This window comes from uncultured Psychroserpens sp., from assembly GCF_947500255.1.
GTDB lineage: Bacteria > Bacteroidota > Bacteroidia > Flavobacteriales > Flavobacteriaceae > Psychroserpens.
Genome location: NZ_CANMRL010000001.1, coordinates 1,095,760 through 1,153,430, shown reverse-complemented (window position 1 = coordinate 1,153,430; position 57,671 = coordinate 1,095,760). Strand labels below are relative to the sequence as shown.

At 34.1% G+C, this 57,671-nt stretch carries 48 protein-coding genes and 1 tRNA gene (2 of these 49 only partly in view); 15 read left to right on the top strand and 34 right to left on the bottom strand.

The genetic code is table 11. The annotated features are described in order from the left end of the window. The 7 genes from Q0783_RS04955 to pdxA form a co-directional block, all read right to left on the bottom strand. On the bottom strand, positions 1-522 hold the 5' portion of the coding sequence (locus Q0783_RS04955) for a hypothetical protein (RefSeq protein WP_298893745.1). The gene continues 69 nt to the left of window position 1, outside the view; 522 of the gene's 591 nt are visible here — the first part of the coding sequence; it begins with the start codon at positions 520-522; the stop codon falls past the left edge of the window. A gap of 192 nt (positions 523-714) precedes the next feature. After that, entirely contained in the window at positions 715-2,067 is a 1,353-nt protein-coding gene (accC, locus tag Q0783_RS04950; RefSeq protein ID WP_298755706.1) for an acetyl-CoA carboxylase biotin carboxylase subunit, read from the bottom strand. Positions 2,068-2,160: 93 nt separating this feature from the next. Further along, positions 2,161-2,649 carry an acetyl-CoA carboxylase biotin carboxyl carrier protein gene (gene accB / locus Q0783_RS04945; protein WP_298893743.1) on the bottom strand — a complete coding sequence of 163 codons (489 nt, stop codon included), beginning with the start codon at positions 2,647-2,649 and terminating at the stop codon, positions 2,161-2,163. A 37-nt stretch (positions 2,650-2,686) separates the two neighbouring features. After that, complete coding sequence (locus tag Q0783_RS04940; protein ID WP_298893741.1) at positions 2,687-3,682, bottom strand: beta-ketoacyl-ACP synthase III; 996 nt, start codon at positions 3,680-3,682, stop codon at positions 2,687-2,689. Positions 3,683-3,862: 180 nt separating this feature from the next. Then, positions 3,863-4,066 carry a 50S ribosomal protein L32 gene (gene rpmF / locus Q0783_RS04935; RefSeq protein WP_040279531.1) on the bottom strand — a complete coding sequence of 68 codons (204 nt, stop codon included), beginning with the start codon at positions 4,064-4,066 and terminating at the stop codon, positions 3,863-3,865. Between the two features lie 8 nt (positions 4,067-4,074). Then, complete coding sequence (locus tag Q0783_RS04930; RefSeq protein WP_298894165.1) at positions 4,075-4,617, bottom strand: DUF177 domain-containing protein; 543 nt, start codon at positions 4,615-4,617, stop codon at positions 4,075-4,077. Between the two features lie 72 nt (positions 4,618-4,689). After that, the gene (pdxA, locus tag Q0783_RS04925) at positions 4,690-5,736 is read right to left on the bottom strand and encodes a 4-hydroxythreonine-4-phosphate dehydrogenase PdxA (protein ID WP_298893739.1); all 1,047 of its coding nucleotides are present in this window, start codon (positions 5,734-5,736) and stop codon (positions 4,690-4,692) included. A gap of 60 nt (positions 5,737-5,796) precedes the next feature. On the opposite strand from pdxA, the gene Q0783_RS04920 reads away from it, so the two are divergent. Continuing rightward, on the top strand, positions 5,797-6,387 hold the full coding sequence (locus tag Q0783_RS04920; RefSeq protein ID WP_298893737.1) for a riboflavin synthase: 591 nt from the start codon (positions 5,797-5,799) through the stop codon (positions 6,385-6,387). Here Q0783_RS04920 and Q0783_RS04915 read toward each other — a convergent pair whose 3' ends face one another. The 7 genes from Q0783_RS04915 to Q0783_RS04885 form a co-directional block, all read right to left on the bottom strand. Further along, positions 6,388-6,588, bottom strand: a complete 201-nt coding sequence (locus Q0783_RS04915) for a hypothetical protein (RefSeq protein WP_298893735.1) — start codon at positions 6,586-6,588, stop codon at positions 6,388-6,390. A gap of 253 nt (positions 6,589-6,841) precedes the next feature. Beyond that, on the bottom strand, positions 6,842-7,591 hold the full coding sequence (locus Q0783_RS04910; protein WP_298893733.1) for a LytTR family DNA-binding domain-containing protein: 750 nt from the start codon (positions 7,589-7,591) through the stop codon (positions 6,842-6,844). A gap of 2 nt (positions 7,592-7,593) precedes the next feature. Continuing rightward, positions 7,594-10,620: a two-component regulator propeller domain-containing protein gene (locus tag Q0783_RS04905; RefSeq protein WP_298893730.1), complete on the bottom strand. Its 3,027-nt coding sequence runs from the start codon at positions 10,618-10,620 to the stop codon at positions 7,594-7,596. A gap of 149 nt (positions 10,621-10,769) precedes the next feature. Next, a complete protein-coding gene (locus Q0783_RS04900; protein ID WP_230934662.1) occupies positions 10,770-11,513 on the bottom strand; it encodes a hypothetical protein in 744 nt (247 codons plus the stop codon). 185 nt (positions 11,514-11,698) lie between these two features. Then, positions 11,699-15,172 carry a thiamine pyrophosphate-dependent enzyme gene (locus Q0783_RS04895; protein WP_298893725.1) on the bottom strand — a complete coding sequence of 1,158 codons (3,474 nt, stop codon included), beginning with the start codon at positions 15,170-15,172 and terminating at the stop codon, positions 11,699-11,701. Between the two features lie 64 nt (positions 15,173-15,236). Then, complete coding sequence (locus Q0783_RS04890; protein ID WP_298893723.1) at positions 15,237-15,791, bottom strand: OsmC family protein; 555 nt, start codon at positions 15,789-15,791, stop codon at positions 15,237-15,239. A 174-nt stretch (positions 15,792-15,965) separates the two neighbouring features. Continuing rightward, a complete protein-coding gene (locus Q0783_RS04885) occupies positions 15,966-17,807 on the bottom strand; it encodes a sigma 54-interacting transcriptional regulator (protein ID WP_298893721.1) in 1,842 nt (613 codons plus the stop codon). Between the two features lie 112 nt (positions 17,808-17,919). Between Q0783_RS04885 and Q0783_RS04880 the strand changes: the two genes are divergently transcribed. Continuing rightward, entirely contained in the window at positions 17,920-19,962 is a 2,043-nt protein-coding gene (locus Q0783_RS04880; protein ID WP_298893719.1) for an adenylate/guanylate cyclase domain-containing protein, read from the top strand. Between the two features lie 393 nt (positions 19,963-20,355). On the opposite strand, the gene Q0783_RS04875 is transcribed toward Q0783_RS04880, so the two are convergent. From Q0783_RS04875 to Q0783_RS04865, 3 genes are read right to left on the bottom strand one after another with little or no spacing between them, the layout of a single operon-like run. Continuing rightward, the gene (locus Q0783_RS04875; RefSeq protein ID WP_298893717.1) at positions 20,356-21,156 is read right to left on the bottom strand and encodes a T9SS type A sorting domain-containing protein; all 801 of its coding nucleotides are present in this window, start codon (positions 21,154-21,156) and stop codon (positions 20,356-20,358) included. Positions 21,157-21,180: 24 nt separating this feature from the next. Continuing rightward, positions 21,181-22,149, bottom strand: a complete 969-nt coding sequence (locus Q0783_RS04870) for a hemagglutinin protein (RefSeq protein WP_298893715.1) — start codon at positions 22,147-22,149, stop codon at positions 21,181-21,183. A 60-nt stretch (positions 22,150-22,209) separates the two neighbouring features. Further along, entirely contained in the window at positions 22,210-24,264 is a 2,055-nt protein-coding gene (locus Q0783_RS04865; RefSeq protein WP_298893713.1) for a tail fiber domain-containing protein, read from the bottom strand. Positions 24,265-24,613: 349 nt separating this feature from the next. On the opposite strand from Q0783_RS04865, the gene Q0783_RS04860 reads away from it, so the two are divergent. Together Q0783_RS04860 and Q0783_RS04855 are read left to right on the top strand one after the other, a co-directional pair. After that, positions 24,614-26,674: a histidine kinase gene (locus Q0783_RS04860; RefSeq protein ID WP_298893712.1), complete on the top strand. Its 2,061-nt coding sequence runs from the start codon at positions 24,614-24,616 to the stop codon at positions 26,672-26,674. Further along, on the top strand, positions 26,671-27,423 hold the full coding sequence (locus Q0783_RS04855) for a LytTR family DNA-binding domain-containing protein (RefSeq protein WP_298893710.1): 753 nt from the start codon (positions 26,671-26,673) through the stop codon (positions 27,421-27,423). The genes Q0783_RS04860 and Q0783_RS04855 overlap by 4 nt, the downstream gene beginning before the upstream one ends. Before the next feature lie 291 nt (positions 27,424-27,714). On the opposite strand, the gene Q0783_RS04850 is transcribed toward Q0783_RS04855, so the two are convergent. Both Q0783_RS04850 and mce read right to left on the bottom strand, forming a co-directional pair. Beyond that, positions 27,715-27,788: transfer RNA gene (locus Q0783_RS04850), tRNA-Ile, on the bottom strand. A 60-nt stretch (positions 27,789-27,848) separates the two neighbouring features. Then, complete coding sequence (mce, locus tag Q0783_RS04845) at positions 27,849-28,250, bottom strand: methylmalonyl-CoA epimerase (protein WP_298893708.1); 402 nt, start codon at positions 28,248-28,250, stop codon at positions 27,849-27,851. Positions 28,251-28,373: 123 nt separating this feature from the next. Here mce and rbfA point away from each other — a divergent pair, with 123 nt between their 5' ends. Both rbfA and Q0783_RS04835 read left to right on the top strand, forming a co-directional pair. Further along, positions 28,374-28,769, top strand: a complete 396-nt coding sequence (gene rbfA, locus Q0783_RS04840) for a 30S ribosome-binding factor RbfA (RefSeq protein ID WP_230934656.1) — start codon at positions 28,374-28,376, stop codon at positions 28,767-28,769. A gap of 39 nt (positions 28,770-28,808) precedes the next feature. Next, a complete protein-coding gene (locus tag Q0783_RS04835; RefSeq protein WP_298893706.1) occupies positions 28,809-30,011 on the top strand; it encodes an FtsX-like permease family protein in 1,203 nt (400 codons plus the stop codon). Positions 30,012-30,015: 4 nt separating this feature from the next. On the opposite strand, the gene dusB is transcribed toward Q0783_RS04835, so the two are convergent. Beyond that, positions 30,016-31,008 (bottom strand): tRNA dihydrouridine synthase DusB, encoded by a 993-nt coding sequence (gene dusB / locus Q0783_RS04830; protein WP_298755634.1) that lies wholly within the window; start codon positions 31,006-31,008, stop codon positions 30,016-30,018. Between the two features lie 125 nt (positions 31,009-31,133). On the opposite strand from dusB, the gene Q0783_RS04825 reads away from it, so the two are divergent. Next, positions 31,134-32,660 (top strand): serine hydrolase domain-containing protein, encoded by a 1,527-nt coding sequence (locus Q0783_RS04825; protein WP_298893704.1) that lies wholly within the window; start codon positions 31,134-31,136, stop codon positions 32,658-32,660. Between the two features lie 45 nt (positions 32,661-32,705). Here the strand turns inward: Q0783_RS04825 and Q0783_RS04820 are convergent, their stop codons facing one another. Together Q0783_RS04820 and Q0783_RS04815 are read right to left on the bottom strand one after the other, a co-directional pair. Next, on the bottom strand, positions 32,706-33,116 hold the full coding sequence (locus Q0783_RS04820; RefSeq protein ID WP_298893702.1) for a DUF4345 domain-containing protein: 411 nt from the start codon (positions 33,114-33,116) through the stop codon (positions 32,706-32,708). Beyond that, entirely contained in the window at positions 33,117-34,361 is a 1,245-nt protein-coding gene (locus Q0783_RS04815; protein ID WP_298894164.1) for a M28 family peptidase, read from the bottom strand. A gap of 45 nt (positions 34,362-34,406) precedes the next feature. On the opposite strand from Q0783_RS04815, the gene Q0783_RS04810 reads away from it, so the two are divergent. After that, positions 34,407-35,522, top strand: a complete 1,116-nt coding sequence (locus Q0783_RS04810) for a hypothetical protein (RefSeq protein WP_298893700.1) — start codon at positions 34,407-34,409, stop codon at positions 35,520-35,522. A gap of 7 nt (positions 35,523-35,529) precedes the next feature. Here Q0783_RS04810 and Q0783_RS04805 read toward each other — a convergent pair whose 3' ends face one another. Further along, entirely contained in the window at positions 35,530-37,944 is a 2,415-nt protein-coding gene (locus Q0783_RS04805) for an outer membrane beta-barrel family protein (protein WP_298893698.1), read from the bottom strand. A gap of 154 nt (positions 37,945-38,098) precedes the next feature. Between Q0783_RS04805 and lepA the strand changes: the two genes are divergently transcribed. From lepA to Q0783_RS04785, 4 genes are all read left to right on the top strand, one after another. After that, positions 38,099-39,895, top strand: coding sequence for a translation elongation factor 4 (gene lepA, locus Q0783_RS04800; RefSeq protein ID WP_230934649.1), 1,797 nt, complete (start codon positions 38,099-38,101; stop codon positions 39,893-39,895). 97 nt (positions 39,896-39,992) lie between these two features. Then, the gene (locus Q0783_RS04795) at positions 39,993-41,498 is read left to right on the top strand and encodes a LytTR family transcriptional regulator (protein WP_298893696.1); all 1,506 of its coding nucleotides are present in this window, start codon (positions 39,993-39,995) and stop codon (positions 41,496-41,498) included. Positions 41,499-41,600: 102 nt separating this feature from the next. Then, positions 41,601-42,368, top strand: a complete 768-nt coding sequence (locus Q0783_RS04790; RefSeq protein ID WP_298893694.1) for a hypothetical protein — start codon at positions 41,601-41,603, stop codon at positions 42,366-42,368. A gap of 20 nt (positions 42,369-42,388) precedes the next feature. Further along, positions 42,389-43,135 carry a hypothetical protein gene (locus Q0783_RS04785; protein ID WP_298893692.1) on the top strand — a complete coding sequence of 249 codons (747 nt, stop codon included), beginning with the start codon at positions 42,389-42,391 and terminating at the stop codon, positions 43,133-43,135. Positions 43,136-43,245: 110 nt separating this feature from the next. On the opposite strand, the gene Q0783_RS04780 is transcribed toward Q0783_RS04785, so the two are convergent. Next, positions 43,246-45,093 (bottom strand): sodium:proton antiporter, encoded by a 1,848-nt coding sequence (locus Q0783_RS04780; RefSeq protein ID WP_298893690.1) that lies wholly within the window; start codon positions 45,091-45,093, stop codon positions 43,246-43,248. A gap of 216 nt (positions 45,094-45,309) precedes the next feature. Between Q0783_RS04780 and Q0783_RS04775 the strand changes: the two genes are divergently transcribed. From Q0783_RS04775 to Q0783_RS04765, 3 genes are read left to right on the top strand one after another with little or no spacing between them, the layout of a single operon-like run. Further along, positions 45,310-46,170, top strand: a complete 861-nt coding sequence (locus Q0783_RS04775) for an MBL fold metallo-hydrolase (RefSeq protein ID WP_298893688.1) — start codon at positions 45,310-45,312, stop codon at positions 46,168-46,170. A 7-nt stretch (positions 46,171-46,177) separates the two neighbouring features. Beyond that, the gene (locus Q0783_RS04770; protein ID WP_298893686.1) at positions 46,178-47,794 is read left to right on the top strand and encodes a S8 family peptidase; all 1,617 of its coding nucleotides are present in this window, start codon (positions 46,178-46,180) and stop codon (positions 47,792-47,794) included. A 22-nt stretch (positions 47,795-47,816) separates the two neighbouring features. Further along, complete coding sequence (locus tag Q0783_RS04765) at positions 47,817-49,682, top strand: M1 family metallopeptidase (RefSeq protein ID WP_298893684.1); 1,866 nt, start codon at positions 47,817-47,819, stop codon at positions 49,680-49,682. 49 nt (positions 49,683-49,731) lie between these two features. Here the strand turns inward: Q0783_RS04765 and Q0783_RS04760 are convergent, their stop codons facing one another. The 10 genes from Q0783_RS04760 to Q0783_RS04715 form a co-directional block, all read right to left on the bottom strand. Continuing rightward, positions 49,732-50,880, bottom strand: coding sequence for a succinylglutamate desuccinylase/aspartoacylase family protein (locus Q0783_RS04760; RefSeq protein ID WP_298893682.1), 1,149 nt, complete (start codon positions 50,878-50,880; stop codon positions 49,732-49,734). Positions 50,881-50,927: 47 nt separating this feature from the next. Beyond that, the gene (locus Q0783_RS04755) at positions 50,928-52,778 is read right to left on the bottom strand and encodes a CBS domain-containing protein (protein ID WP_298893681.1); all 1,851 of its coding nucleotides are present in this window, start codon (positions 52,776-52,778) and stop codon (positions 50,928-50,930) included. A gap of 142 nt (positions 52,779-52,920) precedes the next feature. After that, positions 52,921-53,559, bottom strand: a complete 639-nt coding sequence (locus tag Q0783_RS04750) for a peroxiredoxin-like family protein (RefSeq protein WP_298893680.1) — start codon at positions 53,557-53,559, stop codon at positions 52,921-52,923. Between the two features lie 27 nt (positions 53,560-53,586). After that, entirely contained in the window at positions 53,587-54,195 is a 609-nt protein-coding gene (locus Q0783_RS04745) for a hypothetical protein (RefSeq protein WP_298893679.1), read from the bottom strand. A 114-nt stretch (positions 54,196-54,309) separates the two neighbouring features. Further along, positions 54,310-54,741, bottom strand: a complete 432-nt coding sequence (locus tag Q0783_RS04740) for a phage holin family protein (protein WP_298755581.1) — start codon at positions 54,739-54,741, stop codon at positions 54,310-54,312. An 18-nt stretch (positions 54,742-54,759) separates the two neighbouring features. Beyond that, on the bottom strand, positions 54,760-55,191 hold the full coding sequence (locus Q0783_RS04735; protein WP_366522589.1) for a TIGR02594 family protein: 432 nt from the start codon (positions 55,189-55,191) through the stop codon (positions 54,760-54,762). A gap of 299 nt (positions 55,192-55,490) precedes the next feature. Beyond that, a complete protein-coding gene (locus tag Q0783_RS04730) occupies positions 55,491-55,994 on the bottom strand; it encodes an endonuclease V (RefSeq protein WP_298893678.1) in 504 nt (167 codons plus the stop codon). Positions 55,995-56,253: 259 nt separating this feature from the next. Continuing rightward, positions 56,254-56,736 carry a hypothetical protein gene (locus tag Q0783_RS04725; RefSeq protein WP_298893677.1) on the bottom strand — a complete coding sequence of 161 codons (483 nt, stop codon included), beginning with the start codon at positions 56,734-56,736 and terminating at the stop codon, positions 56,254-56,256. Between the two features lie 299 nt (positions 56,737-57,035). Then, entirely contained in the window at positions 57,036-57,347 is a 312-nt protein-coding gene (locus tag Q0783_RS04720; RefSeq protein ID WP_298755574.1) for a hypothetical protein, read from the bottom strand. After that, positions 57,344-57,671 carry the end of a zincin-like metallopeptidase toxin domain-containing protein gene (locus Q0783_RS04715; protein WP_298893676.1) on the bottom strand. The gene runs 2,216 nt beyond the window's last position, so only the last 328 of its 2,544 coding nucleotides appear in the window; its start codon lies off the right edge, out of view — the gene reads right to left on this strand; it ends in the stop codon at positions 57,344-57,346. Before Q0783_RS04715 ends, Q0783_RS04720 begins: the two co-directional genes overlap by 4 nt.

The following is a 57,671-nucleotide window of genomic DNA, read 5'->3' as shown; positions in this document are numbered from 1 at the left end:
CACTAGCACAAAAACTTGTAATTTTTCTTTTTTAATGAAACTTTTAAAAAATAGAATAACAGCTAATAGAGCAACAATTAGACTAAATACTAGTATTAAAGAAAGAGCTTCTGAGAATTCAGCATCTGCCTTAATGATATAAGAAAAAGTGTAATATAAAAACTCAAGTCCTGTAAACAGAAATAACGAAAACACAAAAACTAGAAGCCATTTAGCATGATAGTTCTTGGATTCTTTCTTTTTGATAATCATTAAAAAAGCAACGACTGAAACTAAAAAGGAAAGGACTAATACACCGTTTTTTTGAAAAAAATTAAATGAGTTTGACAGTTCGATATACTTTGCTACACCTAGACAACCCAGTAGATTTCCCGTATAATTATATGTGAAAATTTTTGAGATTTCACCACCTGTAAATGCCTGATCGAACAAAAATAAAATAGCATTGTTGAACATGGCGTAAGCAGGAAAAAAGAGTAAAAATAAGAGAAAGATGAAAACAGATTCTTTGGTCTTAATCATTAACCTTGGTTATTAGTTCTCTTAAATATAACAAGAAATATTGGTTCGTGTTAAGGATGGAGTTATTGTTGGAGCTCCTCACCGAGAGCGACTTGCGAGAGCCTGCCTTTTGTCCCAACACTTCGGGATAAAAGAACACCATAAGAAAGAGGTAAAAAAAAACTCCGAAACGTAAATCTCGGAGTTATATTTTTAATCTTCTGGAGTTCTCTCAATAACAAAATCTTCCATGAACTTAGTGGTATAATTACCTGCTAAATAATCTGGATGCTCCATAAGTTGTCTGTGGAATGGAATGGTTGTTTTAATACCTTCAATAACGAACTCTTCTAAAGCACGCTTCATTTTATTGATGGCTTCCTCACGCGTTTGTGCTGTAGTTATCAACTTAGCGATCATAGAATCGTAGTTAGGCGGAATCACATAACCAGCATACACGTGTGTATCTAAACGAACACCATGTCCTCCAGGTGCATGTAACGTTGTAATGCGTCCTGGCGATGGTCTAAAATCATTAAATGGATCTTCGGCATTAATACGACATTCGATAGAGTGTAGATTAGGCGTATAGTTCTTACCAGAAATTGGCACACCAGCAGCCACAAGAATTTGCTCACGAATTAAATCGAAATCAATCACTTGTTCTGTAATTGGGTGCTCCACTTGAATACGCGTATTCATTTCCATGAAGTAGAAATTACGATGCTTATCTACCAAGAACTCTACTGTTCCTGCTCCTTCATATTTGATATATTCTGCTGCTTTTACAGCTGCTTTCCCCATTTTATCACGTAAAGCCTTAGTCATAAATGGAGATGGCACTTCTTCGGTTAACTTTTGGTGACGTCTTTGCACTGAGCAATCACGTTCTGAAAGATGGCATGCGCGACCAGTTGAATCTCCTACGACTTGAATTTCAATATGACGTGGTTCTTCAATAAGTTTTTCCATGTACATATCATCATTTCCAAAAGCTGCTTTAGATTCTGTTCTAGCTGATTCCCAAGCATCTTCAAGATCTTCAGGTTTCCAAACAGCACGCATTCCTTTTCCACCACCTCCAGCAGATGCCTTAAGCATAACTGGATAGCCGGTTTCTTTAGCTAGTTTTTTACACTCTTCAAAATCTTCAATTATACCTTCACTTCCAGGAACACATGGCACACCAGCAGCAAGCATTGTTGCTTTTGCATTGGCTTTGTCTCCCATTCTATCAATCATTTCTGGAGATGCTCCAATAAATTTGATATCGTGCTCTTCACAGATTTTTGAGAATTTAGCGTTTTCAGATAAAAACCCATAACCTGGATGTATGGCATCAGCATTTGTGATTTCTGCTGCTGCTATAATATTGGATATTTTAAGGTAAGAGTCACTACTTGATGGTGGGCCAATACAGACAGCTTCGTCTGCAAACTTCACATGTAAACTTTCAGCATCTGCTGTAGAATACACTGCTACCGTTTTGATACCCATTTCTTTACAGGTTCTAATAACACGTAGTGCTATTTCTCCTCTATTAGCTATTAATATTTTTTTAAACATAACTTCTTGAATTAAAAATTTCAAATTCCAAGTACCAAACCAAACAGGTTTTGGGTCTCATAACATGAGATGCGAATTGGAATTTTTAAACGGTTATGATGGATCTACCAAGAATAATGGTTGATCAAACTCTACTGGAGAAGAATCATCTACTAAAATCTTAACGATTTTTCCTGATACTTCAGATTCGATTTCGTTGAATAATTTCATCGCTTCAATGACACATAGTACATCACCTTCACCAATAGTGCTACCTACTTCAACAAATACGGGTTTGTCTGGAGATGGCTTACGGTAAAATGTACCTATAATTGGTGATTTAACTGTAATATATTTCGAATCGTCTGATGCTGGTTCAGCTGCAGGAGCGGCTGGTGCGGCAGGCGCAGTTGGTGCAGCTGCAGGTATAGCTTGCGCTACAGGTTGGCTCACTGGTATTTGTTGAACATAAGTGGTTGAGTCCCCTTTGTCATCAGCACCTGTTTTGATGGTGATCTTAACATCATCCATTTCTAATTTAACCTCACTTGCACCAGATTTGGCTACAAATTTGATTAAGTTTTGAATTTCCTTAATATCCATAATTATTAGTCTTTTTAATTAGTTAGTTAAAAGTCGGTTAAGAATTATAAGCCCATTTTAAATAAATTGAGCCCCAAGTAAATCCGCCACCAAAGGCTGCGAATATAATTTTATCGTCTTTTTTTAATTGTGATTCGTAATCGTGTAATAGCAATGGTAATGTTGCCGAAGTTGTGTTTCCATATTTATGGATATTCATCATCACCTTTGCTGGGTCTAGAGACACTCTATTTGCAGTAGCCTCTATAATTCTCTTATTAGCTTGGTGTGCTGCCAACCATGAGATATCGTCATTAGTTAAATTGTTTCTTTCTAGAATACGCTCTGTGACATCTGCCATATTAAATACAGCGTTCTTAAATACTGTTTTCCCTTCTTGGAATACAAAATGCTTTCCTTCGGCAATTGCTTCTGGTGTAGATGGATAAGAAGAGCCTCCATATTGTGCATGTAGAAACTCACGTCCTTCTCCATTACTTCTCAATAGCTCATCTTGTAGACCAAGTCCTTCATGGTTAGGTTCAAATAACACAGCTCCAGCACCATCTCCAAAGATGATACAAGTAGCTCTGTCTTTATAGTTAATCATTGAAGAGTTCTTATCTGCTCCAATAAGTAATACATTCTTATATTTTCCAGATTCTATATAACGTGCAGCAACAGACATTCCGAAAAGAAAACTAGAGCATGCTGCTTCTAAATCGAACGAGAAGGCATTAGTTGCTCCTATATTAGTTGCAGTAAAAGCTGCGGTTGAGGCAGCTTTCATATCAGGAGTTGCAGTGGCAACAATAACAAGTTCTATATCTTTTGGGTCAATTCCCTTTTTGTTAATTAAGTCTTGAGCGGCTTTAATGGCTAAATAGGAAGTTCCTTTACCATCTTCTTTAAGAATTCTACGTTCTTTTATACCTGTTCGAGTGGTAATCCACTCATCATTTGTATCGACCATGGTTTCTAAAATCTGGTTGGTCAATTTATATTCAGGTAAATAAGCACCTACTCCTGTAATTGCAGCTGTGATTTTACTCATACTAAATTTTTAAAAAATCGTCCTAAAAAGACAAAAATCGTCAAAAAACGGTAAAATTTTAATGAATTTACTAAATTTTGAACGAATATGACGCAAAATAAGTCGTTTTTAAGACTTAGAGAAATTAAACATAAAAAAAACGCTCAAGTATGAGCGTTTTATTATATGCATGCATAATACTTATGCTAAGTTTTCTTCTTTTTCAGAGTTATCAATCAATACTTGACCTCTGTAATATAACTTCCCTTCATGCCAATGAGCTCTATGGTAAAGGTGTGCTTCTCCTGTTGTAGGACAAGTAGCTATAGTAGGAACAGATGCTTTATAATGTGTTCTTCTCTTATCTCTTCTTGTTTTAGAAATTTTTCTTTTAGGATGTGCCATTTTATATGTTATTTATCCGTTAATAGTTTTTTTAATGTATTCCAACGAGGGTCAATATCCTCTGATGTATCTTCTTTGTCGTCTAAGCCTTTTGGGCTTAATTCTTCTAACTTTTTAAGTATTTCTGAATCTAATGTACCATCTTCAACTCCTGGATGAATTCGTTTTGCTGGCATCGACAATATGATTAACTCATATATGTACTGGGCAACATTGATTTCATATTCTCCATGAGGTATGATTAGTATGTCTTCAAATTCATCATTGTAATCGTCACCAAACTTGACTACCAATTTAAATTTACCTTCGACACTTTGGTCATAAGGCTCATTTGTAAGGTCGCAGTTGACATTTACAACGCCTGAAATTTCGAAATGTAACTCCAACAAAGTTGTCTTTTTTTCAAACAACAACTCTGTTTTTACTTTTACATCATTAAAATCATCATACTCAAAATGTTCAAAGAACTTTTTATCAATCTGATAATCAAAATGGTGCTTTCCAACCTTGAGACCAATAAATGGTATTGTAAATTCCTTTAAGGGCTTCATCATCGCATTCATTTTGAGCCTGCAAATATATAAATTTTAATTAATTAAACAGCGCTTATCAACAAAAAATGTTTATATCTTTTTTGGTGCCTTTTTTAGAGGGTTTTTTGAGTATTCATTATACTCTTTTCTATTCTTAAAAACTTCTATTGCAGTAAATACAGCTTCTTTAAATGAACCGTTGTCAGCTTTTCCTTTTCCGGCAATTTCAAAAGCAGTTCCATGATCTGGAGACGTTCTTACTCTATTAAGTCCTGCTGTATAATTGACACCATGTCCGAAAGCAATAGTTTTAAATGGTATTAGCCCTTGATCGTGATATGATGCAACAATGGCATCAAAGTTTTTATAATTTCCAGACCCAAAGAAGCTATCAGCAGAATAAGGTCCATATACCATCTTACCTTTCTCTTTAATGTCCTGCAATGTTGGTCGTAACACCTTGTCGTCCTCTTCTCCAATAACACCATTATCACCAGCATGAGGATTGATGCCCAGAACCGCAATTCTCGGTTTGCTGATCCTAAAATCTTGTTTTAAGGACGTGTAAACTGTATCAATTTTTTCATTAATGAGTTCGGCAGTGATATGATTAGGAACATCTTTTACTGGAACATGATCGGTAAGTAAGCCTACTTTTAATGTATTTGTTACCATGAACATTAAGCTTTTTCCTCCCAATTTTTCTGCAAGATAATTGGTGTGGCCTGGGAATTTGAAGTCATCAGACTGAATATTATGCTTATGTATTGGAGCCGTAACTAATACATCTATAGCTTCCTTTTTTAAGGCATCCGTAGCCGCTTCGAGCGATTTCACCGAATACTCACCAATTTTCAGATCTTCTTCTCCAAAATTTATCGTGACATTTTCCTTCCAAACATTCAATACGTTAACCTTACCCTGAATAATCTGGTCTGTATGATTGATTGCGTGAAAATTGATGCTGCTTTTAAAATGCTTTTTAAAAAAAGACATCGTTTTTATAGAGGCAAAAATTACTGGCGTGCAAAACTCCAACATGCGATTGTCTTCAAAAGTTTTGATGATAATTTCAGATCCTATTCCATTAAGATCGCCAATTGAAATTCCTAGTTTTATTTTTTTACCTTTTTCCATTAAGATGTTATCTATAGTCCGTAATTTTACAATTGCAAATTTAACCAATTATTCGACACTATGTTTACAGGAATTATCGAAGATCTTGGCGTTGTGACCAATCTTGAAAAAGAACAAGATAATCTTCACTTAACCATACAAAGCAATATCACTTCAGAATTAAAAATAGACCAAAGTGTTGCTCATAATGGTATTTGCCTTACCGTTGTAGCTATTTTGGGTGATAATTATACTGTTACAGCCATAAAGGAAACTATTGATAAGACAAATATTGGTGACCTTCAGGTTGGAGATACTGTAAACTTAGAGCGCGCTATGAAATTAGGGGACCGATTGGACGGACATATCGTTCAAGGTCATGTTGATCAAATTGGGACCTGTGAGCGCATAAAAGAGGAAAATGGCAGCTGGTTCTTTACATTTAGTTACGATCAAAGCTCTGGAAATGTAACCATCGAAAAAGGATCTGCTACTGTTAATGGTGTTAGTTTAACTGTAGTGAATTCAGAAAAAAACAAGTTTAGTGTCGCTATTATTCCATACACTTACGAGCATACTAATTTCAAGAATTTGCATGTTGGTTCTAAAATTAATTTAGAGTTTGATGTTTTAGGAAAATATATACAAAAGCTCTACGAGGCTAGACTATAACTACTTTCTAGAATTTTTAATAGTCATTTTAATACCAAAGAAAGCTCCTAGAATTGCGGCTATTGTGGTGAAACCATCAATAGGCAAACCTGGAGGTGGTGGTGGCATAGGAGGAGGTGGGTTACCACCTTGGGCTACACATACAAAACTTATTAATACAAATAAGATCGAGGCAAAGATTTTCTTGTTTTGTATTCTCATTATGGCGTAAATGTATAAAAAAAAAGGTCTCAACAAAATAAAATAGCAAAAAAACATCCATAAAACGCAAAAAAAATCGACGAAAAGCATGTTTTTCGGCGTTTGCGTTAAATTTATATTAAAATCAAATATATGCTTTTTTATCATAATCGAGACAAAATCTGCATGTTTTTAATTTTAAATAATTGTTATCATGTGTTTTACGTTATTACTTCTGACATTTTATAATATCTGTTTTTATAATATTACCTACTTATCGGTGCATTTGATCTAAGATCTCAATAACTTCGGCTTTTTTTCTAACAGAGACCGGAACATTTTCCCCATTTTTTAGCATCAAATAGCCGCCATCTGTTTTTATAAATGCACTTATACATTGAAGATTTACTAAATGGCTTTGATGAATTCTTAAAAACCCATAAGGTTTTAGCATATCAGCAAAGTACTTTAATGTTTTAGTTACAAAAATCTTTCGGCTATCCCGAAGGTGAAACATAGTGTTATTACTATCAGATTCACAACGCACAATATCATCTAAGTTGACTATTATAATCTTATCTAAAGTGTGTAATGAAATCTTATCTGGTTTCTTTTCTGGTGCCGATAATGTTTCTTTTAAAATGTTTAAACGCTCTTTACTTGGTTGGATTTGTTGCTTTGCGCGTTCGATAGCTTGCGCTAACTCTTCATGAGCATACGGTTTTAGAACATAATCTATAGCTGCAAATTTGAATGCTTTAATTGCAAACTCATCACTAGCTGTAACAAAAATGATCTTTGATTTTAATTCTGGAAAAATCTCTAGAACATCAAATCCTGTTCCGTCTCCTAACATAATATCAAGAAATAAAATATCTGGTTGTGTTTTTCTTAAAACTTTTGCTGCCTCCACTACGCTTTGAGCTGTATCTATAATTTTTATATCTGGATGTAGACTTTCAATGTCACTTTTTAATAGTGCCATCGCATCTTTCATATCTTCTACAATAATTGCTGTTAACATATTTAGTAATCGGTTTCTAACGGAATTTTAAATACAATGGTCGTGCCACCAATACTTCCGTCGTTGTTTTTTATTTCTGAAATCTCTAAAGCGTTTTTACCTGAGATAGATTCTAATCGTTCTCTTGTTACTTTAAGCGCCATAGATTGATGATCGGTCTTAGGTTTTTGTTGTTGAGAACTATAGATTCCAATGCCATTATCTGTAATGCTCACCTTTAAAAGGTCATCAGTGGTATCAAACTTAATTTTTAACTCCCCTTCTCTAGGACCTTTTAAAATCCCATGACGGATTGCATTTTCTACAAAAGGCTGAATAAGCATAGGAGGAACTAAAATTTCTTCAGGATCTAAATCAGTATTTAATACTATGTCGTATTCAAATTGTTTTTCGGCCATTAGGCGTTCCACCTCAACATAATGACGTAACGTGTTTATTTCCTGATCTAAACTTATTGTGTCTTTTCTAGAATTCACTAAAGTTTCTCTAAGCAATGTCGCAAAACTATTTACGGTCTCGTTCATTTTTTCTGGCTTTGTAGGAGCCATAGCTTTTATACCATTAAGCACATTAAAAATAAAATGCGGATTCATTTGTAAACGCAATGCCTTTTGCTCTAATGTTAACAGGTGGTTTTCTAATTCTAAACGTTCCTTTTCCTTAGTGGTTTTTCGTTTAATACGCTTAATATATTGATATGCTATCGCTATAAGTCCTAAAATGGTGAGACCAATAATCGTCCACTGAAACCATCCTTTTTTATACAATGGGCTTTCGATATAAAAAGAAAATCTAAGCGGTTCACTTTCTTTCCAACGATGATTTCTAGATTGAACCAGAAAATCGTGTGCTCCGAAATTTAGTTCAGAAAAATCCTGAGTGTCTTTAGAAGACCAAGGGCTCCAATCGTTGTCATTTAATTTGTAGCGATACTCGACACCATTAGGATGATCAATATCAACTGTTTTAAATGAAAAACTCACTTGCTTTTGATCGGGTTTCAGCTTTAAAACTTTGTCAGTGTTTGTCCAAGACGATAATCGAATAGAATCAACACTACGATAAGCCACTTTAACATCTTCTAAAAAAAGGTTTGGTTTTTTGGTCTCTCGGTCACTTTCGGCTGGTCTATATTCGGTGAGGCCGTATAATGCACCAAACCATAAATGACCATTATTATCTTTATCTACAGCATTCAAACACGTTTCAATACCTAAGAACCCGTCATTTCTTCCAAAGAAAAAAACATCTTTGATCTCATTATCTTTATCTAACTCTAATTTATCAACACCACGCTCTGTTCCTGCCCAAAGATAGCCTTGATCATCAAAAATAAGTTGGTATATGTTTTCTGAAGATCCCTTTTTTGCTCCTTTAAGTTTCTTAAATGTGCTGAAGTTTTCATCATTAGACCACCAAATACCTTTTCCTGCAGTACCTAAAAACAGGGTGTTATTTTGAAACAATATGCTATTGATTGGTGTTTGAAGATCTAGAACTGAGCCCAAATGTGTTATCTTATTATTAAGCAAATAACCTAATTGACCATTTCGTGTAGCGTACCAAAGGCGATTAGCATCATCTTTAACCATATCTCTAATGTAGAGATCTGCAATACCGTCTTGAGTAGCAAACGTTTTATGTATAATTAAACTATCTAATTTGGGGTTGTAATTAAACTTTACAATTCCGCTAGAATAGGTTGCCGCATAAATGCCGTCTTTATCAATGTGTATTTTCCGAATCCAATCATCAAAAGGAAATCCGTTTTCTGTGCTTATCACTTTTGAAACCTCAACAGTTTTTGGAATCCTTTTTTTACTTCGCTTTAATGTATCTATTGCAATAGAATCTAGAGTCACTTTTCCGTGAAACAATAAACCTCTTCCTTCAGAACCTGCCCAAATATTTTCGTTTTGATCACTTGTTATCGTTTTAATTTTAACTTCGGAAAACGCTTCAGGAATTTCAATATTATGAATCCCAAAGTTATCAATTCGCATTAATCCTTTTTCGGAGGTTGAAATCCATATCGCATTATTACTGTGATGCACCGCATAGACGCGGTTTCCATTGAGACCAGTTTCTGTACTAAAATGCTTGAAGTTGTTTTGGAAGTATTTGTATAATCCACCACCAGACGTTGCAATCCAAATATTAGATTGTCTATCCTGAAGTACTTGTTTTACATTTGGTACCGAAAGCCCATTAACATCATTGAGTGTAAATAACTCGGAATTTGTCGTTGCATCGATCACAGAAATACCATCATTATCTGTTGCAATCCAAAGTTCATTATTGTTTAAAATAGACGTGTGATTAATACGTAAAGGTTCTCGGATTAAAACAGCATCGTCAAAATTTTGAGATTCAAACACTAAGGTGCCATCATTAAATGTTGATGCAAAAATCTTATGGTCAAAACCTACCAAAGCTGAAAAATCATTACGTTCTATTTTTTCAATAAATGATGTGTTATTGCTAAGCTCGTTAAATTGCCAAAGTCCATCTTGAGTGGCAATCCAATAATAGTCATCAAAAAAGATCATATCCTTGATCTGGATTGTATCGATTTCGGGATGAATTTCTATTTTTTCTACTACTGTATTTTTTTTAATCTGATATAGCCCTTGATGGGTTAATAAAAATAAGTCCCCATTAAGTTCACAAATTTTGTTGACCTCAGGTGTTTCAATATTAATAAACGTGTGTTTTTGCTTTATGCTAAGTCCTCGTTTTGTACCTATATATAATCTGTTGTTTTTTGTGTTTAATGTGTTGATGTAATTTGATGATAATCCGTTTGTTTCATTAAACACTTTAAAACTATTACCATCAAAACGAGCCAAACCACCACCTTGTGTGCCCAACCATAAATAGCCTTTGTTATCTTGAGCCATCGCGTATACTTGCGACTGTGGCAAACCATCTTCTAATGTAAAAGCGCGCAGTTGTTTATTTTGAGCATAACAAGCAAGTGTTATTCCAAAAAAAAGAACAAAGAATTTATATGTTATTTTTAATTTCAATTCTGGTTTTATGATTTCAATGCAACTTACAATTTTGAACGGAGTTTTTGCACTTGAAGTATGCACATTTTTTTTAAACGGCTAAAAGCGCTGTACTCTAAAAAGATATACAGCGCTAAAAACATGAATCACAACATCAACTAATTTTATTATTCATTATCAAGTTCACAAGAGAACGCATAGTTTGCTTTTTGAAGTTTTACTTTTTCTAGAGCTACTAGTGTAGACGTTTGCATTAATTTATTGTCTTTGAATACGACATAGGATTTACTATCTGTCGTATCACAGCTTTCACCTTCATTGCTGCATAAGGTAATTACGTCTGTACCATATTTGTTGTCTTGCTTGTCAATAATGCTTACCAATTCATGGTTTAATGTTTCAGACTTTACAAAGATCTTATCGATCTCAACACCATTTCTTACTGCTCTTAGTTGAAAACGCTTATAGCCTTTATAGTCTACACCTGCTTCACCAAATACAAATTTAATTTCAGGGTTCATTTGGCTTACCATTGTTTTTTGTGAGATGAGTCCTCCCCAGATCCATCCAACTTGAGGTCCCATTTTAATTTTATAAAATCTACTTGTTACGCCATTAATCGTTTGTGCATTTTCACTTTTTGCTAGTAATCTTACTCGTGTGCCAATATTAACGGTTGTTAATTTTTCGCAGTGTACCGAAGCACAATCTCTTAAAGCGACATCGTCACCTAATAAATATTGTGTGGCATTAGCTGCAGAATTAGTATAGACATCAAATTCTACTTCTTTGGTTTGACCGTAAATATCTGAAGCAATAAATAGCATTGCTAAAATCATTACGGCTTGAAAGAGTTTAGATACTCTTGTTTGTGTTTTGTTTTCGGTTTGGGTGTTCTTTAAAGTTTTCATAGTATTCTGTTTTATGGGTTTATACTTGTTTGATACTTCAAAGATATGTTGGCATTAAAGTGAAATTTGGGTGCTTCTAGAATTCGTTAAGGATGGTTTAGAATTCGTTTGGAAAATGGGTTTAGGCATAAAAAAAGACCTTAGTAAATACTAAAGCCTCATATAAAATTGGTAAATACTATTAATTATTTCCTGTAAACCAACTGCTGTCCTATTTTAGCTTTTTGCAGCAACTGGTCTCTATGAATAGGTTTGTTATTAGCCAATGTCAAATATCTATCAAATCGTTGATCCACTTGTTTTTGAATGTGTCTCATCATATGATCGAATTGATCTTGATCTTGGTCGAAGAGTTTTGAAAAACGTCCTTCTAATTTTAAATAGTCTTGAATTCTTATACTTGGACAATCAGAATCTAATTGCATCGCATTCAAATTATTTTCTTCTCGTCTAGGGTCATTTCTGTACAATAGCCATTGCCCAGAATTCACTGCTGCTTTATGATACTGGCTCGGGTTTTTCATATCAATACCATGCGATTTACTATGTGTATACGCTATAATAATTGAGGGACCATCATAGTTTTCGGCCTCAATAAAAGCCTTTAAAGTTTGTTCTTGATTAGCACCAATAGCCACAGATGCTACATACACATCTCCATAGGTCATGGCCATTAAGCCCAAATCTTTCTTTTGTTTTGATTTTCCGTTAAACCCAAATTTTGCAGCAGCTCCAAATGGTGTGGACTTAGACATTTGTCCGCCTGTATTTGAATACACCTCATTGTCTAAAATTAAGATGTTTATATTTTTGCCCGATGCTATAACATGGTCTAAACCTCCAAAACCAATATCATAGGCCCAACCATCTCCTCCAACACACCAAACGCTTTTCTTAATCAAGCTATCAGCAATTTTCAAAAGCGCTTCTGCTTCATTTAAATCCATTGTTTTTAGAATAGCTTTAAGTTCTTTAACGCGCTTTCGTTGCTGAATAATCTCTATTTCCGAATGTTGCTTCGCAGATATGATATCATGTACCAAATCAAAATCTATGGTGTTCATCATGCTTTTAAGCAATCGCTTGGCTTCGGCTTCTTGTTGATCTATTGACAATCTAAATCCCAGCCCAAATTCGGCATTGTCCTCAAATAAAGAGTTGGACCAGGCAGGACCTTTCCCTTGAAGGTTTTTAGACCAAGGTGTTGTTGGCAAAGCACCTCCAAAAATTGAGCTAGCTCCTGTAGCATTGGCGACCAACAAGCGATCACCAAATAATTGAGATAACAATTTTAAGTAAGGTGATTCACCACAGCCATCATCACCAGTAGCATATTTGAATAATGGTTCTTGTAATTGTTGCTGGCTCACTTTAGTCACGTCAATTTTTGTTCGACTCAATTCTGGAAGGGCATCAAAATAATTCCAATTGTCATTTTTCTTATTAGTATTGTCTACTAGTTTGAGCGCATTAACGTCACAGGCATCAATACAGTTATTACATGCATTGCATTGACTACTGTTGACCTGAATGCTGAAATTCTTTTCTTTGAATTCTTTTGAAACAACCGATTCAAAGTCTGATGGTGCTTTTTCTAATTCTGTATCACTAAAGACTTTTATACGGAGTGCTCCTAAAGGGCAAGCCATACTACAAGCTCCACATTGGATACAAGCGTTTGAGTTCCATTGTGCTATCATTTCAGAACATCTATTGGGATTATATTGAGATGTATTAGTTTGAAACGTGCCATCAACAGGAAGATCACTAACAAAAATTGTTTCATTGTTGTCTAGTAATAACTTATCTAAAAGCATTGGTGAAAACGCTTTGTTATTATCAGTTTGAATTGGGTTAAAATTCGTTTGAATTGATGTATCTACCTCAACAATTTGTGTGCTCAGCTCTGCTAAAGCACTAGAATATACAAAGCCATTATTTAGAAACAAGAAGCAAGCATCAAATGTTGAAATTTTTGATGATCCTAGATTAAAATTTGATTTTATGTTTTTTAGATCTACGGTATATAACGCAACCTCTTTTTTTATAATAATTTCTTGAGTGTTTGCTGAAAGTGATTGCCAAAATGCTTGAGACGATAGTGAAGAATTAACCAGTAAGGTTCCTTGTAGTTTTATCTGTTGTAATACATTGTCTTTTTCAGTGAAGTATACATTTTGGCAAGCAATAAAATCGGCATTAGAAATTAAATATGGCACCTTTATTGGTTTTGAATTAATACGTAAATGATTGACTTGTCGTGATTGTGATTTTTTATAATCAAGCTCAGTATAGGATTGTACATAATTCATTTTTTTCCTACCAATAACGTGAGATATGCTTGTGTACTCGTTGTCTTCAATAGTTGATTTTTCAGTATAAAACACAGCTTGAAAACTCTCTGTTTCTAACTCGAATTTCTCATCCACAGACAAGCTCAAATGAGTTATATCATCTAGTATTCCAACTGTAAAATTATCTTGTGACTGGTTGCTTTTTAAATTATTATAAACCGCATTGACCATGGCAGGTGTAAACTCTTTTGACGACAACCCATAACGTCCTCCAATAATTTTAGGCAATACGGCTAAGCTGTTGTTTTGATACGCTTCAAAAACCGACTGACAAATATCTAAATACAAAGGCTCTCCAGATGCTCCTGGTTCTTTTGTTCGATCTAAAACAGCAATAGATTTGCACGTTAATGGCAATGCTTCTACAAGGTGTTTTGTGCTAAAGGGTCTAAATAATCGCACTTTAACAAGTCCGTATTTTTCACCTTTATTGTTTAATTGTTTAATTGTTTCTTCAACTGTTTCTGTTGATGAAGCCATCGTTATAATAACCTGTTCTGCATTTGGATGACCTACATAATCAAAAAGTTGATAGTGTCTTCCTGTAAGGTTTGCAAATTCGTTCATTTTATCTTGAACAATTTCTGGACATACATTGTAATAACGATTTGTAGCTTCTCTGCTTTGAAAAAACACATCGGAACCTTGAGATGTTCCTCTCAAAACGGGATTATTAGGGTTTAAGGCTCTGTCCCGATGTGCATCAATCTGATTTGAATCTATAAGTTTTGAAATCACCCCATCAGAGATCATTTCAATTTTAGACGTTTCGTGAGACGTTCTGAAACCATCAAAAAAGTGTACAAATGGCACTCGAGATGTTAATGTAGCTGCTTGAGAAATTAAGGCAAAATCATGCGCTTCCTGAACAGATGCTGCTCCAAGCATGGCATAACCAGAGCTTCTTACGGCCATGATATCACTGTGATCTCCAAAAATGGACAAGGCATGCGTTGCAATACTTCGCGTTGCTACATGAATCACATTTGGTGTTAACTCGCCTGCAATCTTATACATGTTTGGTAACATGAGTAATAAACCTTGTGATGCTGTAAAAGTTGTGCATAGAGATCCTGTTTGAAGCACTCCATGCATAGCGCCTGCAACACCAGCTTCACTTTGCATTTCAAAAACTGATGGAAGCGTTCCAAAATTATTTGTTCGACCTGTTGCATTCCACTCTTCAACTAATTCGGCCATTTCAGAAGATGGTGTAATTGGATAGATTGGAAATACATCATTGGTTCTATAAGCAATATGCGCTACAGCTTGATTTGCATTAATAATTTGATGTTGTGATTTCATTGCTTGAGTTGAGCTAAGAAAAAAGGCTACTCTTAGATTTAGTAGCCTTTTTCAAAATTAATAGTTACTCCTTAACAATTTCAATTGAAATTGGAGTAGGGTTGCTAATCATATCAAAGACAGGTGAGAATTTTGCAAATTTCTCTAAGTCTTGAACCGAGGCATCAGATTTTACTTTTAAAGTGAACTTGATCCCATCAAATCCCATACGTACTTCTGGATCTAAACCTAAAAACCCTTGTAAGTCTGCATTACCTTCTAAAGATGATGAAGCGCTATCAATATTAACACCGTTAGCAGCTGCATGATAAACCATCGCACCAGTTAAGCAAGAACCCAAAGAATGTAGTAATACTTCTGGAGGAGTTGCTGCTTCATCTTGTCCTAATAATACATTAGGATGGCTACACTCCATCGTAAACGTGTCTTCTCTGGAAGTGTCTTCTGCGCCAACACCATAAAAGCCTTTAATACTTGATACGCAATGTCCTCCATCTATCCAATTGTTTTTGGCTCTGAATTGAAACTTTGCTAATTCTGGATTTGTTTGAACTGCTCCAATAGTCTCTACTAATTGGTCTACATTTACTCCGTTTTTAATGTTTGCTGTTGTAATCATTGTTTTAAATTTTATTTGTTAAACATTTTATTTGACCTATCTAAAGCCAATGGTGTGCCAAACAATATAAAATATTGAAAATCAATGTTTTACAATGATTTTAAGGATAATTACATGAAACGAAAATTCGTATAATAACGATATTTCGTTTTGGTTTTTACGAGATGTCGTTAATTAGATAGGTCGCTCTATACCTAAAGCTTTGATTTTGGAAGCTAATGTGGTTGCGGGTAATTGAAGACGTTCAGCCGCACCATTTTTTCCTGAAATTTTCCAGCGTGTTTGCTTAAGCACTTTTAGAATATTTTCTTTTTCGAGAGTAAGTAACTCTTTTGCAGTATAGATTTTATCTTCTTGTTGTTCTTGTGAGAGCTCTTTATCAGAGCGCTTATCTGGTATAATATCCTTAAATTTAATAGTACCATCTTTAGATACAATAATAGCACGCTCTATCAAGTTTTGAAGTTCACGAACATTTCCTGGCCAGTGATAAGACATCAACACTGATTTATCTGTTTCGGACAAATCAACTAATGGTTTATTCATTTTCTTAGAAAAGCCTTTAATCATTTGATCTGCGATTAAGCACACGTCTTTCCCCCTATCTCTTAATGCTGGAACTTCAATTGGAAATACATTAAGTCGGTAATACAGATCTTCCCTAAACTTACCATCGGCAGCATGCTGTAATAAATCTCTATGTGTCGCTGCGATAATGCGAACATCAACTTTAATAGTTTCGGAACTTCCTACAGGGTCAAATTCTCCTTCTTGAATAACACGTAATAATTTGGGTTGTAGATCGATTGGCATTTCTCCAATTTCATCTAAAAAGATCGTGCCTTTGTCAGCTAATAAAAACCTTCCTTTTCTATCTGCTGTTGCACCAGTAAACGCTCCTTTTTTATGACCGAATAATTCACTTTCAATAAGGTTAGCTGGTATAGCACCACAATTAATTCGTACTAATGGTTTATCCTTTCTGTCGCTGGCTTCGTGAATAGCTCTAGAGACTAGTTCTTTTCCTGTTCCCGTTTCTCCATTTATTAAAACAGTAGCATTGGTAGGAGCAACGTGTTTTATAAGACTTAAAACATTTTGCATTTTTACATCTTCAGCAACAATCCCATAATCATTAGTAAGCTCTTTAATTTCTTCTTTAAGATACTGTGCTTGCTTGGTTAAAAAATTAATCTGATCTTCAGCTTCAATGCGCTCTTCTATGTTTCTAAGAATAAGCGTATAAAACGTTTCTGTTTCATTTCCAAACTTACTAATAGTACCTTCATTTAGAGTTTCTGTTTCATTAGACCCTATAACCTTTACAATATTTGGGATAAAGCTATTAATTGTTTTGGTCGTATTCGTTTCAGCCTCATTAACTAGTGATTCAATCACTTCAGCACTTTCTTCATCAAAAAAGTAGAGTATGTTCCGCTGTAATGCATCATCATTCTCTAATAATTTATTCGCGGAAGGGTTTGTGAGTACAATTCTAAAATTACGATCAAACATAATAATGGCATCCATTGCGCCTTGTATGAGTCCGTTCATTTTAGAACTTACCAATTCGAGTTCTAATTTAGATGTCGAGAGTCGTTCTTGAATAGTATCTAATTCTCTATGACGCTTAATCATAACAGCTAAAACACCTTGTGCTAATCCACTGTCGGCACTCATAAGATTTAAAAAATCTTCCCGCTCAATCTTAAGCACATCTGTTCGCTCTATAGCTGTTACTGAAGCCGACCGTTTCTTATTATCAATTAAAGCATACTCACCAAAACACTCACCTTCTGTAAGGATGTCATATTGATGCTCTTTATCATGAACTTTAACTTCACCATTTATAATAACGTACATGGAATCTCCTATAGTTTCTTTAGCTATAATCGTGTCATTTTTTCGAAAAGATTCCTCAGATGAATTCACAATTAAGTTCTCAAGAGATTGTTTTGACACCTCTGAGAAGAATGATACTTTGGATAAAAAGTCAACTAAGTTATGATTAGGCATTAAGTGATAAATTTCTAGTTAAAGATATTAATTATTATTTCAGAATTAGTAAACAATTTCATCACAAAACATTTTTAATTAACTTAGTAGCACCTAACATAATTAATCCAAAATGTCACAGCAAAGGCTTTTAGCTGCAATAATGTTTACAGATATTGAAGACTACACGGCTTTAATGCAGCGTGATGAAAAAGAAGCACTTAATATTAGAAATAGACATCGAAGCACATTTGAAGTAACTACCGAGGCTTTTAATGGTAAGATTATTCAATATTTTGGAGATGGTACATTAAGTATTTTCACGAGTAGTGTAGAGGCGGTTAAATGCGCTATAGAGTTACAACGATCTTTTCTTGAAGGCACTAAAATACCTGTTAGAATTGGGATTCATGTTGGTGACATCGTCTACACTGATGAAGATATCATAGGAGACGCCGTTAATGTTGCCTCACGTATTGAATCTTGTGCTGTTTCTGGAAGTGTTTTGATTTCTGATAAGGTTCATGATCAAATAAGAAGCCACCAAGACATTAAAGCAAAATTTTTAGACGCTTATGACTTAAAAAATGTTGATGCGGCCATGCCTATATTTGCTATTGCAAATGATGGTTTAATTGTACCAAAACCAGAGGAAGTTAAAGGTAAACTAAAAAGCGTTTCGAACACCAAAGACACCTCGAACTCTAAAACCAAATGGTTTGTGATTGCGATGTTGGTTCTAGCACTTACTATTGCTGGTATATTTACAATTCAGCATTTTAACACACAACACACAACACCTAATGAGCTTTCAATAGCAGTTTTACCTTTTGAAAATCTTAGTTCTGAAGACGATGCCGAAATTTTTAGAGATGGTATTACAGAAGATATCCTGACACAATTATCTAAAATTAAAGACCTGCATGTGATTTCACGAACGTCGGTAATGCAGTATAAGAATACTAAAAAAACAATTCCTGAAATAGCTAAAGAATTAGGCGTGTCTTACATTTTAGAAGGTAGTATTCGTAAATACGGGAACGATATTAGAATAGTAGCTCAACTTATCGACGCTGCTTCAGATGAACACTTATGGGCAGAGAACTATGATAAAACTCTAACCAATATATTCAGCTTACAAACAGAAGTGTCTGAAGAGATTGTTGACGCATTACAAATTAATTTATCCTTTGAAGAAGAGCAAGGGCTGGCAGTCATTCCAACACAAAACATAGAAGCTTATAAATTATTTATAGAAGGTAGAAACGAAGTCGACAAACGAAATAAAGAAAGTATAGCTAAGAGTATTCTATTATATAAAGAAGCTATTGCCTTAGATCCCAATTATGCTTTGGCTTATGCCGAAATTGCTAACTCTTATTATTTAGAAACCTATCATTCTGGACGAGATCTTGCTGAAGCCTCTAAACTTGCCAATGACTATTTAGATAAGGCTGAAAAAATAAATAATAACGTATCCAGAATATATTCTGTAAAAGGGCTCATCTATAATATTGAAGGCGAACGCGAAGCTGCCGAAAACGCGTTTAAAAAAGCGATACAACTATCACCAAATGATTTAACAGCGAGGTATCAATACTCTACGTTTTTCTATTATACTGGGCAATATAAAAAGCAATTAGAACAGGCCGAAATTGCTTACCGTCTAGACCCTTTATCGTTTCCTATTGCTAATAGCTACTTTAATGCTCTTCTTGCAAATAAAGAATTTGACAGAGCTCAAAATCTCATGGATAAAATACAAGCTCGAAATGATGGTAGCAATAAATTTGTAATTAATAGATCCTATTTTAGGTTGTATATGGATCAGCAAAAATTCAAAAAAGCCATTCCTCATCTTAAAGAAATTGTAAAAACCCAAAATGTTTTTAATCGTTTTTTGGGCTATTGTTACATCAAAACTGGCGACACCTTAAGTGGTTTAAGCACCATTGATTCTATTCATAAAAATGCACATCCTAGGGAGAAAAGCCAACAGCTCGCCGTTGTTTACTCGGCACTTAAAATGAATGACAGCGTATTTCATTACTTAGACACTTCAAGGAACAAACAAACCTCTACTCTAAGACGTGAAAGTGACGAATTCTTCTATTACTTAAAAGATAATGAGCGATTTAAGGCCATCTTAAAATCTCATGGAATTGACACAAATTGACACAGTACTATTATTAAAATCTTATATAATTTGTTAAAACTAAATGATTTTTTAGGGTTTTATCTTTTCAAACGGTTTTATATATAAGTCTAAAATTTTAAAGTGTTATGGTGATCCTAATAATTTTAGTAGAAGTTACTCTAATAGGTCTGTATTTACGATTTATTAAAACCCCTTCATAAATAAAAGTGTCTTAAAGTGATAGGATACAAAACAAAAAACCCTTGTAATGAAGGGTTTTAAGTGTGGTCGCACTTAGAATACCATTCTTTACATTTATAGAGAGTAATGTGAAGTAATATGGAGTTTTTAATCATTCTATTCTTTGTTAATAAAGTAGTATAGAATATTAAGGATGCATAAAGGTTTGAGCATTAATCTAATTCAAAAACCCTACTCTATAATTATTCTTTTTATTACATCTTTATTGTCTAGGCTTATTTTTAAAAGATAGACTCCTGAATTAAGATGTCTTACAGTGATACTTTTTTGATTTGACGTTGTTAATACCAACTCACCAAGTATATTGTATAATTTGACACTTTCTATTTCGTATGTAGTATCTACTGTAATTTGGTTTGAAGTAGGATTAGGATATATTTTTATGCTTAATGCAGTAACTTCAATATTGCCAACACTTAATGTGTCAAACATAAAGCTATCGAGATCTGGTTCTGGTATCGAGAAATAATCTTGGGTAGAGGTGTTGTCTATATTAGAATTATAAAAACTTTCTAGCACGCCACCAGCTCCCATAGCAATTGGATCACTATTTAATAAGAAATACATCTCATCTGTAGTTGGCATGTTGGTAATCTGAAAATTAAACAAATCGATCTGATCTCCAGAGCTATGTGCCAATAAAGTTTGTCCTGGAGGCATATTAAATTGAAATACATCTTTAGTTCCGTTTCCAAGGTTTAGTCCAGTTAAAAAAGCTGCATCAAACTCTTGTACGTTAACGGTTCTCCCTGCGAGGGCTACTGTGGCATTAGTCACATCCACAGATCCTGCTGGTAAGACTAATGTAAAACCAACATCGGAAATATCTGTATTACCAGAGGAAGTGAAATCTGGAATTGCGACAACTTTAAAATCGTAATTAGACACATGTACAATACCCAAGTTATAGCTTTGCGAAAAGATAAAACCTGTCAGTAACAGTGTAATTAGTGTAATGTAGTATTTTTTCATAATTGTTTCGTGTGTTAAGATTAATTATTCTGGTATAGTTTGAGTGATGGTAAAGGTTGGTGAGTTAAATCCATTTCCTGGATGAACAAGTACATTGTCTTTTATAATATTACTATCATTGCCTGAACCAGAGAACTTACCCTGACCGTTTAGGTTACAATCTATAAGCAAGTAACCTGTCGATGTGAATGTAACAGAGTTAAAGCCATTGGCTGGATCTGCTAAGATGAAATCTTTAATCACATTAGTACTATTATCTGCTCCTGAGAATCTAATCTGATTAAGCCCATTAGTATTTCCCGCCCATAATGCCATATCATTAGACGCTAATTGTACTTGTGCTTCTGTTCCGTAGGTCGAAAACCCGTTATTAGTAAAGTTAACAGTAGTTACAGAACTGTCTGACAGACCTATAGCCGAGGCAGACATCGCTCCTAAATGATTACGATGATTAACAACTACGTAATAATTTGTTGGCGCAGCGCGCATTATAACATTAGAAACACCATCGACATCCACGACATCGCCATCTCGTTGTACTAGTGCAGAGCGTGCATTTACAATTTCGGTATTATCATTTGCTGATCTTAGTTCTAACCAAATCCAATCTACAATAGCATTATTCCCTGTTACAGAAAAAACCAAAGCATTACAGGTCGCATTATCACTATAAGGGCTTGTGGTTGGTATGTAGCCGCCAGAACGTAAATCGTCATTCATTAAGGTTGGTGTGTCTGGACTTACTAAAGGCCCTTGTAAGAACACTTTGGTGTCGATTAATATTCTAAATTCTGCATTTATAAATCCTTCAGATATTGATACTGTTTCAACGCCGCGTTCTTGCACATTGATTTCGCCAATGGTGTATAAAATTTCTATGCCTGCACCAGAGACAGAAGCTCCTCCACTATTGATACTGAATTTCTCTATGGTTTGAGCAAACAAAAATGAGTTAATTATCAATAAAACTAATGTGATTGGTTTTGTTTTCATATGTATTAGTATTAATAATAGGTAAACATTAATTTTTAAATTTTATAATTTTGTAACATTCTAATCTGAGCTACCGTTTTCAAGGTCTTCAACTCGTTTTAATAGTGCTTGAAACATTTTATTTTGCTCTTCATTAATATCTTTTTCTTCAGTAATTATTAGACCTTGAGTTTCAATAATTTTTTGTTGTTCTTGTATGGCTTTTATTAGTACAGGTATTAAGGCAGTATAATTAACATGAAGCATTTTTTTATTGACCTCTTCTATAGAAACTACTTCCGCAATGACTTCCTGCAATTCTTGAGCTATTAGTCCTAACGATTTATGCTTTTGATTATGTTGATTTTTCCAGTTATAAGCTACTGGATTTAATTTGAGAATATCTTTTAGTCCGTAATGTATAATTGATATATCTTTCTTTAAACGTCTATCTGAAGTATGGACAATCAATCCATTAACTGCAACATTACCGCCATGCTGTTGCAATAGTAAGGTGGAAGCAGAGCCATTAGTTCTTGCTTGAATTTCGTTGCCATCAAAAACTAAATTCGAAAAATTTTCATTACCCAAAACCATATAACCCGTATTATCACTTAATGAAGCATTAGGACCGCCTTCATTTTGAAGATATAATGTAGCAGCAGCAGCATTATTACGAGCCATAATCTCATTATTGTCTATAGCAATATTTATGCTATTACCACTACCAAGTACTAAAAAACCTAAATCATTAGATGCAGAAACATCGGTACCATTAGTAATTTGTAATCTATTATTAGGTGATGCCGTACCTATACCCACATTACCATTTTTTAAGACGGTCAACGCATTATTTCTTAAAACTCCATTACCTGTGCCATTTCCAATTTCAAAGAGAGGATCTGTACTAATCCAATTTGTTGGGTTTCCAGATCCAACATTAAACCTTCCTATTGCCACAGCATAAGATGACTCAGACAGCACGTTAAATCCTAATGCTGCAGAATATGTTCCTGACGCAGTAGCTCTTAAACCAGAAGCAAAAGAATTATTTCCAGATGCTTCACTCAAGGTGCCAAATGCAGTTGAAGCAATACCAGAGCTAATATTGTCCCATCCCATTGCAACTGAATATATGCCTAATGCTTCAGAAGAGAAGCCACTTGTAAACGAATTTTCTCCAGTAGCAGTTGTATCATTACCAAATGCCGCCGAATTTTCTCCATCCGCGACTGTCAGGTTACCAAATGCAACTGAGTTTTCACCACTAGATGTTGTCTGTTTTCCAAAAGCGAAAGAATAATTTCCAATAGTTTGAGATTGCTCACCACCTGCAAATGAATTAAATCCAAAAGTCAATGTATTTTCTCCTATTGCCATGGAATAATCTGCGATAGCTTGAGAGCCCGATCCTGATGCAAAAGTAGCCAACCCAAAAGCTTCTGTATTTATCCCAATTGAAGTCGACCAATCACCAGAAGCTCGAGTAGCGCCACCCATTGCTGTGGCTCCTTGACCTGTTGCCCATGAATTATCTCCAGTAGCAAATGCTACATAATTAGTAGCTCTAGTAATATATCCAAAAGTAGTTGATGCAAATCCTGTAGCACCAATCTCAGATGATGGTGTATCACTATAACTCAGGTCTACTGCATTTTGACCTACATTACCATAATTATCAGCATCTCGTCCTATGATTCTCCACCCTGCACCACTACCTTCATCTATAACTTCTATGCCTGTAACATTTAATGCCTTCTCTGCTTGAATAGCATATGGTACAGTTTTAAATTCTGTAGTCCCCAAATCTACCAATCCATTACCATCAATATCTATTTGTACATTTAAAAAATGGTCATCACTTGACCAATTTATTCCAGAATACGTTCCAAATTGCACAGAACCTTCCCCAATATTTACAATTACTATTCCATTGTTATCTGTTATTAGGTTATGCCTTTCAGAATAAACAAGTGACATTCCGATCCCTTGAAAAATATTAAACTGAACAGTGGTGTCTTGATTGGCAACAACATTACCTAAATCATCTTTAATTAATGCCTTATAGTTTATTCCGTTTTGTCCATATGCGTATAGATTTAAGAATATAAAAAGTAAAAAAAATAATGCTTTCATGATGCTAAAAATTATTTACATTAAACTAACTTCAATATGCAATTAAGAGATTATCAATTTTTATAAATCACTGATAATCAATATTATAAAATTCAATTCTTAGGTAAATGTATTTTAAATCAATAGTATATTCAAGGCAAACTGTAAAGGTGTGCTCATTTGGGATATTATGAGTAACTTTGAGTGTATAGGTGTATAGTGGTTTTGTTTAGCTTATGGGATAAATAGCTTTTACATGAAGTATGTCCATTATTCACATTTACATTGGAAAAGACACATCTATACATTGCATTTATGAACTTGATTGCATAATGCTTATCATTATGTTTTAATTCTTAAAAATAAAAGTGTGCAGATCATCCGTATAACAAAATTACTAACATTCGCTTTGGTTTTATTTACGTCTGTATCGAAAGGGCAAGAACAAACCACCAAAGGTTTAGTTGCTTATTTTGAGACCTATGATACACTAAAAACAAATGAAGAAAAATATAATTACACGCTTGAATTAACTAATAAAGTAAAAAACTTAACACAGAACTCAATTGATACATTGATGCCCAAAAGCCATAATAGCTTTATAGCACGTTTGGTGATAGCAGAATATTGGCGCGTTAAAAAAAAACATGAACTAGCCAAAGAACTATTTGTTAATTTAGAAGCAGATGTTTTAAATAAGCGTCCAGTAGACTTTACACTTCTTGCTTCAATAAGATGGAATAGAAGCCACAACTTCTCCTTAAACAATTTTAGTTATGAAAAAGGACTAGAAGATCTTAATAAAGGGTTAGAATATGCCGAGAAAAGTAGAGTTATTAAACAAATTATTCCGTTTCATTCTAATCTATCATTCTATAACAATATGCTAGCTAATTATGAGCAATCCCTATATCATAATAAAGAACGCTATGAATTGGCAAAAGAAATCAAAGATACAATACGTATTATACTCTCATTGCAAACTATAATGATGGACTTGAATACTACTAGAAATAATGAAAATGCTATTAAGGTTTGGGGTCAAATTAGACCAATATTGAAGAAGTTTCCAAATTATTCAGGAGTTCCTATTCTTTATTCGGTTGCAACTGATGCCTATACCAGATTACATCAACTTGATTCGGCTAAATATTATAATAACCTTTGTTTCAAAATAGATAGTGCTTCAAATAATTATTATAACCTTAGTAAAAACAAATTCTATAAGGCAAAAATTTTACTACAGTCTAACGAAATAGCTGAAGCCAAAACTATGCTTCTATCAAGCTATAAGTTTGCGAATGAATATCATAATAAAACCATAGAATCTCTTACAGCTATTGAGCTTGCACAACTCTATCTTAAAGAAAAACGATCTGTCGAAGCCATAAGCTTACTATCATCTGTATACGCCAAGACAAATAATTTAAGAAGTTTGTATAAAGGTAATATTGAGCTATGGCTTTCAAAGGCTTATGAAGCCAATAAAGTTTTGGATTCTGCATTATTTTATAGAAACAAATCTGATGCCTCTCTTGAGCTCGAAAATAGGAATATGGCGAAAAAGCAAGCTGCGTTAGCCAAAATCGAATTGGATATAGATACTTATATACAAGAAAATCAAGCCTTAAATAAGAAAGTTTCTAAAACAACAATCACTAAAAATATTCTGATTTATTCGTTTTTAAGTATTGCTCTATTAACCGGCTTTTTCCTTTATCAGAGAAATCAAAAAGAAAAATTACGTATTAGTCAATATCAAGAACAGATTTCACACAAAGAGCGCATAGCTATTGAAGCAGAACTAAATTCAATTCGGTCACAAATGAACCCTCATTTTATGTTTAACTCACTAAACTCTATTAACGAGTTTATACAGAACGATAGTAGTGATGACGCTTCAAATTATTTAGTTAAATTTTCACGACTAATGCGATCTACTCTCAATTACTCAAAGCGAAAATTTGTGACGTTAAAGGAAGAAATAGATTTGTTGAAATTATATCTAGAACTCGAAAGTTTACGTTTTTATAACTCAATTGATTATACCTTTAATGTTGACCGTTCAATTAATTTAGATGAATTATATATCCCTCCAATGATGCTACAACCCTTTGTAGAAAATGCCATTTGGCATGGCCTAATGGCGAAAGATGATAATCGAAAAATGAAGCTTCGGTTTTACGAAAAAAAAGATATTTTAGTTTGCGAAATTGAAGATAATGGTGTTGGGAGAGCGGCAAGTGCGAAGCAAAATGCTCAAAAGGTCAAGCACAAATCGCAAGGTATGGGACTAACTGAACGTCGACTTGAACTCTTAAAGAGCATTCATGGTAAAGAAGCACGTGTAGAAGTTTTAGATTTGATTGAAAATGGCAGTGCTTCAGGTACTATGGTTAAAGTAATATTACCTAAACAGAATAATCCATGAGTAATATTAAATTGACAGCAATTTTAGTAGACGATGAGCCAATGGCTCTTAATTCTATGGAGCGCATGTTAGATAAAAACTGTACTAACGTTTCGGTAATTGGTAAGACCAAAAGTCCTGAAAAAGCTATACAGCTAATCAATAATCTAAAACCTGACATATTATTCTTAGATATAGCTATGCCTAGAATGGATGGTTTTACATTGTTAAATTCGATTACATATAAAAAGTCTCAAATTATCTTTACTACTGCCTATGACGAATATGCGCTTCAAGCTTTTAAAACCTCAGCAGTCGATTATCTTTTAAAGCCTATAGACTCTAATGAACTTAAACAAGCTGTTCATAAAATTGGAGAACAACTACAAAGTGATTCTACCCAAAATTATATTGCCGATTTATTTGAACGTTTACATAAAAAGAATAAAAATATAGGATCTATTGGACTACCCACAATGGAAGGATTAGATTTTATAAAAACCGAAGATATTATCTATTGTCATAGTGATGGCAACTACACAGAAATCTATCTAAAGGATAAACAAAAGTTGTTGGTTACTAGAAAGCTAAAATTTATGGAAGAAAAGCTAGAAGCCACCCAATTTGTTCGTGTCCATAACTCGTATGTAATTAACCTTAATTTTGTAAAAAAATATATTAAAGGTCGTGGTGGCACACTAATAATGTCTAATGGTGCAAATGTTCCTGTTTCGGTTAGAAAAAAGAATGATTTTTTAGATTCGTTATAATTAAAACACTAATTAGATTGGTTATTTTTAATAGTTTTAATAGTGATTGTAAGGTCTTATCGGTATTTGTTGTTTTTATTTCATTACGTTAATAATTTCTTGTTGCTCTTGAATGGCTTTTATTAGTACAGGAATTAATTTAGAATAGCTAATACCTAAGGTTTTAGCTGGAAACTAAAAATGTGTGCCTTTTTTTGAAGATTTAGAAAAAACTACAATGAATTAAAAATGCTAACCACTTGAAAAGATCGCAAATAATAAGAGCCAAGCAGAAGCTTGGCTCGTGATTAGTGGTCCCACTTGGGCTCGAACCAAGGACCACCTGATTATGAGTCAGGTGCTCTAACCAACTGAGCTATGGGACCAATAAGGCTGCAATATTACTACATATTTTCAAAGACTGCAAGAAATTTATGCCAATATTATTAGTCAATATCCTGACATAATTCAATGAGAACGCCATTTGTAGCTTTTGGATGCAAAAAGGCAATCAATTTATTATCGGCTCCTTTCTTGGGTTTCTCATGTATCATTTTAAATCCTTCGCCTTTTAAACGTTCGATTTCTTTTTCTATATCTTTTACCGCAAAGGCAATATGATGAATGCCTTCACCTTTTTTTTTAATGAATTTTGCTATTGGGCTGTCTGCATTGGTTGCTTGCAACAACTCAATTTTATTTGGTCCTGCCTTAAAAAAAGAGGTCATAACGCCTTCACTCTCTACAGCCTCAATTTTATAATGCTTTTTTCCAAAGAGTTTAGCAAACAACGTATTAGACGCTTCAAGGTCTTTTACAGCAATACCAATATGTTCAATTTTCTTCATGTAAACGTATTTTGGTTTCCGTTTAAACGGAAATCTTATGATAAGGTATGAATTTTGCTATCAAAAATAAGATAATCCTTAAATATCATCTACTTTTGCAGATGATTACTTATTATAGTAACTATGGAAGAAACACAAAGACAGAAAAAAATAGGAGGCATACTCCAACAAGATTTAGCCGAAGTATTACAAAAAGCAGCTACCGATGGTGGTTTGCGAGGTGTGATTATTTCGGTAAGTAAAGTGAGCGTCACAACCGATTTATCAATCGCTAAAGTATACCTCAGCATTTTTCCTAATAAAGAGGCCGACGAATTACTTAAAGGGATACGCTCAAACACACCCTTAATACGTCACGAATTGGCACAACGTACCAAAAACCAATTGCGTCGTATGCCAAATCTAGAATTCTTTATCGACGACTCTTTAGAGTACATTGAAGGCATAGAACGTTCTCTTAAAAGAGAAGATGATCCTATCAAGGATCAGGATCAGTTAGAAAAACGTAAGAAAAAATAGTTCTATCTTAACATTGATCTTCCTTTCACAACTAAGAGCATGAACGTCTCATTATACATAGCAAAGCGGTATCTGTTTTCTAAAAGCAGCAATAATTCTATAAATATCATGACCATTATTGCAGCTTCAGGAACTGTCATTGCCTCTGCTGCTTTGTTTATTGTGCTTTCTGGTTTTGCTGGATTAAAAACCTTCAGCTTAGAGTTTTCATCGTTTGTGGATCCAGATCTAAAAGTAGTTCCTTCTAAAAGGAAATCATTTACGCTTTCAGAAAAGGATGTCCTTGCTATACAATCTATAGATGGTATTCAAGGCTACTCAAAAATTATTGAAGAACGGGTGATCTTAGAGTTTGATAACAAACATCAAATCGTAACCTTAAAAGGTGTTGATGAGAATTTCACTAAAATTACAGCTATAGATTCTAGAATCTACTACGGAAATTGGCTCGAACGCGGTACCGATCAAATTGTATCTGGAGGCGGTGTGTCGCGAAAACTATCTTATGGTACCTTAGACTTGACACGACATCAAAAAATATATGTGCCGAAACCTGGAAAAGGACAAATCACTTCAGTTAAAGGTGCATTTACAACTGTTAAAGCCTATAATGTTGGGATATTAGATATCAATGAAGAACTGAATAATGAATACATTTTTTCTAATATTGAAACGGCCAGATATTTACTCAACTATGATGATAACCAGGTGTCTTCGCTGGAATTTAAACTTACCACAGGTGTAGACCAAGCAGAAGTTGCCAGTGCCTTACAAACAGCATTGGGAAATGCTATAGAAGTTAAAGATAGAGCACAACTTAATGATGCACTTTATAAGATGCTCAACACCGAAAATGTGGCTGTATATCTCATTTTTACTTTGGTAATCATTATTGCATTATTTAATGTGATTGGTGCATTGATTATGATGATCTTAGATAAAAAGGAATCAATAAGCACTCTATTTAACCTTGGTACAACTACAAAAGATATTAGGCGTATTTTCTTTTTACAAGGCAGTTTAATGACTATTCTAGCCGGAACTATTGGACTCGCTTTAGGATTTATTATTGTCTTTTTACAAAAGCAATTTGCACTCATTATGTTAACACCATCACTTCCTTATCCTGTGGAGTTAAAGGTTGTCAACTTTGTGATAGTGATTCTAACAATTGTTGTTTTAGGACTTTTAGCCTCAAAACTAGCTTCACAACGTATTACAAAAAACTTAGTAAAGGGATAGTTTTCTAAACAAATTGGTGGTTAGCAAATTTGTCTAACACCTCATCAAAAGCTGCAAATACATCTTTTGAATCATCGCTAGTCACCATTTTCATTCGGTGTTCTTTAAAGTTTGGAATGCCTTTAAAGTAATTGGTATAATGGCGTCTAGTTTCAAAAACACCAAGTTTTTCACCTTTCCAATCAATAGACATTTGCAAGTGTCGTCTCGCTGCTTCAACACGTTCAGCCATTGATATAGGAGGTAAATGTTCTCCAGTTTCAAAAAAGTGCTTTACCTGCTTAAAAAACCAAGGGTTTCCTATAGTTGCACGACCAATCATACAACCGTCTAAACCAAAACTATCTCGCATAAGCGCCGCTTTTTCTGGAGAATCGACGTCGCCATTTCCAAATACAGGAATGTGCATTCTCGGGTTGTTCTTTACTTGTGCAATAGGTTTCCAATCGGCTTCACCTTTGTACATTTGCGCACGTGTTCTTCCATGGATAGAAATTGCTTTACAACCAACATCCTGAAGCCGTTCTGCTACCTCAACAATCTTTATAGAATCATGATCCCAGCCTAAGCGTGTTTTTACAGTTACAGGTAGATTGGTGCGCTTAACCATTTCGGCAGTTAAGCTTTCCATCATGCAAATATCTTTTAAGATTCCTGCTCCTGCGCCTTTACTTACGACCTTTTTAACTGGACACCCAAAATTGATGTCAATAATATCTGGATTTGACTTTTCTACAATATCAATAGTCTGAAGCATACTGTCCATATTAGCTCCAAAAATTTGAATACCAACTGGACGTTCCTTTTCATAGATATCAAGTTTCATGACACTTTTAGCAGCATCGCGAATTAAGCCTTCACTAGAGATAAATTCAGTATAAACGACATCGGCTCCTTGTTCCTTACACAAAGCGCGAAAAGGAGGGTCGCTTACATCTTCCATTGGCGCTAAAAGCAATGGAAAATCTGGAAGTTCTATATCACCTATTTTTACCAAACTTGTTTTATTTTGCGCAAAATTAATGCTTTTTGAACAAACCTACTATTCACTTAATAATTGTTGTATTTTTAAACATTAATCTTTCGGTTTTAAAAAAAATACATTCATAAAAAGACATAATGATGAATAGGTTACAAAAAATCACTACGCTGTTTGTTCTACTAGGCTACAGCCTTTACTCTCAAGATAATCAACCTCAATTTATTAAAGATAGCTTAGAATCTTATATTAAAACAGAACAAAAGCTATGGCAAATTCCTGCAGTTGCCGTTGCTATTATTAAAGATGGAAAAATTGTTAAAACTATAGTAAATGGTGTTAAAGATATAGAGTCGAATGCTCCTTTAGATGAAAACTCTTTGTTTATGATTGGAAGTAATTCTAAGGCATTTACCTCAATTTTAATGGCCACATTGGCAGAAGAAAAACTATTTTCTTTAAAAGACCCTGTTAAAAAATGGTTGCCATACTTTAAATTAAAGGACCCATGGCTAACTGAAAAGGTTAATGTTTTAGACATTCTCTCTCATCGCGTAGGTTTTGAAACCTTTCAAGGTGACTTTTTAAATTTCGACAATGAATTATCTTCTGAAGACATTATAAAAAAATTCGCTTTAATAGAGCCTACTTATGACTATAGAGAGACTTGGGGATACTTTAATACAGGGTATACAATTGCTGGTGAAATTATAAAAGCTTCATCAAACAAAACATGGGCTGAGCAATTGAGAACAAAAATATTTATTCCTCTTGAAATGAATAACTCTCTTGCTCTTTCCGAAGAAATTAAGTCTGCTACCAATACAACATTAGCGCATACAATTGTAGATGGAAAGTTGAAAATTATTCCATATGGCGACATCGATGCAACTGCTCCAGCTGGCAGTATTTCTTCATCCATTACCGATATGAGTAAGTGGGTAATTGCCTTATTAAATAATGGCACATATAATGGAGCGCAAGTCATACCAAAAAGAGCTATCGATCAAACTATATATCCAAGAAGTATTCAAGGAAATAGTTGGCACCCATTTAATAAAAGCCATTTTTCATTATATGGATTAGGTTGGGATTTACAAGACTATGAAGGTCATAAATTAATCATGCATACTGGAGGAATCCATGGTTATGTAACCTCTGTGACTACCGTTCCTGAAAAAAATATCGGAATTGTAATTTTGACAAACACTGATCAAAATTATTTTTTTGAAGCACTAAAATGGGATATCCTAGATGCCTACTTAGATTTACCTAGAAACAACTATAGTCAATTATATAGAAGTTTTTATGAAAGGGGAAAAGAGAGAGAAAAAACAGAAAAAGATTTACGTTTAAAAGAAGTGGCCGAAAATAATAAACCATCGGTTTCTCTCGATCGTTTTGAAGGTTCTTATAAAAACGAAGTTTACGGTATGTTAAGCATTAAAAAAGTAGGAGAAGATGAATTGCGAATCGATTTTGAACATCACAAAGACTTAAAGGTTAAATTAATGCACTTAAAAAATAATGAGTTCTATGCGGTTTTTAATAATCCGTTATATGGCGAGTCCGTTTTTCCTTTTGTCATTGAAAATAATAACGTCGTGAAATTTACTTTAAAATTACATCCAAGCGTAGAAAGAACGACCTATGATTTTTATAAAGAATAATGACGAAAGAGTTAATTTAGTCATTGTAATGCCTATTTGAAGCGTTTATGAATTTGTTGAACCTTCATTTAGGGTTTTATATCTATTTAAAACCCAAAACCCATAGATTCCAAGACACAATTCTGCGATTGTCCCGAAAGTATAACCAAAGCTTGGTTGTCCATCTAAAATGATACTTAACACCCTTCCTAAACCCAAACCTAGCATAAAAACGATATTTGAAATGAGTGCCGTTTTAAGATAGTTGGGTTTTACTATCCCTATGAACCATAATATAGAAAAGCCTAAATACAATCCCATTACTGCCTTATAAAAATTGTGTTCATCTATGGTTTTAGGAAACAATTCGAATTGAGATTCAGGATAAAAAGCATATAGAATAGCAACGGGAACAACAATAACCACCGAAATGATCAAGTGAATTTTATGGATAAAATCGTTTTTGGTTTTTAGCACTTAAAACTTTTGAAATTCAATGTCTTTTTCAACCTCTTCATCACCTCTCTTCACAACCACTTTGGTTTTATCTCCTTCTTCAAAACTTGACAAAGCGCGCATATAGCTATTCATATCTGTTACTAAGCTATCACCTAGCTTGATGACAATATCACCTTTTTGAAGTCCAGCTCTTTGAGCAGCTTTATCTTCACTAACACCATCTATTCTCATGCCTTTTCCATCATATAAATAATCTGGAATAACCCCTAGACCTACTTTAAATCTAGGCGTGTTATCACTTTCATTTTTTGTTTTTCTGAACGGTAACTTTCCATTATCATCAAGATCTGAAATGATATCAAAAAGATAATTTGAAATTAAATCCATACCCTCATAATTCAACTTTTGAGTATCGTCACCAGGTTTATGGTAATCCTCATGTTGGCCAGTAAAAAAATGCATTACAGGTATGTTGCTATTATAAAAAGAGGTGTGATCACTTGGGCCAACGCCAGATTCATTTTGAATGATCTTGAATTTCGAGTTATTGGCCTTGACCACCTGCTTTAAAATAGGAGAAGTTCCAACACCATATACTGCTAAAGTATTATCTTCTTTTAATCGACCAACCATATCCATATTAATCATATAGTTAGCTTTAGATAAATCAATAGTTGCATTTTTGGTGAAATAATTAGATCCTAATAAGCCCATCTCTTCTCCAGAAAACGCCATAAATAAGTAGTTGTTTCCTTTATTCTCTGATGCTAACTTTTTCGCTAGGTTCAACATCACTGCAACACCACTTGCATTATCATCTGCTCCATTGTGAATTTCCTGTGTTTCACCTCTATAAAGTGATCCTTCGGCTCCATATCCTAAATGATCATAATGTGCTCCAATGATAATGGTATTCTCAGCTTTATTGTCTAAAAAACCAATAACGTTAGTTCCGGTGATTGTGCTGTCTCCATCTTTTACAGTATAGTTAACTTCTTGATGTGGATCTGTTTGGGGTTTGAATGAAAAGGTTTGAAAATAGCCGTTAGTTCCTTTGGCTGTTAGTCCTAAATTTTCAAAACGTTTGGCAATATATTCTGCTGCTGCTTTTTCTCCATCGGTCCCTGTTTGTCTCCCTTCAAGCTCATCTGAAGCTAAAAAAACAACATCTTCTTCAATAGAAACAGGTCTAATTTCTGTTTTGGAATCTTTTTTACAAGCAGTAAAAACCGTCAAAAAAAGAACAATAATTATGTGATTGATACGCATATATCTTAATTTTGCACAAATTTAGTTAATAATTGTCATATGAAATACGCATACATTTTAATATTAGGAGTTTTATTTTTTAATTGTAAAAACGATTCTAAAACGACTTCTGAAGTAGAAAAAGAAACGCAAACTGAAGTTTCAGATACCTCAAAAGACTCGTTGATATATCCTGGGGAAAAACACTTCAAATCAATTAGACAAGTTACTTTTGGTGGTGATAATGCTGAAGCTTATTGGAGTTTTGATGACAAACAAATCGTATTTCAATCTAACAATAAAGCTTGGAATGTAGGTTGCGATCAAATGTTCTTAATGAATGTAAATGAGACATTTATGGATAGTGTGGCACCTCCAATGATAAGTACAGGGAAAGGGCGTACAACTTGCTCTTACTTTTTGCCAGACAACAAGCATATTATTTACGCCTCAACACATTTAGGTGATGACGCTTGTCCAGATACTCCATTACGTAAAAACGGAAAATACATCTGGCCAATCTATGATAGTTATGATATTTTTGTTGCCGATTTAGAAGGTAATATTGTAAAACAACTAACTAATGAAATAGGTTATGATGCAGAGCCAACAGTATCTCCAAAGGGTGATAAAATCGTATTTACTTCAACTAGAAGCGGTGATTTAGAATTGTACACGATGAACATTGATGGTACTGATGTAAAGCAAATTACTAATGAGTTGGGTTATGATGGTGGTGCTTTCTTTTCTCCTGACGGAACAAAATTAATTTTCCGCTCTTCGCGTCCAAAAACAGAAGAAGAAATTAAAGCTTATAAAGATTTACTAGCCGAAGGTTTAGTAGAACCTACCGAAATGGAGTTATATATCTGTAATGCTGATGGTAGTGATCTTCGCCAATTAACCGATTTAGGAAATGCCAATTGGAGTCCGTTTTTTCATCCTTCAGGAGAGAAAATTTTATTCTCTTCTAATTTTGAAGCAGAGCGAGGGTTTCCATTCAACTTATACTTGATCGATATTGATGGAAGAAACCTTGAGCGTGTGACACATGGTGAAACTTTTGATGCTTTTCCTGTGTTTTCTAATAATGGTAAGTATTTAGCATTTTCGTCTAATCGTAACAATGGTGGTGGACGAGACACCAATCTATTTATAGCAGAGTGGCAGGACTAATTATTCGTTAATTTCCTTCTTTATTTAATCGATCACGTTCTTCGCGATCTATTTTTCTCTGATTGGTTTCTAACTTTGTGTTTCCAAATTTGTATCGAAAACCTAAAGTCACATAGCGATTATCGATATCAGATCGGCTAAAATTAAATTGGTTTTGATATCTCACGCGCGATTTTTCATCTTGCATATTAAATAAATCTCCAGCGCTGAGTGTAATCGTCCCTTGCTTTTTGAATAGTGTTTTTGAGATGGCAATCTGACTAAATAATCGGTCTTCAACAATCTGAAATGCTTGAAGATTCTTGCCAATCCATATCACATCTAAAAATACATTAAGACTTCGGTCTTCTAGAAAGGATATAGTATTGGTAATATTTGAATAATTAGACCACTGACTCTGATTAACAAGTCCATTACCAAAATTGGTTTCTTCTTCAATATTATAGAATGACGTAACGAAATAGGTGTTCCAATGTTCGGTGATATTAAAATCGATTAAAAAATCGAAGCCATATTCAATCGTTTTATCGAAGTTAACCGAAGTATACTCAATAATATTGTTTGTATTGTCTTGTCTAGGAATTTCAGAAATAGCACCATCATAATTGTCATAATAGGCCTCAATAGTAACCAGGTCAAATAAAGTCGCACCAATTACATAATGATCTAAAAAGGTTGGTACGAGATTAGGGTTTCCCGTGATCACATAGTTGTCATTAAAGAAAAAACGAAACGGATTTAAATCGGTATAACTAGGTCTTAAAATACTTCGTTTGTAATTTACATAGGCGCTGTACCCATCAGAAATGTTATATTGAAAACTTAAATTAGGAAACAATTCTAAGTAGTTTTGCATATTAGATACGTTGGTTAAAGGCGATTGCCCATCAACATCCGTTTGTTCAGCTCTTAGTCCAATATTGAGGTTATACTTTTCGGTACTAGATGAATAGTTGACATATCCAGCATATATACGCTCGTCATAATCAAAAGCATCTGTGTTTTCTGTATCAACAGTTTCTGTTCCTGTGTTAATATCAACATCAAATTGTATAATATCACTCTCGGTTTTAATATTAGACATTTTAATTCCAGTTTCAAAATTTGAATTCTCACTTAGCGGTAAACTATAATCTAATTTTGCTGCAAAAATTTGAGTGTCCTGGTTTGCGTTAGTATTAAATGCTGATGCATTTTGAAAATCATCATTAACGTCAAAAAAGTTGCTCAACACACTCTGACTTCTTTCATAATTATATGAAGTAAAGTGGGAATTAAATGTTAATTGTCCTTTTGTGAAATTGTGGTTAAAATCTAAATCAAAACCTAAATTATATTTATCATCTCTAGATAAATTATCAGCTGTAAATCTAGATAAAAAAGCATTGTTGTTATCCCTAATTGTTGTGTTATTGGTAATTACATATTTAAAATATGGCACAAACAATGTATTAGTTGATAAGCTCAATGTATTATTATCATCGATAAAATAGTCAAAATTAGCATTTAAGCTATGTGTTTCAGACCATGTATTTCGATTAGTGACAGAGCGCCAATTCTGATCCAAGGTGTTTGTATTATCCAAATAATTTATAACATCATCACCATCTCTATTTATTTTACTTTTAGTATAATCGTAATTAACGTTAAAGCTGAGGTTTTCATTTTTAAAGAAATGACTAGTTCCCGCATTATATCTCGGAAAAACACCTTGTGTATATTTTGTAGAGACAGTTCCTCTATAGCCTGTAATGAGGTTTTTACTCATAACGATATTTAAAACAACGCCGCTTTCTGCATCATATCGTGCTGAAGGGTTTGTAATCACCTCTACAGATTTTATTGCATTTGCAGATGACCCTTCTAGGAGCTGGTTCAAGTCTTCTGAGGACAAATGCACTTTTCTGTTGTTTATATATACAGTCGGACTTGTGTTTTTAACGGTTATTTCATCACCAAGAACTAAAACACTAGGCGTGCTTTTTAATACATCCAACATATTCCCTTCAATTAAAGCTGTGTTTTCGACATTAAAAATTAGGCGATCCGCTTCACGCATTAGTGTTGGTTTTTTTACTGTGATATTTATTTGATCTAAACTCTCTACACTCTCGGTAAGCTTAATTGATCTTAAGTCTAAATTTCCGTTGAGAACAATCTTTTGTTGGTAATTATTAAAACCAATAAAACTTATTTTGATGATGTATGTATTAGGTTCTAGGTTAGCTAAACTAAAGCTACCTTTGTTGTCTGTTGAAGACCCTTTTAAAATTTCGCTTTCTTCTTCGTTAAACAAAATAACGTTAGCAAATTCTATAGGTACATTCTTATCGTCTACAACTATTCCTGATATGGATAGATTTTGCCCATAGCTCAAAAAAGAGCATACGCAAAGTATTAGAATATTGAGTAGGGATTTCAAATTAGTCAGGGTTTTGCCTGCAAGATAACATTTGTTTTTTAATCCTTTTTACGGATTTTCCACACTTATTAAGGTTTTTGTAAACATTTATACCGTTTTATGCATAATAAATCAATTATATTTGCAAATCTTTATTGAGATGAATTAGGATGTTATGAAGCACATTAGAAATTTTTGCATTATTGCGCATATTGACCACGGAAAAAGCACGCTTGCTGATCGTTTACTCGATTATACAGGAACTGTGACTGCTCGAGAAAAACAGGATCAGCTTTTAGATAATATGGATTTGGAGCGAGAGCGTGGTATTACAATAAAATCACATGCCATTCAAATGGAATACACATTTGAAGATCAAGAGTATGTCCTTAATCTTATAGATACTCCAGGACATGTTGACTTTTCATATGAAGTATCTCGATCTATCGCAGCTTGTGAGGGTGCTTTGCTTATTGTTGATGCGGCTCAAAGTATACAAGCACAAACCATTTCTAATTTATACTTAGCTCTAGAAAATGATTTAGAAATCATACCTGTTCTAAATAAAGTGGATTTACCAAGTGCAAATCCAGAAGAAGTTACAGACGACATTGTAGACCTTTTAGGTTGCGAGCCAGAAGAGGTTATTCACGCTAGTGGAAAAACAGGTTTTGGTGTTGATAATATATTAAAAGCTATCATTGAGCGTATTCCTGCTCCAGAAGGCAATGTCGATGAACCGCTTCAAGCGTTGATTTTTGATTCTGTTTATAATCCGTTTAGAGGTGTTGAAACCTACTTTAGAGTTATAAATGGTTCTATAAAGAAAAACCAACAAATTAAATTTATAGCAACTGGAAAAACATATGGTGCCGATGAAGTAGGAACATTAAAGTTAAAGCAATTTCCAAGACAAGAAATTAAAGCTGGAGATGTAGGTTATGTTATTACAGGAATTAAAGAGGCAAAAGAGGTTAAAGTTGGTGATACCATTACAGATGCGAAAAACCCAACAACTAATGCTATTGGTGGGTTTGAGGATGTAAAACCAATGGTCTTTGCTGGGATTTATCCTGTTGATACCGAAGATTATGAAGAGCTTCGTGCATCAATGGAAAAACTTCAACTCAATGATGCTTCACTAGTATTTACGCCTGAAAGCTCTGCTGCTTTAGGCTTTGGTTTTCGTTGTGGTTTCTTAGGAATGCTTCATATGGAAATTATCCAAGAACGTTTAGAGCGTGAATTTGATATGACCGTTATTACAACGGTTCCTAATGTGTCTTACCATGCTTACACCAATAAACATCCCGATGAGATTGTTATAGTAAATAATCCTTCTGACCTACCAGAACCTTCAACCTTAAATCGTGTTGAAGAACCGTACATTAAAGCTACCATTATTACAAAAGCAGATTTTGTAGGTAATGTCATGTCACTTTGTATTGAAAAACGCGGTATTATTACCAATCAAACTTATTTAACAACAGAACGTGTAGAATTAAATTTTGACATGCCTTTAGCTGAAATTGTATTTGATTTTTACGATCGTTTGAAAACCGTTTCTAAGGGTTATGCGTCTTTTGATTATTCTCCAATTGGAATGCGAGCGTCTAAATTAGTTCGTGTAGATATTCTATTAAATGCGCAAACTGTTGATGCTTTATCGGCATTAATACACGCTGATAACGCTTACAATATTGGAAAGAAAATCACCGAAAAATTAAAAGAGCTTATCCCAAGACAACAGTTTGATATTCCTATTCAAGCTGCCATTGGAGCAAAAATCATTGCAAGAGAAACAATTAAAGCTTTACGTAAGGATGTAACTGCTAAATGTTATGGTGGTGATATCTCACGTAAACGTAAACTTCTAGAAAAACAGAAAAAAGGAAAAAAACGAATGCGTCAAGTGGGTAATGTTGAAATACCTCAGCAGGCGTTTATGGCTGTTTTAAAACTCAACGATTAATCATTTAAATAAAAATTTATAACATCAACGGAAGTACTTTACTTCCGTTTTTGTATTTTTAGGTATGAGGAATTGGGGAAACTTCATACAATGTACTTTGCTATTTATTTCTTTTTTAGGTTTTGCTCAAACAGTATCAAAATCTGAAATAGATACACTACTACATAAATCTCAAGAATTTCATAAAACAAACCAAGATAGTGCGCTTCATTACGCCGAACAAGCTTATACGAAAAGTGTTATACTTAATGATGTCAACTTAATTGCGCGATCTATTGTTTACAAGAACACGTACCTTCTTGTGCAAAAAAAATATGATGAGGCAGAACGCCTCTTCGAATATAACTTCAATCATTTAGATTCACTTTCCGAAGTACTAAAAGGGGATACCTATTATAATTATGGATCTATAAAATACCTAAAGGAAAATTACGATCTAGCACTCGAAAATTACTTTAACTCAATAATTCACTACGAAAAAGGTGATATCAAAAAAGGTCTTCGAAAAGCGTATTTACAAATTGGTGTTATTTATAGTAAACTTAATAGAGACGATCTAGCGGATTATTTTTACAATAAATCTCTTGCTTCTGGAGCAGGTAAGCATTCAAAAAATGAAGAGGATATATTGCCTACTACTCATGACGAAAATGAAAAGTTAACCATGTCAAAAAAATTGCTTTCAGGAATTAGTGACAAAAGTAACTCTAGATTGGCAGCAATTATTTATTACAACATGGCACAAAGCTATATTGATTTAGAAGATTACAATAATATTATCAAATATAATCTTGAGTCTGTAAAAATAAAGGATCGTATAAATTATATGGCCAACAAAGACAAAAGCTATGCGTATATTGGAGAGGCTTATTTCAATTTAAAAAACTATAATCTGGCAATCGTATATCTTAATAAAGCACTTAAGAATTCCCAGAAACGGCAATTCAAATTAAAAATTAACGACTTGTTATATAGAGCATATGAACTCGCTGGCGATTATAAAAATGCTTTACGCGTTTCTACAGATATAAATAAAGTTAAGGATTCTCTTAATTTATTGGAAGAACGAGAACGCATCGCTGAGATCACTTCGAAGTTTGAAACCGAAAAACAAGCCAAAGAAATACTACTACTTAAACAAGAAAATCAAGACAAAGAATTACTTATTTCCATAAAAGAAAAGAATCTTTGGAAATGGACCTTATTTGCGTTATTAGCAACAATAGCAGCCGTCTTTTTAGGGCAAAAATTAATTAACTCAATAAAACGCCTCAAAACCGTTGAGGAAGAAAAAGAACAAATAGCCAAAAAAGTAGAAGAAATTGCGGTCATTTTAAACAACAAGTCCAAAATATATCTAGATAAGTTAAAGTATATAAAATCTGATGGTAATTATCTGGAGTTCGTTACAGATGACAAAACTATAATAGACCGAAATAAATTGAAAGACATACTCAATACTTTACCTCCAAACTTTGTTCGCGTACATCGTTCATATGTCATCAACAAAAATTTTATTGACGCTTTAAATAGCAAGGCTTTATTTTTAAAACCAAATATAGAAATACCTCTTTCCAGAACTTATAAGGCCAATCTTGCATAATGCCTTAGGTTGAATATGTTGTTTTTTGTGTTAGTTATCACATTTTAGAGCATTGAAGCGCTCTATCTTATAACTTTAGTCTAAACCAACAATTCACATCTTATGAAAATCAAGCACTTATTATCAATAGTGTTGTTGTTATTCATATCAAGCACAACAACACAGCTGAATGCACAAAATTACTTCGAGAACGACCTTCAAATTAATGAGTTCTCTATTCCCTCGGAAACAACCATCGATTTAAGAACTTATGAAATTACCCTTGACGACGGTATACAATATGATACTTCCCTAACACCAAAAAGCATTACACAATATGAAGCGCAAGAAAATGCCGTGGCATTTGTACTTAATATGATTGCATTTGGTGTAGGTTTTGGATTTACCGATGCAGACACTTTGTGGTGTATGCATGCAGAATACTATCTCAGGTTAGCACTCTTTCAAAACGCTGCCTTTTATGGCGCTTTTGGGTTAGGTTATAGTAGTATAAATGGAGATTTCCTCAATACAAACTTACTAGACCTTTCATTAAAACTCCTGATGGTGTCGATATTAGCAAAACAATACCAGCAAGTACGTTTGCAGTATGGTGTTTTTGCAAAATATGCCTTCGGAAAGAACAAGTTTAATGATGGCTTTAAAAACGACCTCACTGTCTTAACTGCTGGAGTAATTCTAGGCTTGCACATTCTATTAACTACACAATGGTCTCTAATGGTGCAAACCAATTTATTAACCTATGAAGAACAAACTATAAAGTCTGAAGGTAATGAAACTAAAAGTGATTCTACCATTGGGTTAATCAACAAGAATAATATCCTCGCATTATCATTGGTGTACACCTTTGGAGGCCGAAATCGCAAATAATCAATTTAAAACCACATATTATGAAAACAAACAATTTTAAACTAACCTTGCTTCTATTGTGCTTAGGAGCAATTACGACAATTCAAGCTCAAGGGCTTTACAATTTAGCAACCTTAGATGAGGAAGAAGGTAATTCACCTCTTAAATGGTCTGCTGGTATTGATTATGGCTATGATGATGTCGTTGACTCACTTGATGAAGGTGTTGGCTGGGCAAATAGTACCATTGGCGGAAGTGCTGGTTTTGGCTGGAACGACAATGATGGTAATAGCGAAACGTCATTTTGTGTTGGCGCAGAATATTTACACAGAATTTCAAGAGATAAACGGAACCCAAATGGTGCTGGTTACGTTGGTGCCTATGTAAATTACCATAACTCAAGTGCCGATAATTTTGATGAAAGCCTATTAAGAGTAGGGGCTAAATACACCTACTTTGATCGCATAACAGCCTTTAATGAAGTACAACTTACATATGGTGCTGGAGCTTATTACGACACAGGAAGTTTAGATTTTTCTGGGTTTGATGAAGATGTTACTGGTTATGGTGCTAGTCTTTACTTTGGTGCAAATTTCAGATTGTGTGATAAGGCTTCTATTGGCGTTGAAGTTCCTGTAATATCATTCGTAAGCAGAACATTCGAATCTAATGGTAATGAGGTCACACGAGACAATATCTCAGCAATGATTAATAAAAACAACCCAGCGATGTTCACCTTTAGATATCATTTAGGTGATAGCCAAAACTTATGGGATAGACAAGATTAAACCGTTAGTAGTTCAACGTGTTTTTTTAAAATTTATGGTTAATTATAGATAATCATAATTTGTGGAGAACCCTTGCTTTAATCTGTTAAAGTGAGGGTTTACCATAACTCTTAATCTTCAGAAACAGCCTCTTCAATATCTAAAGGTTTTCCTAAATAAACCAACTTGCAGTTTTCTCCAACCTTTTCAATTTCGGTATTATAAGATGAGATAATATGAAACTCATCTTGATTGTCTTTTAAAAATAACGGAATGATATCATTGTCATTATTGGTGATTTCAATAAGGTTCTTATAGTGCTCCTTATCATTTACTTCAATCTCTTGAATAGATGGAAATTTACGAGTCACTTCTGCCAATCGATTATAATCATCAGTATGTGAAAACAAACCTTCTTTAGGGTTATCTTCTGGGTTATTCATTTCGTTAACAGTGACCAATCTAAATGAGCCGTTCTCGCCAAATTGTTTGCTAAACTTATTGATGGCGTATTTATTAATATCTGGGTTTCCAGTCATTGCCATCAAGTATCCAATGTCATTTAACTCAATATTATCTGTTAATGTTTCAGAATAGATATTAGTGCTCAATGCTTCTAGACCTAATTCTTTAGCTTTATCGATATTACTTCGGTTGCTATCTATGAGCACCACATGTCTGCCATTGGACTCTAGATAATGTCCAAGTAGTCGTGATACTTTTGATGCTCCAACAATTAAAATCCCATTAGATTTTGTAAGGAATACACCCACTAATTTTGCAAATAATCGTGCTGTGGTGGCATTTAATAAAACAGTTCCCAAAACAATCATAAAAACTAAAGGCGTAATATATTCGGCGCCTTCAACACCTTGTTTAATAAGCTTACTTCCAAAAAGTGATGCTATACCTGCAGCAACAATACCGCGTGGTCCAACCCAACTCACAAACAACTTTTCATTCAAACTTAATTTGGAGCCTGCCGTACTTATAAACACGGCTAAAGGTCTGACAACAAAAACAACCAATAGAAAAATTACGGCTGTTTTCCATGTGTAAAGCAACATCATGTCTTCAATATTGATATTAGCTGCTAATAGAATAAACAGAATAGAAATAAGAAGTACGCTAAGTGATTCTTTAAAGTATAAGAGCTCTTTAAGGTTTTCAAGTTTTCCGTTACCTAATACCATTCCCATAACAACAACGGCTAAAAGACCCGATTCGTGAGCGAAAATTTCAGACTCCACAAACACTAATAAAACGGTTGACAACGATACAACATTCAATAAATAGTGTGGAATTAGTTTCTTGTTAATTGCAAAAGCCAATGCGTGAGCAAAAGTGAATCCAAAGGTAGTTCCAAAGAGAATAATTTTACCAAACTCTAATAACGCTGTTTTTGTAAACCCACTATCCCCTTCTACACTAATAAATTCAAAGACCAATACGGCAACCAAAGCACCAATAGGATCGATCAAAATACCTTCCCATTTAAGAACTGCGGAAACATCTTTTTTAAGCGGAATGTTTCTCAAAATAGGTGTAATTACAGTAGGCCCTGTTACAATAATTAATCCAGAAAACAGAAAAGACAAGTCCCAACTTAAATTAAATATGAAATGTGCAATAATTCCAGCTCCAAAAAAGGTAACGGCCGATCCTAGCGTAATAAGTTTTGTAATAACAGGTCCAACATTTTTAACTTCTGAGCGCTTAAGGGTTAAGCCACCTTCAAAAAGAATAATACTAATGGCTAGAGACACAAAGTAGTATAAGCTTTCTCCAGGGAAAAGTCCCTTTTCACCATTCCAAACGGGTTCTATCCATTTCTCTCCATCTTCAGATAAGAATTCTGCTGCAATTGGTCCAACGAGGAGTCCGATTAAAATCAACGGTAAAATTGCTGGGATTTTTAGTTTCCAAGCCACCCATTGTGCTAATATTCCTAAGATAATTATTCCTGCTAACTCTAACATATATGACTATTTTTGAAAGCTAAAGGTAAATCAATTTTAACAACTTAAAAAACAATAAAACGAGACTGAAGTGCTCAATGTTTCAGTAAGCAACGTTTAACAAGTACCAAAGAGATTAAAGCGCTTTTAGATTTTGTAAAACGCCTTAAATCTGTGATTTCATAATAATCTGCTAAAACCTATCGTGTTGTTTATCTTATTTATTAATTTGCACTCATGAACTTATATCCCGTAAATGCTGGGAATTTTAAACTCGATGGAGGCGCTATGTTTGGTGTGGTTCCTAAATCGTTGTGGACTCGAACCAACCCAGCAGATGCTAATAACATGATAGATATTGCGGCACGTTGTTTGCTTATTGAAGATGGCAACCGATTAATTTTAATCGATACAGGCATGGGAAACAAGCAAAGTGATAAATTTTATGGCTATTACTATCTTTGGGGAAACGACTCTATTGATAGTTCCCTAAAAGCTCATGGTTTTCATCGTGATGATATTACTGATGTGTTTATGACACATTTACATTTTGATCATTGTGGAGGGAGCATTCAATGGAATAAAGACAAAACAGGCTACGAGCCCGCTTTTAAAAACGCCCATTTTTGGAGTAATGAAAACCATTGGAAATGGGCAACTCAACCTAATCGTCGCGAAAAAGCGTCTTTTTTAAAAGAAAATATTTTACCTATGGAAGATAGTGGACATCTCAAATTTACTGCACTTCCAGAAACTGATATAGTACATAATTCTGCTTTAGGTTTTGACATCTTTTTTGCTAATGGGCATACAGAAAAACAAATGATACCTATGATTAATTACAAAGGAAAAACCATTTGTTTTATGGCAGATTTATTGCCAACAGCAGGTCACTTACCTATTCCTTTTGTAATGGGTTATGATACAAGACCATTATTAACCTTAGATGAGAAAGAACGATTTTTAAATCTAGCAGCAGATCAAAATTTCTATTTATTTTTAGAGCACGATGCGCATAATGAAATCATCACAGTACAACATACCGAAAAAGGTGTGCGTTTAAAAAACACATATAAAACGAATGATATTTTTAATTAATAAAACTATGAAATACACAATTAAACCATTAATCTATTCATTTTTCCTTTCAGCTATTTTATGGAGCTGTGGATCAACAACAGGAGTCCTTTCGACACCTATAGAAAATATAGATACATCACCTCTAAAGGAATCTGAACTTACTGAAGCAGAACAAAATACTTGGGCGCATTTGGATTTGGTAAAAGATACTATTCCAGGAATGAGTGTCGATAAAGCTTACACAGATATCATCAAAGGCAAAAAAGGTAAAACCGTTATTGTTGCCGTTATAGATTCTGGTACAGATATCGATCATGAAGATTTAGATGATGTCATTTGGACCAATAAAGATGAAATTCCAAATAACGGAAAAGATGACGATAACAACGGTTATGTTGATGATATTCACGGTTGGAATTTTCTGGGTGACGCTTATGATGAACAATTGGAATATGTAAGAATTGTTGCTACAGGAGATCCTTCAGCTCATAGATATGAGGAAGCAAAAAAGAAGTATGAGTCTGAGTACCAAACATGGGTTGGAAGAAAAACCCAATATGATCAAATTGCACAAGCGGTAAATAATGCCGATGAGACATTAGCCAAGCACCTCAACAAAACAGAATATACTATAGAAGATGTTAATGCTATAAAATCTGAGGATCAAAATGTAATGCAAGCAGCTCAAATTGCCAAAAACATCAATCAAAATGGTCTATCTATGGCTGATGCTAAAAAAGAGCTTAAAAAAATTCAAGAGCAAGTTAATGAGCGTTTAAACGCCAACCTTAATAAAGACCTAAAAGGTCGTAAAACAGGTGATAATCCAAACGATTTAAACGACAAGCTTGGTTATGGTAACAATAACCCTAGACCATCAAGAAAAGATGAAAGTCATGGAACACATGTTACAGGGATTATTGCTGCAGAACGCAATAACGGAAAAGGAATGAATGGTGTGGCAAACAATGTTCAAATAATGGCTATACGCTCTACGCCTAACGGAGATGAATATGATAAGGACGTTGCTTTAGCGATCCGTTACGCTGCTGATAATGGCGCAAAAATTATTAATGCAAGTTTTGGAAAATCATTTTCTCCTCATAGTGAATGGGTTAGAGATGCTATTGTTTATGCTGCTGAAAAAGATGTACTATTTGTACATGCCGCTGGAAATGATAGTGCCGATATAGATGTGGCTAAAAACTATCCTAACGATGCTGTTGGTACTGGACCTGAAGTTGCCGATAATTTTATCACTGTTGGTTCACTAACACAAAATTATGGATCTGACATGGTCTCTGGTTTTTCTAACTACGGAAAAGTAAATGTTGATGTATTTGCTCCAGGAAGTGATGTGTATTCAACAATGCCAGAAAACGAATATGATCTTAATAGTGGAACATCTATGGCTGCGCCAAATGTAGCAGGTGTTGCTGCTTTAATTCGTTCGCAATATCCAAGTTTAACAGCTGCACAGGTAAAGAAAGTTCTTATGGATTCTGGACTTCCTATAAAAGCTAAAGTGACTGTAGGCGAAAACAATGAGGTGAAATCACTTTCAGAAATTTCGACATCAGGAAGAATTGTTAATGCATACAATGCATTAATCATGGCGTCTCAGGTGGCGAATTCAAAATAATTAAGACTAAATCTCAAAAATTATGAAATTTAAAATTGGTTCAATATTGTGTTTGTGTGCTGTGTTATTTTCTTCGGAAATTAAAGCACAAAGTAACACAATAACTTATAAGAAAGACGGGTTCTGGCAACAACAAGCCGACTATTCTATGAATATTGATATGGATGTAGAGTCTTATCAATTTAAGGGAACACAAACTATAAAATATACGAATAATTCTCCTGATGTACTAGATCGTGTATACTATCATTTATATTTCAATGCATTTCAACCAGGAAGTGAAATGGATGCTAGGCTGCAAAGTATACAGGATCCTGACGGAAGAATGACTACAAATATTGGAACCAAAGAAAAGCCAGTTTTTGAAAGCCGTATCTCGAAATTGACTGAAGACGAAATGGGCTATATCAAAGTAAAGTCATTACAACAAAACGGTAAATCTTTAAGCTATGAAATTGAAGGTACAGTTATGATTGTAAATCTTGAATCTCCTATTCAATCTGGTGAAACAGTAAACTTCGATATGGAATTTGACGGACAAGTTCCTATTCAAATTCGTCGCTCAGGTCGTAACAACAAAGAAGGTGTATCTCTATCAATGACGCAATGGTATCCTAAACTAGCCGAATACGATGATGAAGGCTGGCATGCCGATCCCTACATTGCTCGAGAGTTTTATGGTGTTTGGGGAAACTTTGATGTTAAAATCACTATAGATAAAGATTATATTATTGGAGGTACAGGTTATCTTCAAAATGCTGACGAGATTGGGTATGGCTATACTGATGCCGATGTTAAGCATAAAGGGAAAAAACTAACATGGCACTTCAAAGCACCTAATGTTCATGATTTTACTTGGGCTGCAGATCCAGATTTTATACATGATACGATGCAAGTTCCTAATGGACCATTATTGCATTTTTTCTACCAGAATACTATGGCAGAAGACAAGTTGGAAAATTGGAAAAAATTGCAACCAAAAACAGCTGAGCTTATGCAGTATTTTAGCAAGCATATTGGCGACTATCCTTATGAACAATATTCTGTAATTCAAGGAGGAGATGGCGGAATGGAATATGCTATGTGTACACTTATTACTGGTGAGCGCAGTTATGGAAGCTTAGTTGGTGTGACTGCTCATGAAATGGCACACACTTGGTTTCAGTTTTTATTAGCTACAAACGAAGCAAAACACGAATGGATGGATGAAGGGTTTACCAGTTACATTTCAGCTTTAGCTATGAATGAGGTTATGGATAGAAATGCCGATAATCCTGTGAGTGGTTCCTATCGAGGTTATGTGTATTTAGCAAATTCGGGAGTGGAGCAACCTTTAACTACACATGCCGATCGCTATAGTATTAATCAAGCCTATGGGATTTCTGCCTATAGTAAAGGCGCTGTATTTATTGCACAATTGGGTTATATTATTGGTGATGACAACTTAAAGCAAACCATCAAAAAATACTATGATGACTTTTCGTTTAAGCACCCAAAACCAATGGATGTGGTTCGTACCGCCGAACGTGTTTCGGGATTAGAATTAGATTGGTATTTAATCGATTTTGCACAAACAACCAATACCATAGATTATGCGGTAAAAGGTATAGAGGGGAATACAGTTACTTTAGAGCGTATAGGAGTAATGCCAATGCCTATCGATTTAACTGTAACCTATACTGATGGTTCTACTGAAGACTATTACATCCCATTGCGTATGATGCGTGGTCAAAAGCCAAGTTCAGCAACTGTAAAAGCCGATTGGGCTTGGGCACACCAAACCTATAGCTTTGAAGCTTCTAAGGCTGTAAAATCTGTACAGATTGATCCTAAAGGGATGATGGCGGATATTAAAAAAGATAACAATACATTTCCTGCTTCTGAATAACTAAGACAGAACATAAATATTAAAAAGCCTCAGTTATTGCTGAGGCTTTTTAATACCATATTTCGTTTTTATAATCATTCGATTTTGAAGCACGTTCTCTATTGTAAAGCAGTACGTGGTTGGCATTTAGTTTTTTGTTACGATAGCCCAATAAATGAAAAATTGATTTTGCGAAAAATTTTGCCACTTTTAAATTTACCCTAAGCGCTTCTTTATTGTTATTTTCCCATGATATTCCAGGTAGAATTACCAAGAGTCCATCAAATTTCAAACGTCTTAGTACAGCAGAAAGCTTCAAAAAAAATGGCTTAATCGTTTTAATAACAAAAAAACCTTCACTGCCTTTAGATTGATACAATGGCATAAATAACCGCGCATTATATGATGACTTTATCGTTTTTTGATTGCTTGTGGCTAAAACCGTTTCTTTAGTAATATTTTGAAAGCTTTTAAATCCTTCTTTCATTTTAAACACCTCATCCTTTTGTATCTGATGTAAATACACCACTTCAAAAATATCTGATACTTGTTGAGCATTAGATTGTAGTTGCTGGTAATAATTTTCAAAGGGATCAATGTGGATACGATCTATAATTTCGGCATAGACTAACGTTAAAAATATAAATGAAATGCAATTGTCAATGGCCTCTTTTTCGTCATGTTGTCCAGACTCGAAACCAAGAGACACATATCCCAATTCGTTAATATAACTTAATAGAGGACCATTTAAATATTCTTCAATTCCTAAAACTATAGGCACAGGAAATAGTTTTGAGAACTTTCTATTAATCAAGGCATCATTTATTGTTATGAATGGTAGTGTTTTACTGGATGTGGTATGAAAATCTATAAAATAAAAAGGACCTGAATTAGACGCTATAATCTTTTCTAGTAGTTGAAACAATTCTAGCTGTTCTTGTTCTTCACTATTAAAACTCGTTTTCTTCTGAAGGGCTCTTAATTGTTCTTTTGTCCAGAGTCTATTGAGATCCTTGTCTAAGTAGCGCTGATTACTTTTTAACGCTTGAAGATTACCGGAAATTCCATAAATACTGCCGTGAATGGTATCTGGATCTAAGGTTTTTAAAACGGTTTCTAAAGCAAAAATGCCAGCTGTTTCATTACCATGAATACCTCCAAAAAAAACAATAGTTCCGCCTTGGTGATGTCCTTTGATATGCTCAATTATTCGATTCACAGATATTGTTTTATCCGCAGCTTTACTATAGACTTTCGCCATATATGCTAGAGGTCGTTAGATGTTAATATCCCTACTAATTTATGTCCTTTAACTACAGGAAGGCAGCTAATATTATTAGAGTCCATTAGTTGTTTTGCGTCTTTTATAGATGTCTCTTTGGTTATCGTAATCAACTCTGTTTTCATAAAATTTTGAACACATTTCGTGCTATCTTCTATTTCAGAAATATGATTTTTAATATCTGTCCAACTCAACAAGCCAACCAAATCCTTTTTTCTGTTTATAACAGGCATGTGGTGAATGTTCTTCCATTTCATGATATGGGACACCAGCTCTAAGCTATCTTTTTTATCTACAGAAAACAAATCTGAGGTCATCACATGCACTACTTTTTTATCAATATCAAATGTAGTATGCGCCTCTTGATCTAAGACTTCCCATGTTGCTACAGGATAATCGTGTTCTTGCTTTAGGTACATGTTAGCTGTTAATACTTGTAAAGCCTCGCTTCGTTTTTTAGATTTCAAAAGATTTCTATAGCTTTTAATTAGCCATTGTGAGCCATTGTGAATCTTCACTCTATTCACAATAACCGTAAGATAGTTCTCAGCATCTTCGGGAGAAATACCCATTTTATAAAGCCCTCTGTAGGCCATTGGCAAGAGTTCATTTAAAATCAAGTCTTGGCTACATATGATTTTTCCTTTCCAATTAAATTGAGTGGCCATTCCATATCTTGCTGCGGCAAAAAAGTTGGATTTAACATCTTTAAAGTCCATGGTGTCATGGATATTGTCATCAGATTTTCGTCGTCCTACCATTAGCCCTACCCAAAACATCATGTTGGCAATCTCATCTTTCATTGTTGGTCCAGATGGTATGTATCTGTTTTCAATTCTTAAATGTGGTTTTCCGCCACCTACACCATAACAAACACGATTCCAACGATACACAGTTCCGTTATGCAAGGACAAGGCTTTTAATTTTGGAATCTCTCCATTCTCAAGCATTTCAACACTGTCTTTTTCAAATTCGGCCGTGACCAAACTTCTAAATCTAGAGATATTATCTTTAAAAATATCTGTAATGCTTCCTGTTTCCCAGTTGTTTCCAAAACTAACTCTAGATTGCTTTTCATTTAGCAAAAATGAATTCGCTCTAGTATCAACACTTTGTGTGAATAAGGCAATTCGTGTTTCGCTCCAAAGTTCTTTTCCGAAGAGTAAAGGCGAATTGGTGCACACGCTTAATATAGGTCCGGAAATGGCTTGCGCCCAATTATAGTTTTTAATGAAATCATCTGGATGAATTTGTAAATGTGCCTGAAAACTCGTGTTACAACCCTCAAGCATTACGGAGTCATGAAGTAAATTAAGTTCATCAACACCTTTAATATGAATATCGAAATCTTGTTTTCTAGATTCTTTTATCGCATCATTTAACACATAATAACGTTGGATAGGCGTCATATTATCCAGGCTTATATGTTTAAGTGATAGTGTTGGAAGAATGCCAGTAAGCGCAATTTTTGTGTTGTGTTTTTCGGCTGCTTTTTTAGCTTTTCCTAATAACTCTTTAAGTTGATGATGTAGTTGTGAAAAACATGTGTCTTTAAGCTCAAAAGGATCTAAATTGATCTCAAGATTGTAGTTTCCAATTTCAGTAGTAAAATGCTCGTCGTCTATATCTTTTAGAATCTCTAACGCGTTATGATGTGGTAAAAACTCATCGTTAACTAAGCAAAACTCCTGCTCGGCACCAATACGAATTGGTTCTTTTTCAATCATATCGTTTTCAATCATATAATCTAAAGCCTCTATGTCTTTAGTAAGCTGATGGATATAATTTGCCTTGTCCTTCTTTGTTGAAAGTTTAGTGACATTTAAATTTCCCATGACCTGGCTGTTTAAAATAGAATTAAAGTTACTTTAAACTTTAGGCATAAAATATGACTTAAGTCATGGTTTTGAACGTCATGATATATTAAAAAAACACCACTATAATGTTGGTACTAGTAGTGTTTGTATTTGTTTTTATTTATAAAACCTCCAATATTGCTTTAGGATCGGCACGTAATTTATAATCTTCCTCTAAAAAATGATAGGTGATTTTTCCAGAAGGATCTATGACATATGTTGCTGAAATAGGCAACTCATTATTATCATTTTGCTGACTTTTATTTAAATCAATTTTAAATCGATTAGCATACAGAGCTACTAAATCTTTGGGTAATTGATATGCTAAGTTTAAAGATCTTGCAAAATCATTGTCTTTATCGGTAAGAACTTCAAATTCTAAGTTGTTTTTTTCAACTGTAGTTAAAGAATTATCTGGCACTTCTGGACTTATAGCCACCAATTGTGCGCCTCTATTTTTAAACTCTGGCAGAGCGTTTTGCAAGGCTCTTAATTCGATATTGCAATACGGACACCAACCACCTCTATAAAACGCAATAATCAAAGGACCTTGCTCTAAGAGTGTTTTTGAAGAGACCTCAACACCTTTGGCGTTGGGTAAATTAAACACAGGGAAAGCATCTCCTGTTTTCAAAGCCTTTGTCGTGAGTTCTGAAGCTGATAATTCATCAATAGCGCCACTCATAATGAGTTTTACGACTTCAGGGTATTTTGCGGCAGATTGATCTGCATGTGCTTTTAGTATTTCGGTAAGTGACATATATTTCGTTTTCAGAATTGGTCTCTATTATTTAAATAACCTAACACCAATACCTAAGTTATGTGTCGGCTGTTGCAATTGATTGAGATTAGCTCTATAACTGATAAACCATTTTCCTTTTCGATTATACTGTAAGCCAAGACTTATATTGTCAAAACGGTTTTGATTACCTCCAATTTCAGAAAAAAGATAGAAGCCACTTCTATACGTTTTTGGGTGTTCGATAGTTTTAGTAATCGTAATTTCTCGAGGCACTTTTAATTTGTATGAGATCTCACTGTCTAAAAGATTACCCTCAATGAGATTATAGCTAAAAATATCTATATCGTCATTGCTAAGTGTGTCTTTGTAGACTCTAGCTTTAACCAAAGTTGTCGAATCTTTAGTCTTTGGAAGATTCTCATGAATGACACCAACATCATCACGATCCACATAAACCGTTTGATATGTTAAGGTTTGTACTTTAAAGGTGTCTACTTTGGTTTGCCAAACCGTATCTCTAACGATGGTAACTTTTGGAATGTCTTCAAGATTGGGGGTTGCTTTGCTACATTGCTTGGCTAGTAGATTAAAAATGACGATTGCTAGGATTATCAAGAGTAATGTTCTTTCTAAGGATATATGTTGTGTTTTCATTGTTGCGATTTAAAATGTCTTAACGTTTATTATAAGTAAGCCTCCACTCTTGGTCTATTTCGTTTCCTGAAACAAGACCAAGAATATCATTGGCTTTTGGATGTTTTTGTTACTTTACTCAGAATCGGATTTTGATTTCGATTCATCATCTTCTGTAAGGGTGTCTATGGTATCCTTAAGTGGTGTTAACTTGATTAAGTTGACAAGGGCTTTAAAGGGATTTACACCATAGATGGCATTGTAGTTCTCTAAGATGGATTTGATCTCGGTAATAGCGACAAATCCAGCGATGATCTTTAAAAATGGTACTTCGTTGACAATGTATTGTTCTAAAAAGAACGCTGCCAAAATGACCAGGTTGTAGATAAAGAACTTAGAAATGGTATGTCCAATTCTAGAACTACGAATAGGTATGTGATTTTTAATAGAAGCATAAGCGCCTGTAATAAAATCGACAATGATTAAAAACACCATTGTTACCATAACTGCATTAACAGGAGATAGGAGTGCTAGTAACCAAAACAAAAATTTGATTACTTTTTCCATATCTATTGTTTTTATAGGTTATTTAATAGGTGCTAGCTGTCTATAATCTAACACCCTACGTTTTGGATATGCTTTAATGCATACCATGTTGCGTTGGTTTCCTCCAAGAACGTACACATAGTTTTTTGTTGCTTTAATGAAGAAGCCAACATGGCCTTTCCAACTGTTTGGTGATTCGCGCCAAAACACGACGATATCACCTACTTTTGGCGTTGCTGTTGATGTGCCCATACGCAACCAACTTCTAGCGGTTAACTTGCCTGAATATTCATATCCAGAAGTTTTAGCCACCCAATTGGTAAAGGCACTACACCAAGCCGTTTCGTCTTTAAGTTTTGATCCATTAAAACCAATGTCATTAAAGTATTTTAAAATTCTAAGGTTGTCTTTGGAGCCAACAGTTTCCTTAACGCCATACTCTGATAGCGCTTTCGTAATCATGTTCATCATTTAAAATAGTTTTGATTTAAGTGAATCAATATGTATTCACCTCTAGAAACACTGTGTCGTAATTCACACATATGTTTAAATTGATTTTAAGTAGACCAAACTCTGTATCTTAGATATCTTTTGTTGTTTGTTTTCTTAACCAGAATAGGATATATCTCGATTTTATGAGTTTCCACTTAACACGAATTGTAATTAACTAAGGTTAAACCTTGTTAGAAAAGCGAATACAAATATAAACATATTACATGATTTATACAAACATTTTACAAAAACAATATGTTAAATTTTGTAATTTGTTACTATTGCGTTTTGGTTATGCCGTCTAAAATTTTGAGAAGTGTTGGATGCCTGTGATTACCATGCATGTTTAGGACAAATTGCGCAGCGGTTTCTAGATCCAAGCCTATCGCAGAAATATGAAGCGGGTTATTGCTTGCGCCACGAAATACCATTTTGACAGTTTCTTTATTGGTATGAAAGGCTCGTTTAGCCACTCCAATAATCGGGACTTTTTGTTCTAATGCTTCGTATAAATAACCACCTAAGCCATAATGACCATCATTATCAACATACACATGACCATCAACTAAAATAGCATTAATGGTTTCAAGGTTTAGTTTTGATATAACTTGAAGCAAACACGGTAACTCACGTTTATAGAACTCCCCAGGTTGGTAAGGTGCGATATGCTCAATAGTTTCAATGAATGTCTCTTGAGGCTCGTTGTCACTTTTATTTAAAAAGGTGAGGCCTACACTTTTGGCGTAGTTGGATTTATAGTGAACATCTAGGGCTAGGTACATAGGTTGTATTTAGTGTCCTAAATTACGATAACTCGATTAAAAAAAGCACACATTTTCAATGTGTGCTTTTATAATAAGTTAGTATGAATCTCAAAATTTACTTTTATAAGGCTTACTTTAATATCATATATCCAAATACTCGTGTGAAGCAATTATATATAATGGATCTCCAGAAATAGCATCAATATACAAACCAAAGTCTCTTTCTTCTATACCCCATAATTGAGCATAATTATAAACCCGTGCCTCTTCGTTTACTTTATTTACTATTCAAGTAAGCGTCATAAGCCTCTAGATACTCTATAATGGATTTTACCATTGGTTTATAAGTTCCATCTTTTTTAAATAAAGCTAGAGAACAATAGTCAAAATACTTTAATCCCCTATTATCCATATTAGCATATTGAAGTACTTTGTTTAAACCAAATATTAAAGGATTCTTGACCATATAATTTCTTAGTGTTATGTAGCCTGAGGGGTTACAATCTTTTATCACATCATCATTATGGTGACTAACATTAATTAAAAAGGTTTTCTGGTCTATCAATTTATAATCCTTATCAGGAAAGTAATTACTTTCAAAAAACAAATAATATCCAGAGAAATTACTTTCTTTTTCGTGTACAATCTCTATATGTTTATCCCATTCTTTATTTAGAAGTTCCAAAAACTCTTTAAACCTTTCATCCTTCTCTTGATATTTATACTCCTGAGGACTTATTAGTAGTTTTATTTGTATCATTATTTTATATGTTTTACGTTAATCTCAATATCAAAATTCATATACAACTTGCTTCTATTTGTTAAATTGTATTTGTTAAGATATTCTTTAGTTATATTAAAATTTTCTCGTATCAATTCTTCTACAGTAAAAACCGCGATCGAGCGGATTAGTAATCCGTGCCTTAATCAAATACATTTAAAACCTAAATTACGACAACTCGATAAAAAAGCACACATCTTTTAATGTGTGCTTTTATAAATCATTTATTGGCGCGGATTACAAATCCGCGTCATCAGGTTAAATATAGAATTTGCTAGTTATTCCTCATTTACCTTAAAATACTTCCCTTCAGGAGTTTTATCAATATTAAAAACAAATGTATTAAAGTTTTGGTAGTACAATGGTTCTCCTGTTTCATCAGAAATATGTAAAAAGTCTACGTTGTCAAAAAGAGCTTCCACACTAACTGTCCATGTTGGATGTTTTTGACCTTTATATTTCCCAAAAAGATGTGTGTCGTTTTCTTTAAAAAGAATTTTACGAATTAATTCATCTGAATAGAATTCGTCTAATAAATCTTTTATTATTTGTTTTGCTTTCTCTTTTATTTGTTCTTCTGTATAATTCATATCTTTTTATTTATTAGTGGTTGACCTGCTTCATATCGAACTTTGTTTACATAATTTAACGCATGATTTAACTCTTTGTTCGTCCATTTTCTTTTTTGAGACCATATTTCTTCAAAAACATACGTTTCTTTTTCCCATGCCTTTAAACCATGATATGCATCTCCCAATTCCTCAAAATGTTTTACATGTGCCATTTCATGAAAAACTAAATACTCTGTTGGCTTTTCTGATAAGAAAAATTGTTTTCCTTTAGCATCGAAAGCTCCTGCAACATTATTTTTTCTCATTGCAAAAAACAAATCAACAACATTATCAAACTTATTT

What these genes read in the sequence shown, in the direction of transcription:
- accC (WP_298755706.1), bottom strand. Translation starts at nt 2,067, where the DNA reads ATGTTTAAAAAAATATTAATAGCTAATAGAGGAGAAATAGCACTACGT.
- accB (WP_298893743.1), bottom strand. Translation starts at nt 2,649, where the DNA reads ATGGATATTAAGGAAATTCAAAACTTAATCAAATTTGTAGCCAAATCT.
- Q0783_RS04940 (WP_298893741.1), bottom strand. Translation starts at nt 3,682, where the DNA reads ATGAGTAAAATCACAGCTGCAATTACAGGAGTAGGTGCTTATTTACCT.
- rpmF (WP_040279531.1), bottom strand. Translation starts at nt 4,066, where the DNA reads ATGGCACATCCTAAAAGAAAAATTTCTAAAACAAGAAGAGATAAGAGA.
- Q0783_RS04930 (WP_298894165.1), bottom strand. Translation starts at nt 4,617, where the DNA reads ATGAAGCCCTTAAAGGAATTTACAATACCATTTATTGGTCTCAAGGTT.
- pdxA (WP_298893739.1), bottom strand. Translation starts at nt 5,736, where the DNA reads ATGGAAAAAGGTAAAAAAATAAAACTAGGAATTTCAATTGGCGATCTT.
- Q0783_RS04920 (WP_298893737.1), top strand. Translation starts at nt 5,797, where the DNA reads ATGTTTACAGGAATTATCGAAGATCTTGGCGTTGTGACCAATCTTGAA.
- Q0783_RS04915 (WP_298893735.1), bottom strand. Translation starts at nt 6,588, where the DNA reads ATGAGAATACAAAACAAGAAAATCTTTGCCTCGATCTTATTTGTATTA.
- Q0783_RS04910 (WP_298893733.1), bottom strand. Translation starts at nt 7,591, where the DNA reads ATGTTAACAGCAATTATTGTAGAAGATATGAAAGATGCGATGGCACTA.
- Q0783_RS04900 (WP_230934662.1), bottom strand. Translation starts at nt 11,513, where the DNA reads ATGAAAACTTTAAAGAACACCCAAACCGAAAACAAAACACAAACAAGA.
- Q0783_RS04895 (WP_298893725.1), bottom strand. Translation starts at nt 15,172, where the DNA reads ATGAAATCACAACATCAAATTATTAATGCAAATCAAGCTGTAGCGCAT.
- Q0783_RS04890 (WP_298893723.1), bottom strand. Translation starts at nt 15,791, where the DNA reads ATGATTACAACAGCAAACATTAAAAACGGAGTAAATGTAGACCAATTA.
- Q0783_RS04885 (WP_298893721.1), bottom strand. Translation starts at nt 17,807, where the DNA reads ATGCCTAATCATAACTTAGTTGACTTTTTATCCAAAGTATCATTCTTC.
- Q0783_RS04880 (WP_298893719.1), top strand. Translation starts at nt 17,920, where the DNA reads ATGTCACAGCAAAGGCTTTTAGCTGCAATAATGTTTACAGATATTGAA.
- Q0783_RS04875 (WP_298893717.1), bottom strand. Translation starts at nt 21,156, where the DNA reads ATGAAAAAATACTACATTACACTAATTACACTGTTACTGACAGGTTTT.
- Q0783_RS04870 (WP_298893715.1), bottom strand. Translation starts at nt 22,149, where the DNA reads ATGAAAACAAAACCAATCACATTAGTTTTATTGATAATTAACTCATTT.
- Q0783_RS04865 (WP_298893713.1), bottom strand. Translation starts at nt 24,264, where the DNA reads ATGAAAGCATTATTTTTTTTACTTTTTATATTCTTAAATCTATACGCA.
- Q0783_RS04855 (WP_298893710.1), top strand. Translation starts at nt 26,671, where the DNA reads ATGAGTAATATTAAATTGACAGCAATTTTAGTAGACGATGAGCCAATG.
- mce (WP_298893708.1), bottom strand. Translation starts at nt 28,250, where the DNA reads ATGAAGAAAATTGAACATATTGGTATTGCTGTAAAAGACCTTGAAGCG.
- rbfA (WP_230934656.1), top strand. Translation starts at nt 28,374, where the DNA reads ATGGAAGAAACACAAAGACAGAAAAAAATAGGAGGCATACTCCAACAA.
- Q0783_RS04835 (WP_298893706.1), top strand. Translation starts at nt 28,809, where the DNA reads ATGAACGTCTCATTATACATAGCAAAGCGGTATCTGTTTTCTAAAAGC.
- Q0783_RS04825 (WP_298893704.1), top strand. Translation starts at nt 31,134, where the DNA reads ATGAATAGGTTACAAAAAATCACTACGCTGTTTGTTCTACTAGGCTAC.
- Q0783_RS04810 (WP_298893700.1), top strand. Translation starts at nt 34,407, where the DNA reads ATGAAATACGCATACATTTTAATATTAGGAGTTTTATTTTTTAATTGT.
- lepA (WP_230934649.1), top strand. Translation starts at nt 38,099, where the DNA reads ATGAAGCACATTAGAAATTTTTGCATTATTGCGCATATTGACCACGGA.
- Q0783_RS04790 (WP_298893694.1), top strand. Translation starts at nt 41,601, where the DNA reads ATGAAAATCAAGCACTTATTATCAATAGTGTTGTTGTTATTCATATCA.
- Q0783_RS04785 (WP_298893692.1), top strand. Translation starts at nt 42,389, where the DNA reads ATGAAAACAAACAATTTTAAACTAACCTTGCTTCTATTGTGCTTAGGA.
- Q0783_RS04780 (WP_298893690.1), bottom strand. Translation starts at nt 45,093, where the DNA reads ATGTTAGAGTTAGCAGGAATAATTATCTTAGGAATATTAGCACAATGG.
- Q0783_RS04775 (WP_298893688.1), top strand. Translation starts at nt 45,310, where the DNA reads ATGAACTTATATCCCGTAAATGCTGGGAATTTTAAACTCGATGGAGGC.
- Q0783_RS04770 (WP_298893686.1), top strand. Translation starts at nt 46,178, where the DNA reads ATGAAATACACAATTAAACCATTAATCTATTCATTTTTCCTTTCAGCT.
- Q0783_RS04765 (WP_298893684.1), top strand. Translation starts at nt 47,817, where the DNA reads ATGAAATTTAAAATTGGTTCAATATTGTGTTTGTGTGCTGTGTTATTT.
- Q0783_RS04755 (WP_298893681.1), bottom strand. Translation starts at nt 52,778, where the DNA reads ATGGGAAATTTAAATGTCACTAAACTTTCAACAAAGAAGGACAAGGCA.
- Q0783_RS04750 (WP_298893680.1), bottom strand. Translation starts at nt 53,559, where the DNA reads ATGTCACTTACCGAAATACTAAAAGCACATGCAGATCAATCTGCCGCA.
- Q0783_RS04745 (WP_298893679.1), bottom strand. Translation starts at nt 54,195, where the DNA reads ATGAAAACACAACATATATCCTTAGAAAGAACATTACTCTTGATAATC.
- Q0783_RS04740 (WP_298755581.1), bottom strand. Translation starts at nt 54,741, where the DNA reads ATGGAAAAAGTAATCAAATTTTTGTTTTGGTTACTAGCACTCCTATCT.
- Q0783_RS04735 (WP_366522589.1), bottom strand. Translation starts at nt 55,191, where the DNA reads ATGATGAACATGATTACGAAAGCGCTATCAGAGTATGGCGTTAAGGAA.
- Q0783_RS04730 (WP_298893678.1), bottom strand. Translation starts at nt 55,994, where the DNA reads ATGTACCTAGCCCTAGATGTTCACTATAAATCCAACTACGCCAAAAGT.
- Q0783_RS04725 (WP_298893677.1), bottom strand. Translation starts at nt 56,736, where the DNA reads ATGATACAAATAAAACTACTAATAAGTCCTCAGGAGTATAAATATCAA.
- Q0783_RS04720 (WP_298755574.1), bottom strand. Translation starts at nt 57,347, where the DNA reads ATGAATTATACAGAAGAACAAATAAAAGAGAAAGCAAAACAAATAATA.